The 53382-nt window shown below is 62.4% G+C and carries 43 protein-coding genes and 1 pseudogene; 28 read left to right on the top strand and 16 right to left on the bottom strand.

What is annotated here, in order from left to right:
* From DOM57_RS08025 to arcC, 5 genes and pseudogenes are all read left to right on the top strand, one after another.
* Positions 1–184 (top strand): annotated as a pseudogene (locus tag DOM57_RS08025) (IS630 family transposase); the annotation flags it as partial.
* Between the two features lie 940 nt (positions 185–1124).
* On the top strand, positions 1125–2540 hold the full coding sequence (gene arcD / locus DOM57_RS08020) for an arginine-ornithine antiporter (RefSeq protein ID WP_110648705.1): 1416 nt from the start codon (positions 1125–1127) through the stop codon (positions 2538–2540).
* Between the two features lie 66 nt (positions 2541–2606).
* Positions 2607–3863: an arginine deiminase gene (gene arcA, locus DOM57_RS08015; protein WP_110648704.1), complete on the top strand. Its 1257-nt coding sequence runs from the start codon at positions 2607–2609 to the stop codon at positions 3861–3863.
* A 14-nt stretch (positions 3864–3877) separates the two neighbouring features.
* Positions 3878–4888 carry an ornithine carbamoyltransferase gene (locus tag DOM57_RS08010; RefSeq protein WP_110648703.1) on the top strand — a complete coding sequence of 337 codons (1011 nt, stop codon included), beginning with the start codon at positions 3878–3880 and terminating at the stop codon, positions 4886–4888.
* A 21-nt stretch (positions 4889–4909) separates the two neighbouring features.
* The gene (gene arcC, locus DOM57_RS08005; RefSeq protein ID WP_110648702.1) at positions 4910–5842 is read left to right on the top strand and encodes a carbamate kinase; all 933 of its coding nucleotides are present in this window, start codon (positions 4910–4912) and stop codon (positions 5840–5842) included.
* A 46-nt stretch (positions 5843–5888) separates the two neighbouring features.
* Here the strand turns inward: arcC and DOM57_RS08000 are convergent, their stop codons facing one another.
* The 8 genes from DOM57_RS08000 to DOM57_RS07965 all read right to left on the bottom strand — a co-directional run bounded on the left by DOM57_RS08000 (position 5889) and on the right by DOM57_RS07965 (position 16062).
* Entirely contained in the window at positions 5889–7238 is a 1350-nt protein-coding gene (locus tag DOM57_RS08000) for an adenosylmethionine--8-amino-7-oxononanoate transaminase (protein WP_110648701.1), read from the bottom strand.
* Positions 7239–7337: 99 nt separating this feature from the next.
* Positions 7338–8060, bottom strand: a complete 723-nt coding sequence (gene bioD / locus DOM57_RS07995) for a dethiobiotin synthase (RefSeq protein WP_110648700.1) — start codon at positions 8058–8060, stop codon at positions 7338–7340.
* Between the two features lie 3 nt (positions 8061–8063).
* Complete coding sequence (gene bioC, locus DOM57_RS07990) at positions 8064–8903, bottom strand: malonyl-ACP O-methyltransferase BioC (RefSeq protein ID WP_162619484.1); 840 nt, start codon at positions 8901–8903, stop codon at positions 8064–8066.
* Positions 8900–9694 (bottom strand): alpha/beta fold hydrolase, encoded by a 795-nt coding sequence (locus tag DOM57_RS07985; protein WP_204352896.1) that lies wholly within the window; start codon positions 9692–9694, stop codon positions 8900–8902. The genes bioC and DOM57_RS07985 overlap by 4 nt, the downstream gene beginning before the upstream one ends.
* A complete protein-coding gene (gene bioF / locus DOM57_RS07980; RefSeq protein ID WP_110648698.1) occupies positions 9691–10920 on the bottom strand; it encodes an 8-amino-7-oxononanoate synthase in 1230 nt (409 codons plus the stop codon). The genes DOM57_RS07985 and bioF overlap by 4 nt, the downstream gene beginning before the upstream one ends.
* Before the next feature lie 18 nt (positions 10921–10938).
* Positions 10939–12027 (bottom strand): biotin synthase BioB, encoded by a 1089-nt coding sequence (bioB, locus tag DOM57_RS07975; RefSeq protein ID WP_110648697.1) that lies wholly within the window; start codon positions 12025–12027, stop codon positions 10939–10941.
* A gap of 183 nt (positions 12028–12210) precedes the next feature.
* Complete coding sequence (glgP, locus tag DOM57_RS07970; protein ID WP_110648696.1) at positions 12211–14727, bottom strand: alpha-glucan family phosphorylase; 2517 nt, start codon at positions 14725–14727, stop codon at positions 12211–12213.
* 126 nt (positions 14728–14853) lie between these two features.
* Positions 14854–16062, bottom strand: coding sequence for an acetate/propionate family kinase (locus tag DOM57_RS07965; protein ID WP_110648695.1), 1209 nt, complete (start codon positions 16060–16062; stop codon positions 14854–14856).
* Between the two features lie 605 nt (positions 16063–16667).
* Between DOM57_RS07965 and DOM57_RS07960 the strand changes: the two genes are divergently transcribed.
* The 12 genes from DOM57_RS07960 to DOM57_RS07905 all read left to right on the top strand — a co-directional run bounded on the left by DOM57_RS07960 (position 16668) and on the right by DOM57_RS07905 (position 33065).
* Entirely contained in the window at positions 16668–17978 is a 1311-nt protein-coding gene (locus DOM57_RS07960) for an MFS transporter (RefSeq protein ID WP_110648694.1), read from the top strand.
* A 140-nt stretch (positions 17979–18118) separates the two neighbouring features.
* Positions 18119–19783, top strand: coding sequence for an NAD(P)-binding protein (locus tag DOM57_RS07955; RefSeq protein WP_110648693.1), 1665 nt, complete (start codon positions 18119–18121; stop codon positions 19781–19783).
* A complete protein-coding gene (nifJ, locus tag DOM57_RS07950; protein ID WP_110648692.1) occupies positions 19780–23397 on the top strand; it encodes a pyruvate:ferredoxin (flavodoxin) oxidoreductase in 3618 nt (1205 codons plus the stop codon). Before DOM57_RS07955 ends, nifJ begins: the two co-directional genes overlap by 4 nt.
* 60 nt (positions 23398–23457) lie before the next feature.
* Complete coding sequence (locus DOM57_RS07945) at positions 23458–24531, top strand: dihydroorotate dehydrogenase-like protein (protein ID WP_204352895.1); 1074 nt, start codon at positions 23458–23460, stop codon at positions 24529–24531.
* Positions 24521–25459, top strand: coding sequence for a phosphate acetyltransferase (locus tag DOM57_RS07940; RefSeq protein WP_110648691.1), 939 nt, complete (start codon positions 24521–24523; stop codon positions 25457–25459). The genes DOM57_RS07945 and DOM57_RS07940 overlap by 11 nt, the downstream gene beginning before the upstream one ends.
* Before the next feature lie 73 nt (positions 25460–25532).
* Positions 25533–26915, top strand: coding sequence for a V-type ATP synthase subunit B (locus tag DOM57_RS07935; protein ID WP_110648690.1), 1383 nt, complete (start codon positions 25533–25535; stop codon positions 26913–26915).
* Positions 26916–26928: 13 nt separating this feature from the next.
* A complete protein-coding gene (locus tag DOM57_RS07930) occupies positions 26929–27477 on the top strand; it encodes a V-type ATP synthase subunit D (protein ID WP_162619483.1) in 549 nt (182 codons plus the stop codon).
* Positions 27474–29279, top strand: coding sequence for a V-type ATP synthase subunit I (locus tag DOM57_RS07925; RefSeq protein WP_110648688.1), 1806 nt, complete (start codon positions 27474–27476; stop codon positions 29277–29279). Before DOM57_RS07930 ends, DOM57_RS07925 begins: the two co-directional genes overlap by 4 nt.
* Positions 29267–29713 (top strand): ATP synthase subunit C, encoded by a 447-nt coding sequence (locus tag DOM57_RS07920; RefSeq protein WP_110648687.1) that lies wholly within the window; start codon positions 29267–29269, stop codon positions 29711–29713. The genes DOM57_RS07925 and DOM57_RS07920 overlap by 13 nt, the downstream gene beginning before the upstream one ends.
* Before the next feature lie 9 nt (positions 29714–29722).
* Positions 29723–30397, top strand: coding sequence for a hypothetical protein (locus DOM57_RS21755; protein WP_162619482.1), 675 nt, complete (start codon positions 29723–29725; stop codon positions 30395–30397).
* Between the two features lie 35 nt (positions 30398–30432).
* Positions 30433–31155: a hypothetical protein gene (locus DOM57_RS07910; protein ID WP_162619481.1), complete on the top strand. Its 723-nt coding sequence runs from the start codon at positions 30433–30435 to the stop codon at positions 31153–31155.
* Complete coding sequence (locus tag DOM57_RS07905) at positions 31152–33065, top strand: V-type ATP synthase subunit A (RefSeq protein ID WP_110648684.1); 1914 nt, start codon at positions 31152–31154, stop codon at positions 33063–33065. Before DOM57_RS07910 ends, DOM57_RS07905 begins: the two co-directional genes overlap by 4 nt.
* Before the next feature lie 119 nt (positions 33066–33184).
* Here the strand turns inward: DOM57_RS07905 and adhP are convergent, their stop codons facing one another.
* A complete protein-coding gene (gene adhP, locus DOM57_RS07900; protein ID WP_110648683.1) occupies positions 33185–34213 on the bottom strand; it encodes an alcohol dehydrogenase AdhP in 1029 nt (342 codons plus the stop codon).
* 348 nt (positions 34214–34561) lie between these two features.
* On the opposite strand from adhP, the gene DOM57_RS07895 reads away from it, so the two are divergent.
* The 3 genes from DOM57_RS07895 to DOM57_RS07885 are packed head-to-tail and all read left to right on the top strand — an operon-like array spanning position 34562 to position 39481.
* The gene (locus tag DOM57_RS07895) at positions 34562–35638 is read left to right on the top strand and encodes an HlyD family secretion protein (protein ID WP_110648682.1); all 1077 of its coding nucleotides are present in this window, start codon (positions 34562–34564) and stop codon (positions 35636–35638) included.
* On the top strand, positions 35635–38364 hold the full coding sequence (gene rbbA, locus DOM57_RS07890) for a ribosome-associated ATPase/putative transporter RbbA (protein WP_110648681.1): 2730 nt from the start codon (positions 35635–35637) through the stop codon (positions 38362–38364). The genes DOM57_RS07895 and rbbA overlap by 4 nt, the downstream gene beginning before the upstream one ends.
* Before the next feature lies 1 nt (position 38365).
* The gene (locus DOM57_RS07885; RefSeq protein ID WP_110648680.1) at positions 38366–39481 is read left to right on the top strand and encodes an ABC transporter permease; all 1116 of its coding nucleotides are present in this window, start codon (positions 38366–38368) and stop codon (positions 39479–39481) included.
* A 70-nt stretch (positions 39482–39551) separates the two neighbouring features.
* On the opposite strand, the gene DOM57_RS07880 is transcribed toward DOM57_RS07885, so the two are convergent.
* Both DOM57_RS07880 and otsB read right to left on the bottom strand, forming a co-directional pair.
* Positions 39552–39968 (bottom strand): Hsp20/alpha crystallin family protein, encoded by a 417-nt coding sequence (locus DOM57_RS07880; RefSeq protein WP_110648679.1) that lies wholly within the window; start codon positions 39966–39968, stop codon positions 39552–39554.
* 145 nt (positions 39969–40113) lie between these two features.
* Positions 40114–41676 (bottom strand): trehalose-phosphatase, encoded by a 1563-nt coding sequence (otsB, locus tag DOM57_RS07875; RefSeq protein ID WP_162619480.1) that lies wholly within the window; start codon positions 41674–41676, stop codon positions 40114–40116.
* A 1090-nt stretch (positions 41677–42766) separates the two neighbouring features.
* Between otsB and DOM57_RS21750 the strand changes: the two genes are divergently transcribed.
* The 4 genes from DOM57_RS21750 (at position 42767) to fnr (ending at position 48326) form a co-directional block, all read left to right on the top strand.
* Entirely contained in the window at positions 42767–43126 is a 360-nt protein-coding gene (locus tag DOM57_RS21750) for a cyclic nucleotide-binding domain-containing protein (protein WP_162619479.1), read from the top strand.
* A gap of 364 nt (positions 43127–43490) precedes the next feature.
* Positions 43491–44564 carry an NAD(P)-dependent alcohol dehydrogenase gene (locus DOM57_RS07865; protein WP_110648676.1) on the top strand — a complete coding sequence of 358 codons (1074 nt, stop codon included), beginning with the start codon at positions 43491–43493 and terminating at the stop codon, positions 44562–44564.
* Positions 44565–44618: 54 nt separating this feature from the next.
* Positions 44619–47009, top strand: coding sequence for a phosphoketolase family protein (locus DOM57_RS07860; RefSeq protein ID WP_110648707.1), 2391 nt, complete (start codon positions 44619–44621; stop codon positions 47007–47009).
* Between the two features lie 543 nt (positions 47010–47552).
* Entirely contained in the window at positions 47553–48326 is a 774-nt protein-coding gene (fnr, locus tag DOM57_RS07855) for a fumarate/nitrate reduction transcriptional regulator Fnr (RefSeq protein ID WP_110648675.1), read from the top strand.
* 94 nt (positions 48327–48420) lie between these two features.
* Here the strand turns inward: fnr and DOM57_RS07850 are convergent, their stop codons facing one another.
* Together DOM57_RS07850 and DOM57_RS22245 are read right to left on the bottom strand one after the other, a co-directional pair.
* Positions 48421–48813, bottom strand: a complete 393-nt coding sequence (locus DOM57_RS07850) for a DUF6691 family protein (RefSeq protein ID WP_110648674.1) — start codon at positions 48811–48813, stop codon at positions 48421–48423.
* Positions 48814–48928: 115 nt separating this feature from the next.
* Positions 48929–49252 carry a SulP family inorganic anion transporter gene (locus DOM57_RS22245; RefSeq protein ID WP_338056466.1) on the bottom strand — a complete coding sequence of 108 codons (324 nt, stop codon included), beginning with the start codon at positions 49250–49252 and terminating at the stop codon, positions 48929–48931.
* Here DOM57_RS22245 and DOM57_RS22700 point away from each other — a divergent pair.
* From DOM57_RS22700 to DOM57_RS21740, 3 genes are all read left to right on the top strand, one after another.
* Positions 49199–49402 (top strand): helix-turn-helix domain-containing protein, encoded by a 204-nt coding sequence (locus DOM57_RS22700; RefSeq protein WP_110648673.1) that lies wholly within the window; start codon positions 49199–49201, stop codon positions 49400–49402. The two genes, DOM57_RS22245 and DOM57_RS22700, sit on opposite strands and share 54 nt — an antisense overlap.
* Before the next feature lie 145 nt (positions 49403–49547).
* Positions 49548–49721 (top strand): hypothetical protein, encoded by a 174-nt coding sequence (locus DOM57_RS21745; RefSeq protein WP_162619477.1) that lies wholly within the window; start codon positions 49548–49550, stop codon positions 49719–49721.
* Between the two features lie 295 nt (positions 49722–50016).
* Positions 50017–50268 (top strand): hypothetical protein, encoded by a 252-nt coding sequence (locus tag DOM57_RS21740; RefSeq protein WP_162619476.1) that lies wholly within the window; start codon positions 50017–50019, stop codon positions 50266–50268.
* A 398-nt stretch (positions 50269–50666) separates the two neighbouring features.
* Here DOM57_RS21740 and DOM57_RS07835 read toward each other — a convergent pair whose 3' ends face one another.
* Positions 50667–51272 (bottom strand): hypothetical protein, encoded by a 606-nt coding sequence (locus DOM57_RS07835; RefSeq protein ID WP_110648672.1) that lies wholly within the window; start codon positions 51270–51272, stop codon positions 50667–50669.
* Between the two features lie 173 nt (positions 51273–51445).
* Positions 51446–52156, bottom strand: coding sequence for a cation diffusion facilitator family transporter (locus tag DOM57_RS07830; protein ID WP_110648671.1), 711 nt, complete (start codon positions 52154–52156; stop codon positions 51446–51448).
* A 62-nt stretch (positions 52157–52218) separates the two neighbouring features.
* Between DOM57_RS07830 and DOM57_RS07825 the strand changes: the two genes are divergently transcribed.
* Positions 52219–52659 (top strand): MerR family DNA-binding protein, encoded by a 441-nt coding sequence (locus DOM57_RS07825; RefSeq protein ID WP_110648670.1) that lies wholly within the window; start codon positions 52219–52221, stop codon positions 52657–52659.
* Between the two features lie 30 nt (positions 52660–52689).
* On the opposite strand, the gene DOM57_RS07820 is transcribed toward DOM57_RS07825, so the two are convergent.
* On the bottom strand, positions 52690–53382 hold a 693-nt coding region (locus tag DOM57_RS07820; RefSeq protein ID WP_110648706.1), incomplete at its 5' end, for an FAD-binding protein.

The following is a 53382-nucleotide window of genomic DNA, read 5'->3' as shown; positions in this document are numbered from 1 at the left end:
GTTATCGGTTGATGAGAAAAGCCAGATTCAAGCGCTGAACCGCACCCAACCCGGACTCCCGCTGACTGTCGGCAAACTTGCAACGCGCACCCATGACTTCCAGCGCCATGGGACGACGTCGCTGTTCGCTGCCCTGGACGTGGCGACGGGTGAGGTCATTGGACGTCTCAAGCGTCGACCCAGGTATCCGTGATGTCGCCCGAGGGGCGCGGGGCGGGGGTGCGTGACTTGTCCATGTCTCCATCCTTGCCGATTTCCAGGGAACGACAGCAATCGGGCCGTGATCGTCTCCCGGCCTGTATCGCAGCCTTGCTTAGAGCTATAGGAAATATGCCAAGTTCAGCGAGCAATGGTAATCATTTGTTACTTCCATGCTGCGTTTTGGTTACGCCAGCGGATCGCCAAGACTCATGTCTCGAGGCCGCGAAACACCACCAAGGTGGCGAATGCCGTGCGGAGCTGGACATAAAGCTCCGGAAACGCCGTCATGCGCAATGCATATCCGGACAATGATGTTCGTCGATTTTTCAGACAAACATCAAGCGGACAGAAATCAAGCAGATAGTCCTTGAACATTCCCATCATAAAATGGTTATCGCTATCGCGATAAAATTATCGAAATATGGATAACGGCAACCTAATCGGACAGGTATCATTCATGATCTGCGTCAATTGGCCACACATCTAAGGAAACCCTAATAAACATCGACACATGTGCATCGTTGCGTTGCGCGACACCGATGCTCAGGCCCGACATAAATCATTAAAAAACATTAACTTATATTTGTCTCATCTTGCGACCGAGACCATTCACGTCCTTCTATCCACCATTTCATCCAGCGTTTTCCAAATGATACTTAAAGCGGCTGTCATGCCATTATAAGAATAACGTAGCATTGCCAGCGGCAATATAATTGGATACGCACCATCCACAGCCTGCGTCAATTGACCACACAGCGAAACGCTTTAATTTTTACTTCAATTCATCAAAGATATATCGGCGCTATAAATCATAGAATTAAACTCTATTTCAAATCAGAGAAAACGCTTAACAGGGCTTTAAAGAGCTTTATTAAATAGGAATAGGTTCAAACTCATTTTCAGGGTCTTGGAGAGGGAGAAAGATGCCAAAGCTAGGGTTGGGTGCGTTGACCGCGTTGGTGGTCGGTTCCATGGTCGGTGGCGGTATTTTCTCCCTCCCCCAGAACATGGCGGTAAGCGCCGGGGCTGGTGCGATCCTGCTTGGCTGGGCGATCACCGCGGTGGGCATGTTGACGTTGGCTTTCGTCTTTCAGACGCTGGCCAACCGCAAGCCCGAATTGGATGGCGGGATCTATGCCTATGCCAAGGCGGGGTTCGGCGACTACATGGGTTTCTCGTCGGCATGGGGATACTGGATCAGTGCCTGGATCGGCAACGTCAGCTATTTCGTCCTGCTGTTCAGCACGCTGGGAATCTTCTTTCCTGTCTTTGGCGAAGGCAACACCCTGGTCTCGATCCTCTGCGCCTCCCTGTTGTTATGGTGCGTCCACTTTCTGGTATTGCGAGGCATCAAGGAAGCCGCTTTCATCAACCTGGTAACGACGATCGCCAAGCTGGTGCCGTTGGTTCTGTTCATCGTGATCACTGCCATCGCTTTCGATTTCGGTATCTTCACTCAGGACTTCTGGGGTAACGCCGAACTCGATCTCGGTGGCATCTCCGATCAGGTGCGCAACATGATGCTGGTGACCGTGTGGGTATTCATCGGCATCGAAGGCGCCAGCGTGTTCTCGGCTCGCGCCGAGAACCGTCGCGACGTCGGTCGCGCCACCGTCATGGGCTTTCTGCTCGTCTTGCTGTTGCTGGTGCTGGTCAATGTACTGTCGATGGGGGTTCTGACCCAACCCCAACTGGCCCAACTCAGCAACCCATCGATGGCGGGCGTGCTGGAACACGTGGTCGGCAGATGGGGGGCGATATTGATCGGTGTCGGCCTGATCGTCTCGTTATCGGGCGCTCTGCTCTCGTGGACGCTGCTCTGCGCCGAGATCCTGCACACCACCGCCAAGGACCACACCATGCCGGCGTTTCTGCGCAAGGAGAACGACCGGCAGGTACCTGTCAACGCGCTGTGGCTCTCCAACGGCCTGATCCAGCTGTTTCTGATCATCACATTGTTCAACGAATCGACTTACCTGAGTCTGCTCTATCTCGCCACTTCGATGATTCTGGTGCCTTACTTCTGGTCCGCCGCTTATGCGCTGCTGCTCGCCTGGCGACGGGAAACCTACGAACAGGCTCCCCGGGAGCGGCGCAAGGATCTGACCATCGCGCTGATCGCCACGCTCTACGCCATCTGGCTGGTCTACGCCGGCGGCATCCAGTATTTGCTGCTTTCCGCGCTGCTCTACGCCCCTGGCGCGATTCTCTTCGCGAAAGCCAAACGCGAAACCCACTCGCCTATCTTCACGACCGTGGAGAAAGTGATTTTCGCCGTCGTGCTGATCGGCGCCGCCCTGGCGATCTATGGCCTGTATACCGGTGCGCTGACACTGTAAGGCGATCGCTCGTCCTCGCCCGGTCTCCCTGGGAGCCACCGGGCAAACGCTAGCAAGGAGTGTGTGATGTCTACCCAGAAGCCCAAGTACGGGGTTCATTCGGAAGCCGGAAAACTGCGTAAGGTCATGGTCTGTTCTCCGGGCCTGGCACATCAGCGACTGACGCCGGGCAACTGTGACGAGCTGCTGTTCGACGATGTGTTGTGGGTCAGCCAGGCCAAGCGCGATCATTTCGATTTCGTGACCAAGATGCGCGAGCGTGGCATCGAGGTGCTGGAGATGCACAATCTGCTCACCGATGTCGTTCAGAACCCCACCGCCCTGGCCTGGATTCTGGATCGCAAGATCACGCCGAATCTGGTCGGCCTCGGGCTGATGGGCGAGGTACGGGAATGGCTGGAACAACTGCCACCGAGGCAGATCGCGGAATTTCTGATCGGCGGCGTCTCAGGGAGCGATCTCAGTGGCACCCACAGTGGCGAAATGGCCAAAATGTTCCGCGACTATCTGGGGCATTCCAGTTTCATCCTGCCGCCACTGCCCAATACGCAGTTCACGCGCGACACCACCTGCTGGATCTACGAAGGCGTCACCCTGAATCCCATGTACTGGCCGGCGCGGCGCCAGGAGACCTTGCTGGCGGCCGCCATCTACCGGTTTCATCCGGAATTCACCGAGGCCGATTTCCAGATCTGGTATGGGGACCCGGAGCAGGATCATGGCTCCGCCTCTCTCGAGGGCGGCGACGTGATGCCGATCGGCCGGGGCATCGTGCTGATCGGCATGGGCGAGCGCACCTCGCGGCAGGCGATCGGCCAACTGGCGCGACGCTTGTTCGACAGTGGAGAGGTGGAGCGCATCATCGTCGCCGGGTTGCCGAGATCCCGCTCCAGCATGCACCTCGATACCGTTTTCAGTTTCTGCGACTACGACCTGGTGACGATCTTCCCCGAGGTCGTTCAAGGCATCGTGCCATTCAGCCTGCGCCCGGACGAGTCCAAACCGGACGGCATCGACCTGCGCCACGAGCAGGGAGGGTTCCTGAACGTGGTCGCGGATGCCTTGGGGCTCGAGGCGCTGCGGGTGGTCGAAACCGGTGGCGACAGCTACGAGTCGGAGCGCGAGCAGTGGGACGACGGCAACAATGTGGTCGCACTAGAGCCGGGCGTGGTGATCGGCTACGACCGTAACGTCTCGACCAATACCCTATTGCGCAAGGCCGGCGTCGAGGTCGTCACCATCAGCTCCGGGGAGCTGGGCCGGGGCCGTGGTGGCGGCCACTGCATGACCTGCCCCATCGTCCGCGACCCCATCGACTACTGAACGAGGAGTTCGAGATGGCCTTCAATCTCCACAACCGTCATCTATTGAGCCTGATGCACCATAGCGAGCGGGAGATTCTTTATTTGCTCGACCTCTCCCGCGATCTCAAGCGAGCCAAATACGCCGGGGCGGAACAGCGTCGGCTGATCGGCAAGAACATCGCACTCATCTTCGAGAAGACGTCCACTCGCACACGCTGCGCCTTCGAGGTGGCGGCCTACGATCAGGGCGCCAATGTCACCTACATCGACCCCAACTCGTCGCAGATCGGCCACAAGGAGAGCATGAAGGATACCGCGCGGGTCCTGGGGCGATTCTACGATGCCATCGAGTACCGGGGATTCAGTCAGGAGATCGTCGAGGAACTGGCCAAATACGCCGGCGTTCCTGTCTTCAATGGCCTGACCGACGAATATCATCCGACCCAGATGTTCGCCGACGTGATGACCATGCGCGAGCATAGCGAGAAACCGCTGCATCAGATCCGCTATGCCTATCTGGGCGACGCACGCAACAACATGGGCAATTCGCTGCTGTTGATCGGTGCCAAGTTGGGCATGGACGTTCGCATCGCCGCGCCCAAGGCGCTATGGCCGCACCAGGAGCACGTCGACGCCTGCCAACGCTTTGCGGCCGCAAGCGGCGCGCGGATCACACTGACAGAAAATCCAGGGGACGCGGTCGCCGGCGTCGACTTCATCCATACCGATGTCTGGGTCTCCATGGGCGAGCCGGTGGAGACATGGGCCGAGCGCATCGAGTGGTTGCTGCCTTATCAGGTCAACCCGGCACTGATGGAACGAGCGGGTAATCCTCGGGTGAAGTTCATGCACTGCCTGCCCGCCTTCCACAATACCGAAACCAAGGTCGGCAAGCAGATCGCGGACCAGTATCCCGAGTTGGCCCAGGGCATCGAGGTGACGGATGCGGTTTTCGAGTCCCCTGCCTGCATCGCATTCGAACAGGCGGAAAACCGCATGCATACCATCAAGGCCGTGTTGGTCTCCTCCCTCGGCGGACTCTGACATGACGGAAGGAGTCCCGACATGCGTATCGTAGTCGCCCTGGGCGGCAACGCCCTGCTGCGCCGTGGCGAGCCCCTGACCGCCGAAGCGCAACGCGCCAACGTGAGAAAGGCCTGCGAGCAGTTGGCGCTCGCCATACCCGGCAACGAACTGGTCATCGCCCACGGCAATGGCCCGCAGGTCGGGTTGCTGGCCTTGCAGGGTGCCGCCTATACGGAGGTTTCTCCCTATCCTCTCGATGTCCTCGGCGCCCAGACGGAGGGCATGATCGGCTACATGATCGAACAGGAGCTGGGCAACCTGCTGCCGGCGGAACAGCCCCTCGCCACCCTGCTGACCCAAGTGGAAGTGGACGCCGACGATCCCGCTTTCCGGGCGCCGAGCAAACCCATCGGCCCCGTCTACGATAGCGAGGAGGCGGAGCGTCTCGCCCGCGAGAAAGGCTGGAGCATCCAGCCGGATGGCGACAAGTTCCGCCGCGTGGTACCCAGTCCGGACCCCAAGCGCATCTTCGAGATTCGCCCGGTGAAGTGGCTGTTGGAACGCGGCACTATCGTGATCTGCGCCGGCGGTGGCGGCATTCCCACCGTGTATGCCGGCGACCGCCGTCTGCAAGGCGTCGAAGCGGTGATCGACAAGGATCTCTGCTCGGCGCTGTTGGCCGAGCAGCTCGACGCCGATCTCCTGGTGATCGCCACCGATGTCGATGCCGCCTATGTCGATTGGCACGCTCCCGGCCAGAGAGCCATCGCCACGGCGCATCCGGACCACCTGTCCAAGTTGGGCTTCGCCGCGGGTTCCATGGGGCCCAAGGTCGAGGCCGCCTGCCGTTTCGCCCGCCACACGGGCAAACCCGCCGTCATCGGATCGCTTGGGGAAATCCGGGCCATCATCTCGGGAAGCGATGCCGGCACGCGGGTCTCCACCGCCATCCAGGGCATCGCCTATCGCTGAGCCGGGTAGCCCGCTCGGGGCCGTGGCTTCGACGCCACGGCCATCTTCAAGTCGCGGTGGCCGACTCCAATCCTTCACGGGTGACCTCCGCCACCCATTCCAACTCTTCCGGGGTGATGACGTAGGGCGGCATCCAGTAGATGACGTTGCCGAGCGGGCGCAGCATGACACCGCGAGAGATGGCGTGGCGGAAGACGCGAAGCCCCCGGCGCTCGCGGTAGTCGTAGGGTTCGAGCGTGGCTTTGTCGTTGACCATCTCGATCGCCAGCACCATGCCGGTCTGGCGCACGTCGCCGACGTGTGGGTGATCGCGCAGCGGTTCGGCCAACCGCTCCATCAGCGCGGCCTTGTCGCGGTTGGCGGCGATGACGTCGTCCTGCTCGAAGATATCCAACGTGGCAAGCGCGGCGGCGCAGGCCAGCGGATTGCCGGTATAGCTATGGGAGTGGAGAAAGGCGCTCAGTTTTTCGTAGTCATCGTAGAAGGCGGCGTAGACTTCGTCGGTGGTCATCACCACCGAGAGCGGCAGATAGCCGCCGGTCAGCGCCTTGGAGAGACATAGGAAGTCGGGCCGCACGCCGGCCTGCTCGCAGGCGAACAGCGTACCGGTGCGCCCGAACCCCACCGCGATCTCGTCGAAGATCAGTTGGACGCCGTGGCGATCGCAGGCCTCGCGTAGCCAGGTCAGGTACTCCGGTGGGTACATGCGCATGCCACCGGCGCACTGGATCAGCGGCTCGACGATCACCGCCGAGAGTTCGTGGGCGTGGCGTTCGAGCGCCAGTTCCATCTCGACGAAGCGCGCCCTCGCCTGCTCGACCCAGCGATCTCGCGGCAAGCCGAAGCCATCCGGCGCTGGCACCTTGATCACGTCGAGCAGCAGCGAGCGATAGGTCTCGGTGAAGATGGCGACGTCGCCGACGGAGAGCGCGCCCAGGGTCTCGCCATGGTAGCCGTTGGTGATGGTCAGAAAGCGCCGTTTCTCGGGGCGGCCGACGTTGCGCCAATAGTGATAGCTCATCTTGAGCGCGACTTCGATCGCCGAGGAGCCGTTGTCGGCGTAGAAGCAGTGGCCAAGTCCTTCCGGCGCCAGGCGTTCGAGCCGCTCGGACAGTTCGATCACCGGCCGATGCGTGAAACCGGAGAGGATGACGTGCTCGAGTTCGTCGAGCTGCGCCTTGACGCGTGCGTTGATGCGTTCGTTGGCATGGCCGAAGACGTTGACCCACCAGGAGCTGACGATATCCAGATAGCGCTTGCCCTCGAAGTCCTCCAACCAAACGCCTTTTCCCCGGCGAATCGGCACCATCGGTAGCGTTTCGTGGTCCTTCATCTGCGTGCAGGGATGCCAGACGCTGACGAGATCCCGCCGCATCCAATCGTCATTCGCTCCCATACGTTCTTCCCATCCCTGTCTCGTCTCTTGCTTCATCTCGCCTCTGCTTCGTCTCGTCTCTTGTTTCATCTTATGTCTGGCATCGTCGTCGTTTTCCCATCACCGCTCCCTGGCCGTCCTGGCGCCGACCTCGTGGGTCAACGGCTCGATATCGAGCAGGCCGGCGACGATGTCCGCCGTCGGGGCTTCGAGCCAGGGCACCACGCCCAGGCACGGTGCGCCGCCCCGCTCTCCCAGCCAGTGCGCCAATGCATCGAGATTCTCTTCCTCGCGCGGCATGCCGGCGTCGATGACATTGGCAACCCAACCAGCGACGCGAAGCCCGTCGCGCTGGATCGCTTCCAGCGTGAGCCGGGCGTGATTGATCGCGCCGAGGCGCACGCCGACCACCAGGATCACCGGTAACTCGAGCGCGATGGCAAGATCCGATAGCGATTCGCCTTCGCCGAGCGGCACCCGCCAGCCGCCCGCGCCCTCGATCACGCAGAGGTCGGCGCCGCGAGCCAGCAATGCGCGCATGGGCGGCGCCAACGCGGCGACGTTCACTGACATGCCCGCCTCGAGGGCGGCGATATGTGGCGCGACGGCCGGCGCCAGCGCGACCGGGTTGATCGCGTCGTACGCCAGCGCCGGCTGGCACTGCGCCTGGATCGCCAGCGCGTCGGCGTTACGCAGCCCCTCGGGCGTGCGCTCGCAGCCAGAAGCAATGGGTTTGCCGCCGGCGGTGGTCAGCCCCCGGCGCCGCGCGGCGGCCAGAATACCGGCGGTGACGAGCGTCTTGCCGGCATCGGTATCGGTGGCGGTGAGAAAATAGGCATTCATGGCTCATTCCCGACTCGATTGACGCTGCATCAACACCGTCGCGACGCGATAACTCGTGGGGATGCCTCGCGGATGGCGATGGGTTTCCAGCTCGCGCTGCAGTTGGATCATTCGCCCACGCCCGGCGAGCCCCGCCTGGCCGGAACGTGCGGTGACAGTGTTGGCGCCGATGCGCTTGAGCGAGCGCAGCGCCGAGCGCGCATCCGCGTGCCAGGTCCGGTGCGTGGCCCAATCGCAGCGATGCAGACACAAGCGGGCGGCGGCCAGGATCGCGTCCAAATCGGACGGGGCCATGAAGCGGTTGACGTGCGCTTCGCCATCCACCCGTCGCCAGGACTCGCGCAACTCGCTCAGGCTCTCGTCGCCGAGCGTGGTGAAGGCGAGCCAGCCACCGGGACGCAGCACGCGGGCAGCCTCGATGAGCACTGCATCGAGCGAGTCGCACCACTGCAGCGCCAGGCTGGAGACGACCAGATCGAGACTGGCATCGGCCATGGGAAGCCGTTCCGCGCATCCCACGATCCAGTGGATCGGCAGCGCGGCATGGCGCTTGCGGGCACTCTCGATCATGCCCGGGGCGATATCCAGCCCGATACCGGTCATGCCGGTTCCTTGCTGGCTGGCGCGCTGCGCGAGCGCGGCGATGACGTAGCCGGTGCCGCAACCCACGTCGAGCACCGTTTTAGGCCGAATTCCTTGCGGTATCGCTTGGATCAGCAGATCGGCGACCTCGCGCTGTAGCCGGGCTTCGGCGTCGTAGCCACTCGCCGCGCGGGAGAAGTTGCGAGCGATTCTCCGCTGCCGCGCGTCACCCAACGAGCGTTCCATGCGGATGACACTCATGTTGGCCGCTCCGCCGTTGCTTCCGAGGCGTGGATGAACGCCGCCATGCGTTCGGCGGTCTCCTCGGCGCGCTCCAGCGGAAACGCATGGCCGACCCCCTCGAGACATTCGGTGCGCCCGCCGACGGGCAGACATTCGGCCATTGCCGCCCGCGCCGCCGCCGGTATCAGCAGGTCATTGTCCGCGAAAAGATGAAGCTGCGGCATGCGCAGACGCTCGAGCGTGTCGCGGAGATCGAGTTCGGCGAGAATCGACAGCCCGGCCAGGGCCTGATCGAGCGGCGTCGTTTCCAGCGCCGTCAGCAGTTCCCGGCTCAGCCGGCGCGAATCGCGCCCGCCCTGCGCGGTCAGTTGGGCGAAGCGGGTCAGCGCGCGCCGGGGCCCAAGGCGCAAACCGTCGCCAAAAGCGGTAAAGGTCTCCTTCGCCATGGCGCCCGGCCAATCCGGGCGGACGACGAAACTGGCGTTCGCGCCCAGCGTGATCAGGCCGCGCGCCTGGCCGCCCCGCCAACGCGCCAGGGCGGCGGCGAGCATGCCACCCAGCGACCATCCCGCCAGCCATGTGCCTTGGGGCAATGCCTGGTCGAGCCGCGCGACCCAGCTCTCGGGGCGGTGACTGGTCGACTCGGGATAGGCAACGCATTCGACGCGCCATTCGGGCAGCCGGCAGCGCAACGCAACGACCAGGGGCGCCAACGGCGCCGGGCCTAGCGCCCAGCCGGGCAGCAGTATCAGCGTCGGTTCGCGCGTGGCATCGCGCATGGTGCTACTCACGAACATGGTATTGCTCACGAAGAAGCCTCCTCCCACGGTGCCAGCCGGCGCGCAACCGCGAAGAGCGCTTCCAGCAGCCGGTCGACGTCGGCCATTTCATGCGCGGCCGACAGCGTGACACGCAGCCGGGCGCTGCCGGCCGGTACCGTGGGCGGGCGGATCGCGCTGCACCAGATGCCCTTCTCTTCCAACGCTTGCGCCATATCGAGCGCCGCGCGGTCGTTATCGACGCGATCATCGGATTCGGCGCCGAGAACCAGCGGCTGAATCGGCGTCCGGGAAGGCATCGGTTCGAGGCCGAGATCCCGCAGGCCGGCGGCTTCGCGGCGAAAATGCGCGATCAGCGCGGCGAGATGCGCACGGCGTTCTGGCTCGCGCTCGACGATATCCAAGCTGGTCAACGTGGCCCAGGCCAGCGCGGGCGATAGGCTGGTGGTGTAGACGTAGGGGCGCGAGAACTGGATCAGTGACTCGATCAGCGTCTCGCTGCCGGCAACGAAGGCGCCGTGCGTGCCGAGCGCCTTGCCCAGCGTGCCGACCAGAATCGGGATATCGCCGGACGCCAGCCCTTGCGCTTCCCGCGTACCGCGCCCCCGGGCGCCGAGCACGCCCAGGCCGTGGGCGTCGTCGACCATCAGCCAGGCTCGGTGCTTCTCGCATTGCGTTGTCAGCGCGGCGAGATCGGCGGTATCGCCATCCATGCTGAACACGCCGTCGGTCACGACCAAACGACGCCGCGCCGGATCGAACGAGGCCAGGCGGCGGTCGCAATCCTCGACGTCGGCGTGGGTGAAGCGCTCGAGCCTGGCACCGGCCAGCCGGGTGCCATCGAGCAGCGAGGCGTGGTTCAGGCGATCGTGCAGCGCGGTGTCGCCACGACCGAGCAAGGCGGAGATCACGCCTAGATTGGCCTGGTAACCGCTGGAGAAGAGCAGCGCGCGCTCGCAGCCCGTCCACTCGGCGAGGCGCGCTTCGAGACGTGTGTGGGCTTCGTTGTGACCGCAGACCAGGTGAGAGGCGCCACCACCGGTGCCGAAGCGGCGCGCCCCTTCCGCCAGTGACGCAGCCAGCCGTGGGTCACCGGCCAGTCCGAGGTAGTCGTTGCTGCAGAAGGCGAGCATCTCGCGACTATCGCGCGAGGTTCGGACGCCAACGCCTTGCGTGACGTGGCGCTCGCGGTAGCGGTGTCGCTCGCGCTGCTGCGCGAGCCGGCCAGCCAGCGCCGCTTCGAGAGCGGCGTTCATAGAGAGAGTCATCGCGATTCAGCGCGGCGCGGCGGCGTCGGTGACTCTCTCGCCGATCCTGGCCTGGGCCAGCGTTTCGCGAATCGCGGCTTCGTGGGTGGCGTCGTCGAAGTCTTCGCGGCGTTCCGGATGCAGACCGAGGCGCTCGAACAGTTGGCGGTCGTGGCTGGCCTGGGGGTTCTGCGCGGTAAGCAGGCGTTCGCCGTAGAAGATGGAGTTGGCACCGGCGAAGAATGCCATGGCCTGGGTCTCGTCGCTCATCAATTCGCGACCGGCGGCGAGGCGTACATGAGAGCGCGGCATGAGGATTCGGGCAACGGCAATGGTGCGCAGGAAGTCGATCGGGTCGAGATCCTCGACGTGCGCCAGCGGCGTTCCCTCGACACGGATCAGCATGTTGATCGGCACGCTTTCCGGATGTTCGGGCAGATTCGCCAACTGCTGCAGCAGGCCGGCGCGGTCATCGACGCTCTCGCCCATACCGAGAATGCCGCCGCAGCAGATCTTCATGCCCGCCCGACGCACGTTGTCCAGCGTCTCCAGACGGTCGGCGTAGGTGCGGGTGGTGATGATCTCGCCGTAGTACTCGGGCGAGGTGTCGAGATTGTGATTGTAGTAGTCGAGCCCGGCGTCGCTGAGCTGCTGCGCCTGCTCGGGACTCAACATGCCCAGCGTCATGCAGGTCTCCAGCCCCATCTCACGGACGCCGCGAACCATCTCCAGCACGTAGGGCATGTCGCGGGCACTGGGGTGTTTCCACGCCGCGCCCATGCAGAAACGGCTGGCCCCGACCTCGCGGGCCTTGCGCGCCTGTTCGAGTACCGCTTCGACCCGCATCAGCTTCTCGCGCTCGAGCCCGGTGTCGTAGTGACCGGACTGCGGGCAGTACTTGCAATCCTCCGGGCAGGCACCGGTCTTGATCGAGAGCAGCGTGGAGATCTGCACCGCGTTGGGGTCGAAGTGTTCACGGTGAACGCGCTGGGCGCGAAACAGCAGGTCGTTGAACGGCAGCGCCAGCAATGCCTGGATCTCGCCGCGACGCCAGTCGTGGCGCAGCGTCGCCGGTAAGTCCGGAAGTCCCTGATTCGACGTCGTCGGCTGGGTCATGGTCTCAGTCAACCTTCATGTTTTTTGAAGTTGACCAAAGAGTGCCATGCCCCATGGTCAACTTCAAATAATAACGAGGTTAACGGCAAGGCCCGAGTTTCCGATGAGCCAGTGCTTGCCGTAATGCCATTCACTCAAGCATCGAGACCATGGGTGTTTCTCTCCCGCCCTAGTCCACCTCTCTCAGCGTTGCCACAGAACGCGCGGCTCCTCCATCGGCAACGCCACTGCGTCGTGCCAGGGACGCACTCGTATCGTATAGTCGTCTACCGGCCGACTGGCTTCGATGTCGACCGTGAAAAGACAGGCATCCGGCCTGGCGCCGGGTTCGGCAGGCATGTCGACACAGGCCGATTGGTCTCGTTCGGTAGCCTCGGCATAGAGTTCGACACGCACCTCGTCGGGCGCGAGCCCCCCGAGGTGCAGCCAGGCTTCGAAGCGGTGCCGGCCGTCCGCGCTGACCACGCGACAATCGCCGAAGCGCAGTGCCGGCCAGGTCTGCTCGATCGAATGGCGCCAGTCGGCGATCTCCCGCCCCAAGGCGCCAGCGTTGGCGGCCCGGCGCCGGAAAGCCTCCGCCGCCGGGCGGTAATAGCGTTGGTAATATTCCCGCAGCGTGCGGCTGACGGAGAATCGCGGCGTCAGACTGCTCATGCTGGCACGCATGCGTTCAACCCAGGCCTGGGGAACGCCCTGATCATCGCGCTCGAAGAAGGCTGGCAGGATCGAGTGTTCGAGCAGGTCGTAGAGCGCCTCGGCCTGAGCTGCATCCCTGGCGGGATCGTCGCCGTGCTCCTGCTCGTCGCCCAGGGCCCAGCCGACCTCGGGACGATACGCTTCCACCCACCAGCCATCGAGTTCGGATAGATTGAGGCCACCGTTCACCAGCACCTTCATGCCACTGGTGCCGCAGGCTTCCCAGGGCCGGCGTGGCGTGTTGACCCACACATCCACGCCACGCACCAACTCCTGGGTCAGGCGCATATCGTAGTCGGCCAGGAAGATCACCCGCGACCGGGCGTCGGGACGGCGCGAGAACGCCACCCACTGGCGGATCATTTCCTGCCCGGCGAGATCCGCCGGATGCGCCTTGCCGGCCACCAGCAGTTGCATCGGCCGCGCCGGGTCGTTGAGCAGGCGCGCCAGCCGCTCGGGATCGTGCAACAGCAGGTTGGGACGCTTGTAGGTCGCGAAGCGTCGGGCGAAACCGAGCGTCAACGCGTTGGGGTCGAGTACGTGACGGGCCCACTCGATGGTCTCGACGCCGCCGCCGGAGACCGCCACCTGACGGGTCAGCAATTCACGGGCGTAGGCGATCAATTGCTCGCTGGCGGTCTTGCGGAATTCCCACAGCCGCGCCGCGGGTACCTCGCACATGGCGGCGCTCAGTTCGTCCTCTCCCGAGAGCCAGTGCGGCTGACCGCAGAAATGGCTCCACAACGACTCTGCGGCGTGCGAGGCCCAGGTCGGCATGTGGACGCCATTGGTGACATGGCCGATGGGGAGTTGATGGGTCGGCCAACGCGGGAACAGCGGCCGGAAAATCTCCCGCGAGACTTGCCCATGAAGGCGACTGACGGCATTCACCGCATGGCTGCCGCGACAGGCCAGATAGGCCATGTTGAAACGTTCGCTGGTATCCTCGGGGGCGCTGCGCCCCAGCGCCAGCAGCGACTCGATGCCGATGCCGAGACGCCGGTCGGCGTACTCGCCCAGATAGCTGGCGATCAGCGCCGGCGAGAAGCGGTCGAAGCCCGCCTCCACGGCGGTATGGGTCGTGAACAGGTTGCCGGCACGGGTGATCGCGAAGGCGACATCGAAGGGTTCCCCGGTACGCTCCATGCGTGCCCTGGCCCGTTCCAGCACCACCAGCGCGGCATGGCCTTCGTTGAGGTGGCAAACCTGGGGCTCGATACCCAGCAGTTCCAACAGGCGCCAGCCGCCAATGCCGAGCAGCATCTCCTGCTTCAGGCGCACTTCCTCGTCGCCGCCGTACAATTCGCTGGTTATCCCGCGGTAGGTGGGATAGTTGGCGACATCGTTGCTATCCAGCAGATAGAGTTTGGTGTTGCCAACCCGCGCTTCCCAGGCCCGCAGCCAGATCGAGTAGCCCGGTAGCCGGACCTCGATCCGCAGCCATTCACCGTCCGCCGTGCGCACCGGCGAGATCGGCAATTGACCGGGATCGTTGTAGGGGTAGAGCGCCTGCTGGCGCCCCTGGACATCCAGGCTCTGGCGGAAATAGCCGCGCTGGTAGAGCAACCCCACGCCGACCAGCGGCAGATGGAAATCGCTGGCTGCCTTGAGTTGGTCACCGGCGACGTTGCCGAGTCCGCCGGAGTAGATCGGCAGCGCTTCGCTGAGCATGAATTCCATGCTGAAGTAGGCAATGGTAAAGGGTTCGCCATCGCCGCCCAGCGAGCCCTCGGGATGCGGTGTCGCATGCCGCTGGCGATCCGCTATCAGTCCGCGCAGTTGGGCGGCCGTCTCGGCGTCGGAGAGAAAGGCGGATAGCCGTTCGCGGGAGGCCGTCTGCAGCACCGCCCAGGGGTTGTGGGTGAGTTCCCATAGACGCGCATCCAGGGCGCGCCAGATCCAGTCGCTCTCCTGGTGCCAATTACGGCTCAGGTCCAGTGCCAACTCGACCAGATGTTCATAGCCGGGAACGTCGCTTGCCGTGGATTCGCTGGGGGACGCCATCGATTCATCTCATCGCAGGGGCCACGCTCGTCGTCGGTCATGACGACGCGGGCCGGGCCGACCATTCGACGACGCCTTTGCGGGCACCATCGATCCAATGCCATGGCACACGACTGCCATGGAACGCTACTCGCCGTTGCGCTGACGCCACAATCGCCATACGTGGCGCGCCAGCATGCCTTCTTCATCGGTGGGCATCACGCGGACCTCGACGCGGCTTTCGGCGCTGGAGATCACTCCGACCGGGGAGCCACGATTGGCTTCCCGGTCACAATCCACCCCGAAAAGCGGCTGCAATCGGGCGCATAGCCGCTCGCGGATCGGCGCCGCGTGCTCGCCGATGCCGCCAGTGAACACCAGGCCATCGAAGCCCTGCATCACCTGGGCCATGCGCGCGCACTCCTGGGCCAGACGCTCGACGAAGTATTCCACGGCCATGGCGGCTCTCGGTTCGCGGCTGGCGAGCAGTTCACGCATGTCGCTCGATATCCCCGAGAGTCCCTTGAGCCCGGAATCATAGTAGAGCAGGTGACGCAAGCGGTCGACGCTCATGCCCTGCCCCAGCAGATAAAGCAAGGCACCGGGGTCGAGCGATCCGCAACGCGTGCCCATCGGTAAACCATCCAGCGGGGTCAGGCTCATGGTGGTGTCGATGCTGCGCCCGGCCTGCATCGCGCACAGGCTCGCCCCGCCCCCCAGGTGCGCGACCACGGTGCGGCCGTGGAACAGATGCGGCGCATCGGCCTCCAGGCACTGGGCAATGTACTCGTAGGAGAGGCCATGGAAGCCATAGCGTCGCAACCCTTGCTCGAAATGGTCGTATGGCAACCCGGTCAACTGATGCAAGGTGTCGCGGTGAAAGTGGAAGGCGGTGTCGAAGCCGGCGATCTGCAGAATATCGGGAGCGATGGACTCGATCATCTCGATGGCCGCCAGCGCCGGTGGCTGATGCAACGGCGCCAGTACGCCGAGGGCCTCGATTTCGCGCTTGACCGCCGCGTCGATCACCACGGAAGCGTCGAAGTGGGAACCGCCGTGCACGACCCGATGGCCGATGGCGAACGGCTGGAATCCACTCAAGTCGCGCTCGATGGCTTCGCGCAACAACCGGTACGCCGCGGTATGGTCGGCGACGTCGCCGGCGGCGAAGGTATGCGACTCCAGCGTCTCGCCGGTGGCATCGACCAACGCCATGTGGGGCCGGTGTGCGCCGATACCCTCCATGTGTCCATGCGCATAGATCACCGGCCCCTGGGCATCGAGTTCGAAAAAGGAGAGTTTGATACTCGAGGAGCCCGCATTGACGATCACGATACCGGGGTGCTGTGTTTTCATCGAAAGGCCATTCTCCACGGTGTTTCGATCGTTCAATCGAGGGTAAGAAATCGAGGACACGAACAGGACAGTCGCGCGAAGTCTCTCAGCGTCCATTCGCAGATTCACGGGAGAGGTTCAAAACGCGAACGATTCCGTTATCCGCGTCCTCCCCGCGCCCGAGGCTTCACAAGATATCGCGATATTTCGTGAATTGCACCAACAATGCTTTATTGAATACAACTCATTGTTTTTCTAACTGACAGCTAAGAATAAATCATATAAACGCAAATCATTACCAACGATTGGACGCCACATAAAAACCACACATACAAACAATTCATTGATTTAAATCAAAAACGATGAAAAACATCGTGAGCCGCACAAAACCTCTGCCATTCCTCAATAACTATTGATTATAGAAATCATAATTGGAATTCGCTTGAAACGATTCACCCCTTCCCGTCGAATGACTAAAAAATGGAACTCATCTCATGCTGTACCGAACTGAGTTGTGGTCAATTGACGCACTCGCTTTCATCACATCTTATGCGTGCTAACTTCTGCCAAAGTGGGTTTGGAATTTTCTGAGTGGGATCGAAATCAGCCACATTGGGAACCAGATAATGACACGTCATTATTCCGTAAATAATCCTTCCGCCGCGCTGTCCGGCGATGAGAATCAACGCCTCAATCCTGTCTTCGTTGCCGCCTGGCTGGTCTGCGTCCTGTTCTATTTCACCCAATACGGGATGCGCTCGGCACCGGGAATCATGCTGCCGGAGCTGGAGCAGGCATTGAATGCCACCAGCGGCACCATTACCTCCATCATCGGACTCTATTTCTATACCTATGCCCTCTCTGCCCTGGTGTCGGGGTTGCTGCTCGATCGCATCGGTCCACGCCGGGTCGTGCCCGCGGGCATCCTGCTATTGGCCTTGGGAGCGATACTGTTCGGCCTCGGCTCGGTGTTCGCCGCCAGCCTAGGGCGTCTACTCCAGGGCGCCGGCTCTGGCGTCGCCTTCACCGGCGCGGTCTACCTGGCGACACGCGGTTTTCCACGCCAGTGGCTGGCCACGGCGGTGGGAGTGACCCAGTGCTTCGGCATGCTGGGAGGTTCCATTGGGCAATCGGTGGTGGGCCCGTTGATACATTCGGTCATCGGCTGGCAGCAGTTCTGGTTCTTCGCCGGTGGCGTGCTGGTGCTGATGAGCATGGCCATGCTGGCCGTGACACCGGGAAACCGGCGTCCGGTGCCCATCGAGGCAGCCGATGGCAGCGAGCGCGAGAGCCTGCTGGAACCCTACAAGGTGGTGCTGCGCAATCCGCACTCCTATCTCTGTGGCATCGTCTCCGGCCTGATGTTCATGCCGACCAACATCGCCGACATGATCTGGGGGATTCCTTTTCTGGAGCAGGCCCAGGGCGTCAGCTACGAACAGGCCGTGACCCGCATCAGCATGATCCCCCTGGGCTGGGTGATCGGTGCCCCGCTGCTGGGTTATATCGCCGACGCACTCGGCCGCCGCAAGCCGGTGCTGATCGGCGGCATCGTGTTGATGCTGGTGTTCGGCGCGACGATCGTCTACCTGCCATCCGGCTCCACGCCGCCCTACGTCATGGGACTGCTGTTCGGCGTCGCCTCCGGGGCCGCGATGATTCCCTACACCATGATCAAGGAGTTGAATCCGGACAGGGTCAAGGGCACCGCCACGGGCACGATCAATTTCATCGTGTTCGCCTCAAGCGCGGTGGCGACCCCCATCATCGGTAATTTCATCGGCCATCTCTCCGGTACCGGCGACCTGACCGTGGCCTTGTTCCGGGAAGTGGACATGATCTACGTGGCGGGACTGGTACTCGCCATCGTGCTGACGTTCTTTATCCGTGAATCCGGCACCGGCAGGCCGCCTCGGGTTCATACCGTCGATCCGTGAGCATCATGGGGGCCGGCCCGGCAAGTCGTCCCCTGCCCACCCGACCGACCACGACAGCGAGGGCCGAAGCAGCCCGTCGCATTCCGGGACCACGGCACCGCCGCAGTCCCCGACCGTTATAGCCAGAGGAGTCCTCCGAGATGAGTTCCTTGCACGACGACATGAGCCCCAGGGTCGACTTCACCCAGCGTCATGCGGTGGGTCGCAGGCGGACCCAGCATCCCGAGTACGTCGATCTGAAGCCTCCCTGCAACCACGCCTGCCCGGCTGGCGAGAACATCCAGGCCTGGCTGGACAAGGCCCAGGCCGGGCGCTGGCGGGAAGCCTGGGAGATCCTGGTCGCCGACAATCCGTTTCCAGCGATCCACGGACGGGTCTGCTATCACCCGTGCGAGGGCGGGTGCAATCGCGGCCAGCTCGATAGCCCGGTCAGCATCCATTCGGTCGAACGCTATCTGGGCGATCTGGCCCAGCGCGAAGGCTGGGTAGTACCCAAGGCCTCCCCCAGCGGCAAACGCGTGCTGGTGGTGGGCGCCGGTCCCAGCGGGCTTTCCGCCGCCTGGCACCTGGCGATTCGTGGACACGAGGTCGAGATTCACGACGCCGGGAACCAGGCGGGAGGGATGATGCGCTACGGCATTCCCGCCTACCGATTGCCACGCGACGTGCTCGACCGGGAGATCGCACGCGTCGAAGCGCTGGGCGTGAAATTCGTGCTGGAACACCAGATCGAGGATCTGCTCGACGTGCAACGCTCGGGCAACTTCGATGCGGTCTACGTTGCCATCGGCGCCCAGGTCGGGCGCCACATCGATATCCCCGCGCGCGACGCCGCCCAGGTGCTGGACGCGGTCGCCCTGCTGCACGCCACGGCCACTGGCGAACGCCCGCGACTGGGCCGACGAGTGGCGGTGTATGGCGGCGGCAATACCGCGATGGACGCCGCGCGAACCGCGCGTCGGCTCGGCATCGACGAAGCGATGGTGATCTACCATCGCGATCAGACCCGGATGGGCGCGCAACCCTCGGAACTGCAGGACGCGCTGAGCGAGGGCATCGAGGTGAAGTGGCTGTCGAGCGTCAAGGACATGGACGGACACAACGTCACCGTGGAGAAGATGGCCCTGGACGACGACGGCCAGCCGCAACCGACCGGTGAATACGAGACGCTGCAGGCCGACACCCTGGTGCTCGCCCTGGGGCAGATCACCGATGTCGACTTCCTGCGCCGGGTGCCGGACATCGAGATCGCCGCGGACGGTACCGTACTGGTCGGCGAGGACATGCAGACCGGCCATCCCGGTATCTTCGCCGGCGGCGACGTGGTCCCGACCCAACGCAGCGTGACCCAGGCCACCGGGCTCGGCAAGCGGGCCGCGCGGCATATCGACGCCTGGTTGGCGGGTGGACGCTGGCAGTCCCCGCCCAGCCGCCGCGTGGTCGATTTCGAGGCCCTGCATCTGCCGCTGTTCGACGATGCCGCCCAGGCCCATCCGCGGGAGCTATCGTTGGCCGAGCGCCTCGATTTCGACGAGGTCGTGCAGGGCATCGACGAGCCCAGCGCTCGCCACGAAGCCAGTCGATGCCTCTCCTGCGGCAACTGCTACGAATGCGACAACTGCTACGCCGCCTGCCCCGAGGACGCCATTCTCAAGCTCGGCCCCGGCCAGGGATACCAGGTGGACCTGACACTCTGCACCGGCTGCGAGGCCTGCTACGAGCAGTGCCCCTGCCACGCCATCGACATGGTTGCCGAGACGGCGGTTCCCGAAACGGATGGGCACGCACTGGAGGTCGCACGATGAGCACACGAGCCACACTGGACGCCAACACCGCGGTTGCCCAGGTCGCCTACGCCCTCAACGAAGTGTGTGCGATCTACCCGATCACGCCGTCTTCGCCGATGGCGGAGCTGGCCGACGAATGGGCCGCCGCCGTACGCCCCAACTTATGGGGCAACGTACCGGTGGTACAGGAGATGCAGGCCGAAGGCGGCGCCGCCGGCACGGTCCACGGTGCGTTGCAGTCCGGCGCGCTGACCACGACCTTTACCGCCTCCCAGGGGCTGATGCTGATGCTGCCCAACATGTTCAAGATCGCCGGCGAACTGACACCGACGGTGTTCCATGTCGCGGCACGTGCGCTGGCCGCCGGGGCCTCTTCCATTTTCGGCGACCACCAGGACGTGATGGCCGCGCGCACCACGGGCTTCGCGCTGTTCAATTCGGCGTCGGTGCAGGAGGCCCACGACGCGGCCCTCATCGCCCAGGCCGCCAGTCTGCAGTCGAGAATACCGTTCTTGCACTTCTTCGACGGCTTCCGCACCTCACACGAGGTGAACACGATCGATCTGCTGGACACCTCGGTGCTGCGGGAGATGATCGACGACGAGTTGATCCGCGCGCATCGCCTGCGCAGTCTCGATCCTGAGCATCCGTTCATTCGCGGCACCTGGCAGAACCCGGACACCTACTTCCAGACCCGCGAGGCGGTCAACCACTATTACGCCGCCGTGCCCGGGATCGTGCAGGCGCTCATGGAGCGTTTCGGCGCGCTGACCGGTCGCCACTATCGCCTGTTCGAATACGAAGGCGCGCCCGATGCCGAACGCATCGTCGTGGCCATGGGCTCCGGCGCCGAAACCTGCCGCGAGACGGTCAAGGCGCTGGTGGCGGCCGGCGAGAAGGTCGGCATGGTGCAGGTGCGGCTCTACCGGCCGTTCTCCGTCGAGCATTTCCTGGCGGTGCTGCCCGCCAGCGCGCGCCGCATTGCCGTCCTCGACCGCACCAAGGAGGCGGGCGCCACCGGCGAACCCCTGTACCAGGACGTGGTATTGACCCTGGCCAACGCCTGCGCCCGCGGCGAGCGCGACACGATGCCGCGCATCGTGGGTGGGCGCTACGGCTTGTCGAGCAAGGAATTCACGCCGGCCATGGCCAAGGCCGTGTTCGACAACCTCGCGGCGGCCGATCCCAGAAACGGTTTCACCGTGGGGATCGACGACGACGTCACCCATCTCAGCCTCGACTACGACCCCACCTTCTCCATCGAGTCGCCGGAAGTCACTCGGGCGGTGTTCTTCGGCCTTGGTGCCGACGGTACCGTCGGCGCCAACAAGAACAGCATCAAGATCATCGGCGAGGATACCCCGCTCTACGCCCAGGGCTACTTCAACTACGACTCGCACAAGTCCGGTGCCCAGACCGAGTCGCACCTGCGCTTCGGCCCGGCGCCGATCAAGGCGCCCTATCTGATCGGCCAGGCCCAGTTCGTGGCCTGCCACAAGTTCGAGTTCCTGCAGAAGCTGGACGTGCTGGATGTGGCCATGCCCGGCGGCACGTTCCTGCTCAACGCCCCCTATCCGGCGGAGCACGTGTGGCAACACCTGCCGCGCTCGGTGCAGCAGGCGATCATCGACAAGCGGTTGGACTTTCATGTGATCGACGCTTCGGCGGCGGCCCGCGAGTTGGGCCTGGGGCAACGGGTGAACACCATTCTGCAGACCTGCTTCTTCGCGCTCTCCGGGGTACTGCCGCGCGACGAGGCCATCGCGCACATCAAGGAAGCCATTCGCAAGAGCTACGGCCGCAAGGGCGAGCACATCGTGCAGCAGAATTTCGCCGCGGTGGATGGCGCACTGGCACGCATGTACCCGGTCGAGGTGCCCGCGGCGGTGGCTGCCGATGCCGCGGAACGTCCTCCGCTGGTACCGGCCGACGCACCGGATTTCGTGCGCGAGGTGACGGCCCGCATGTTCGCCGGGAAAGGCGACTTGATTCCGGTCAGCCAGATACCCGCCGACGGCACCTTCCCTTCCGCCACCAGCGCCTACGAGAAACGCAATGTCTCCGACGTGGTGCCCGAGTGGCGCTCGGATCTGTGCATCCAATGCGGGCAGTGCAGTTTCGTCTGCCCCCATGGGGTGATCCGCAATCGCTACTATGCCGAATCCGAGTTGGCGGGAGCCCCGGAAGGGTTCCCCTCGATGGAGATCAATACCCGAGGCTTCCCGGATACCCGCTACACGCTACAGATCTACCTCGAGGACTGCACCGGCTGCGGGCTGTGCATCGAAGCCTGCCCCGCCACCAGTCCGCTGGAACCGGAAACCAAGGCATTGAACCTGGTCGACAAGCTGCCGATCCTCGAACGCGAGCGCGACAACATCCGCTTCTTCGAGCATTTGCCGGTCAACGACCGCGCCCGGGTCGATTTCGCCAACGTGCGTGGCGTGCAGTTCCTGCAGCCGCTGTTCGAGTTTCCGGGGGCTTGCGCCGGTTGCGGCGAAACGCCTTACCTGCGCCTGCTCAGCCAGTTGTTCGGTGATCGCATGCAGGTCGCCAACGCCACCGGATGCTCGTCGATCTATGGCAGCAATCTGCCGGTGACGCCCTGGGCCAAGAACCATGAAGGACGCGGACCGGCGTGGTCGAATTCACTGTTCGAGGACAACGCTGAGTTCGGCCTCGGTTTCCGCCTGGCCGCCGACCAGCATCTGGCGCTGGCGCGACAGCGTCTGAAACAGTTGGCGCCAGAAGTGGACGAAGCGCTGAGCCAGGCCATACTCGATGCCGAGCAGATCGACGAGTCGCAGATCCGTGCCCAGCGCGAACGGGTCGCACAGCTCAAGACGCGGCTGCTGGCGATGGAGACACCCAGCGCGGAAGCCGAGGAGTTGCTCTCGGTGATCGACCACCTGGTGCGCCGCAGCGTATGGATCATCGGTGGCGACGGCTGGGCCTACGACATCGGCTACGGCGGTCTCGACCATGTGCTGGCCCAGGGCAAGGACGTCAACGTGCTGGTGCTGGATACCGAGGTCTATTCCAATACCGGTGGCCAGTCGTCCAAGGCCACGCCGCTCGGCGCGGTGGCCAAATTCGCCGCCGCCGGCAAGCGCACCCCGCGCAAGGACTTGGCGCTGCAGGCGATCGCCTACGGCAACATCTATGTCGCCCAGGTCGCCATGGGCGGCAATCCGCAGCACACCCTGCAGGCTTTCCGCGAGGCCGAGGCCTACCCCGGCCCTTCGTTGATCCTGGCCTACAGTCAGTGCATCGCCCACGGCATCGACATGCGCCAAGGCATGCATCAACAGGGCCTGGCGGTGGATACCGGCTATTGGCCGCTGTTCCGCTTCAATCCGGCGCTGCGCCAGGTCGGCCTCAATCCCTTCAGCCTGGACTCTCCGCAACCCAAGCTGCCGCTGGAAGCGTATGCCTACAACGAGGTGCGTTATACCTCGCTGGCACGCCATCACGCCAAGGAGGCCGCCGAGTTGCTGGCCGAGGCCCAGAAGCAGGTCAACGAGAAGTACTGGCAGTACGTCGACCTGGCCAATCGCGATGGCAGCCGTTTCTCGCTGGACCCGACGCAAGCCGGGGCCGAAAGAGAACCGAACCGGGACGTCACGGCATGAACCGATATGCCTTTGCCCCATTCTCTGCCTTTACCCCACTCTCGTATCGGGAGAGCTGACATGGATACCACGACCCTGGATCTCACCACCGGCTATCTCGGCCTGACCCTGCGCAATCCGCTGGTTGCCTCGCCGTCGCCGGACAATGCCGATCTGGGCCATCTGCGGCAACTGGAGGACAACGGTATCGGCGCGGTGGTGCTGCCCTCGCTGTTCGAGGAGCAGCTTTCGGCCCGGGCGCGCTGGCTGGACGATCTCGAACGGAACACCGAGGCCCATAACCCCGAGGCCAGCGGCTACTTCCCGCCTCAGGTACTGGAAGGCCCCTACGGGGTCGGTCCGGATGCCTACCTCGAGCTGATCCGCCAGGCCAGGGCGGCGCTGGACGTGCCGGTGATCGCCAGTCTCAATGGGGCGACGCCGGGCGGCTGGGTCGATCACGCGGCCGCCATCGAAGCCGCCGGCGCCGATGCGCTCGAACTCAACATCTATTATGTGCCGGTGGAACTCGAACAGGGCGGCAGGGAGATCGAGGAGCGCTACCTTCAGGTGCTGAGTGCGGTTCGCGCCAAGGTTCGAATCCCGGTCGTGGTGAAGATGCCGCCCTATTTCAGCGCGATCGCCGACATGGCCAGCCGCTTCGTCGATGGTGGCGCCGATGGCCTGGTGGTGTTCAATCGCTTCCTGCAGCCCGACATCGATCTGTCGCGCATGACGCTCTCCAGCGAGTTGGCGCTGAGTCAACCTGAGGAGATGCGTCTGGCGTTGCTGTGGGTCGCGGTGCTCCATGGCCGCCTGCGCTGTTCGCTGGCGGCTTCCACTGGCGTCGAAACCTCGGAGCAAGTGGTCAAGTATCTGCTGGCGGGTGCCGACGTGGTGATGACCACTTCGGCGTTGCTGCGTCACGGGCCGGGGCACGTTGCCACCCTGCTGGCCGGGCTGCGCGCGTGGTGCGAGGCGCGAGGCGTGGCGTCGCTGGCGGAGATTCGCGGCCTGATGAGCCGGGAGCGCCTGCGGGATAATGTCGCAGGCGTCTATGAACGCGCGAATTATCTGCACCTGATAGCGCATTATTCCAGTCACCAGGCTTATCGAGCCTTGTTCGGCAAAGGAGCCCATCATCGTGTCCCGTGACCACTATCAGGCCCTGCTCGAACGCTGCAACGGCTTGCAACCGGTGCCGACGGCCGTCGTCCATCCGTGCGAGGCCCATGCCCTGGAAGGCGCGCTGGAGGCCGCTAGGCTCGGCCTGATCGCACCGCTGCTGGTAGGGCCGCGGGACAAGATCGAAGCCACCGCCGAGGCGCTCGGTGTCTCGCTCGGCGACTTGCCGGTCGAAGACGTGGCGCACAGTCACGCCGCCGCCGAGCGCGGCGTGGCACTGGTGCGCGAGGGACGCGCGGAGATGCTGATGAAGGGCAGTCTGCACAGCGACGAACTGCTGCACGCGGTGGCCGCCCACGACAGCGGCTTGCGCACCGAGCGCCGCCTGAGCCACGTGTTCGCGATGAGCGTACCCAGCTACCACAAGCCGCTGTTCGTCACCGATGCGGCGGTCAATATCTTTCCCACCCTGGACGACAAGGCCGATATCTGCCGCAACGCCATCGACCTGCTCAAGGTATTGCGCGTGGAGCGGCCCAAGGTCGCGATCCTGTCCGCGGTGGAGACCATCACCGCCAAGCTGCCCTCGACCCTGGAAGCCGCCGCGCTGGTGACGATGTCGCACCGCCACCAGATCGAGGGCGCTTTGCTCGACGGGCCGCTGGCGTTCGACAATGCGATCAGCCTGGAAGCCGCGCAGACCAAGGGCATCGACTCCGAGGTGGCGGGCGACCCCGATGTCCTGCTGGTACCGGATCTGGAGGCCGGCAATATCCTGGCCAAGCAGTTGATCTATCTGGCCGGCGCCGAGGCCGCCGGCATCGTGCTCGGCGCACGGGTACCGATCGTGCTGACCAGCCGTTCCGATTCGATTCGCGCGCGCATCGCCAGTTGCGGCATCGGCACCCTGCTCGCCTCGGCCCGGCTCGAGCGCGCGCTGGCATCGTTGGCCGGTTGAACCGCCATGCGGCGGAAAGGCCTATCATGAATCTCACCGTCGCAAGATTCGGGAACAGGAGCAGTATCCTCTCATGACACGCGAATCGACTTCCTTCCGCGGCATCCTGTCGATCGTCGGCGATATCGTCGAGGTCGACGCCCAATCCGCCCAGCGCCTGGGCATTCTGCCCCGCAACCGCGAACTGGCGATGATCGAACAGGATGGCCGCGCGTTTTCGCTGGCCCAGGTGGCGCGCATCGACCGCGACCGGGTCTCGCTGCAGGTGTTCGCCGGTACCCAGGGGCTGTCCAATCGGGCCCAGGTGCGTTTTCTCGGTCAGTTGATGCAGGCGATCTACTCCACCAACATTTTCGGCCGGGTGTTCAACGGTGCCGGCCAGCCGGTGGATTTCGGCCCCCGGCTCGACGAGGACCCACGGGTGGAGATCGCCGGCCCCACCGTCAACCCGATGGCGCGCATTCTCGCCTCGCGCATGATCCGCACCGACATCCCGATGATCGATGTCTTCAATTGCCTGGTGGAAAGCCAGAAGATTCCGATCTTCTCGGTGGCCGGCGAACCCCACAACGCGCTGATGGCGCGTATCGGCATCCAGGCCGACGCCGACGTGGTGGTGTTCGGCGGCATCGGCCTGATCTACGACGACTTCCATACCTTCCGCAAGGCATTCGAGGATGCCGGGGTGCTGTCACGCAGCGTGATGTTCGCCAACCTGGCCTCGGACCCTGTGGTCGAGCGCACGCTGATTCCCGATCTCGCGCTGGCGGTGGCGGAACACCTGGCGGTGGAGGAAGGCAAGCGGGTGCTGGTGCTGCTGTCGGACATGACCGCGTTCGCCGACGCGCTCAAGGAGCTCGGTATCGCCATGGAGCACATTCCCTCCAACCGTGGCTACATGGGCGACCTCTACTCGCAGCTCGCGCGCCGCTACGAGAAGGCCTGCGATTACAAGGGCGCCGGTTCGGTCACCATTCTCAGCGTGACGACCATGCCCGGCAACGACGTCACCCATCCGGTGCCGGACAACACCGGCTATATCACCGAGGGCCAGTTCTATCTCCACGATGGCGTGATCGACCCGTTCGGCTCGCTGTCGCGTCTCAAACAGAATGTGGTCGGCAAGCAGACCCGCGAGGATCACAGCCAGATCATGAACACGATGATCCGCTACTATGCCGAAGGCGTCGAAGCCGAGCAGAAACAGTCCATGGCCTTCGATCTGTCGCCGTTCGACCGCAAGCTGCTGCGCTTCGCCACCGCCTTCCGTGAGCGCTTCATGCGGCTCGACGTGCAGATGCCGCTGGAATCCGCGCTGGATGCCTGCTGGGCCCTGCTGGCCGAGTGTTTCGAGCGCGACGAGATCGTCATCAAGCAATCCCTCAAGGACACCTACTGGCCCGACCATGCAGACGACAACGCCGACGCTGAACAAGAGCTCGCTCAGTCGTCTTAAACGACAGCGGGAAATGTACCAGCGCTATCTGCCGGCGCTGGAAATGAAGCAACGCATGCTGCTGATGCTGCAGAAGCAGGCGCAGTCACGCATGCACGAGTTGCGCGAACAGAGGGAGGCATTGCAGGCGGAGGTCGGCGAGGAACTGTCGATGCTGGCCGACGACATGCCGCTGCCGCAAGCGCCGCTGCAGGTTTCCGGCGTGCGGGTGGTGGAGGAGAACCTGGTCGGCGTCACCCTGCCACGCCTGGAGGGTATCGACATCGAGCGCCACGCCTATGGCTTGCTCAGCCAGGCGCACTGGATGGAGCGCCTGGTCGAACGCAGCGAGACGATGCTGCGACTACGCATCGAAACCCAGGTGATGGAACGGCGGCTCGCGCTGCTGGACGAGGCCAGCCGTACGGTGACCCAGCGCGTCAATCTCTTTTCCAAGGTGATGATACCGACGGTCAGCCACCAGATCGCGCGCATCGATCTCTATCTCGCCGACCAGGAACGCGCTGCGGTGGTGCGTTCCAAGCTGGCCAAGCAGAAGCACGCCGCGGAGGGCAAGCGATGAGCATCGTCAGCATGCGCCGAGCCACCCTGATCGGCAGCCGCCGGTACAAGCGCGACGTGCTGCGCCAGCTCCAGGCCGCCGGCGTCGCCCACGTCGATACTCGCAACCTCAGCAGCGGTGAGCCCCATCGCGACCACGTGCAGTTGCTCGAGGCCCTGGACTATCTGCTGGCCTGCCCTCAGCGACGACGCCTGCACTGGCCGGATAGCCGCCCCGAACTCAGGCCCCTGCTGCGAGAGATTCATGATAACCGCAGCCAGCGCGAGCAAATTCAGGATCGCCTGACCCTGCTCCATCGCCACCGCCAGGAACTGCTGCCCTGGGGCGAGTTCGAATTCCCCGAGTTCGATGCCATCGGCGGCCAGCGATTCTGGTTCTATCTGGTGCCGCTGGGACAGCGCCACGCCGTCACCGATATCGCGCTGCCCTGGGTGGTGGTCAACCGGGACCACCGCCAACTCTATCTGGTGGTGATCTCCCCTACCGAGCCCGCCCCGGAGCAGGTTCCGTTCGAGCGCTCCCATACCGGAGGCCTGTCGCTACGCGCAATGAACGCCGAGGAGACCTCGCTGCAGGCCGAACTGGAGCAACTCGATGCCGAACGCTACCTGTTGACCCAATGGATCCGCTACCTGGCCGGTCAGGTCGCCCAGGCCAGCAACGCCGATGCACTGGGCCAGGTGGAACGCGCCAGCCATGACGACGATGACCTGTTCGTGCTGGAAGCCTGGGTGCCCGCCGACCGGATTCCGGCGCTGGAGTCGCTGTGCGAAGTGTCTCGCGCTGCTCTGGTTCATCGCCCGCCCGAACCCGGCGAGGAACCGCCGATCCTGCTCGACAACCCGGAGTGGGCGGCGGGCGGAGAGGAAGCGCTGAAATTCTTCCAACTGCCCGGCTATCGTAGTTGGGACCCGTCGATGATGCTGTTCTTCTCGTTCTCGCTGTTCTTCGCCGTGATCCTCGCCGATGCCGGCTATGCGCTCGCGGGCGGGCTGCTCTGCCTGCTCGCCCGGCCGCGCTGGAAGCACAGTCGTACCGGTCGCCGCCTGGGCAACCTGGGACTGTCGATGTTCGGCGTTTCGCTGATCTACGGCGTGGTGGTGGGCAGCTACTTCGGTGTCACCCCGCCAGCGGATTCTTGGCTCGACCGGTTGCATTGGCTCGACATGGACGACTTCGGCACCATGATGACGCTGTCGATCGCAGTCGGCGTACTCCACCTGATCCTGGCCAACGCCATCGCCGGCTGGTACGCCCGGCCCCGCTGGCGGGCACTGGGCTATCTCGGCTGGGTCGCGATGCTGGCCTGTGGCTTCCTGCTGTGGCGGTCGACCCAGCAGACGATACCCGCGCCGTTGTTCGACACACCCTGGCCCTATGGCCTGATCGCCGGCGCCCTGCTCGTACTGGGCTTCTCCAGCGAGGCGCCCTTCGATACCTGGCGCCACCGGCTCGAACACCTGACCGGTGGACTGACCTCGCTGGCCGAACTGACCCAGGCTTTCGGCAACGCCTTGAGCTACATGCGACTGTTCGCGCTAGGGCTCTCCAGTGCCTCGCTGGCGGTCACCTTCAATCAGCTCGCGCTGCAAGCGCGCGACGGCCTGGATGGCGGCGGCACGCTGGCCTTCCTGATGATCCTGCTGCTCGGGCACGTGCTCAATTTCGCGCTGGCGCTGATGGGCGGCGTCGTCCATGGCCTGCGCCTCAATCTGATCGAATTCCTACGCTGGGGCGTTCATGGCGAGGGCCGCCCCTATCGTGCATTCGCCAACAAGGAGGAGTCGACGTGGATCAAGTGATTCTGGTGCTCGGATGGATGGGCATCTATGCCCCGGTTGCCCTAGGTACGATCGCCAGTTCGATCGGCTGTACCCTGGCCGGCCAGGCCGCCGCCGGGGCGATGCTGGATGTCGAGAGCGGCTACGGCAAGTTCATCGGCGTTGCCGCGATGCCCTCGACCCAGGCGATCCTCGGCATCGTGATCATGTTCACGCTCAACCGCGAGGTTACCGTGGCCAACGGTGCCGGCATCGCCGCCATCGGCCTGCTTTCGGGTATCGCGTTTCTGTTCAACGGCATCTACCAGGGACGTTCCCTGGTCAGTGCCATCGATGCCTCCAAGCACAAGCCGGAGGTCTTCGGCATGTCGCTGGCGCCGGCGGCCATCGTCGAGGGGTTCGCGGTGTTCACCTTCGTCTTCGCGCTCGTGCTGAGCGGATCGTTACCGGATTGAGGCCAACCCATGAGTTCTTCCGCCGAGTCGAATAGCCAAGGCATCCAGGCGCTGATCGACAGCCTGCGCGAGCAGGGCGTCGAAGCGGGACGCCAGCAAGCCACGCAGATGATCGAGGAGGCGCAGCAACGCGCCGAGTGGCTGGTCAAGCAGGCCGAGGAGGAGGCGACCGCGGTGCGCGCGGCGGCCGAGGCCGAGGCCGAGGCCCTGAGGCAATCCGGCCACCAGGCGCTGCAGTTGGCCTATCGCGATCTCTGTCTGACCGCCAAGGATACTTTCGCCAAGCAGTTCGCCCGCGAGTTGCAGACACTGATCCGGGAGTCGCTGGAGTCTCCGGAGATGCTGTCGCGACTGATTCTGGAGGCGGCCGGCCGTGAACCGGTTCCGCCAGACTTGAAGGGCAAGGCTCTGCTGCCGGAACGGGTGGTTGGCGTCGAGGAGTTGCGCGCCAATTCCAAGGCACTGCACGAGGGCCCGCTGCCGGCGCTGCTGGCGGAAGTCGCCGGCAAGATGCTGGAACGCGGCATCGTGCTCAAGGGCGACAAGACGGTCGCCGCCGGGGTGCGCTTCGTGCTCGAAAACGGGCAGGTCGAGGTCGACCTGAGCGACGAGGCGATCGCCGCGATGTTGTTGCGCCACCTGCAGCCGCGTTTTCGTGCCCTGCTGGAAGGGGTGGTCAATTGATTCAAGGGCCGGGAAAGCGCGGTACCGGTTGATGGATGCGCAATCGTAAGGAGGTCGGTTTGTCGTTCACCGCCTATCGCTACACCATGCTGCTGAGTTCTTTGCCGCACCTGCCACGGCCTTATGAGTACCAGCGCCTGCCGATCACGCGGGTCCAGCTCGAACAGCGCCTCGGCCTGCTGGAGACACAGGATCGGGCCTGGATCGACGCATTGGAGCGCCTGCTGGTTCCGCAGCGGCTGGGGCATTTCGACGACGACGTGGCGTTGCTGCGCAGTGCTCGCCAACTGCTGGGAAAACTCGATCCCCTGAGCCGACCCCATGCCTGGCTGCAGTGGTGGCTGACCCTCAACGGCCTCACCGCTGCCCTGCGCTTGCGCCAGCACGGTGGCATCGCGCCCGGCCCCCTGGCCGAGTTGCCAACGGTGGGCCGCCAGTTGGTGCGTCACTGGTCGCACCCGCTGTTCCAACTCGACCACCGCCATGCCTACCTGGAGTCCCTTGCCGCTCAGGTATCCAGTGAACGCGCCGAGGTACTGGAACGCGCGCTGGTCGAGATCGCCTGGGCTCATTTCAGCCGCCAGCGCGCCGACCATCCCTATGGACTGGAGGATGTCATGCTCTATCTCTACCGCTGGTGGCTGGTGGAGCGTGCCGCCCCACGCGATACCGATGTCGCCCGCGAGCGCTTCCTGCGGTGGGTGGATGCCATTCCCGCCCAGGATTTCGTCACTCACTTCGAGACCAACGCATCATGACACAGGCTGCCACTTCCCCAACGCCGGCCCCCGGGACGCCGACGGACGCCACCGCCAGGGTCGTCGCCATCAACGACGACGTCGTTACCATCATGCTCGACGATACTGCCCAGGGCAGTCTGATCAAGAACGAGGTGGTCTATCTCTGCCCACCCCCGGATGCCGGCATGGCCCGCACGCTGCTCAAGGCCGAGGTACTTCGGGTTCGCGGCGGCCAGGCCGACGTCCAGGTCTACGAGGATACCCGCAACCTGGGGGTCGGCGACCCGGTGATCCAGAGCGGCGAACAGTTGACGGTGGAACTCGGCCCCGGCCTGCTGGGGCAGATCTACGATGGCCTGCAAAACCCGCTGCCACGCCTGCTGGAACGCGGTGGCACCTTTCTCCAGCGCGGCACCGAGGAGCGCGCGCTGGACGACAAGCGCGAGTGGTCGTTCGAAGCCCACGTGCGCAGCGGCGACGAGGTCGTTTCCGGAGACGTGCTGGGCACGGTCCAGGAGGGTCGCTTCAGTCATCGGATCTTCGTCCCCTTCGCGCTGCGCGGAAGCTTCAAGGTGGCCTGGATCCAGGCCGGGACCTTCACCATCGATACCGTCGTCGCTCGGCTGGTCGACGAGGCGGGCAGCGAGCATCCGGTGACCATGACCCAGCACTGGCCGGTACGCCATCCGCTGAGCCAGGAACTGGTCGACCAAGGCCAGATCGAAAGGCGCTATCCCGAGACCCCGCTGACCACCACCATCCGCCTGATCGACACCTTCTTTCCCATCGCCAAGGGCGGCACCGCCTGCATTCCCGGTCCCTTCGGCGCCGGCAAGACGGTGCTGCAGAACCTGATCTCGCGTTATTCGGACGTCGATATCGTGATCATCGTGGCCTGTGGCGAACGCGCCGGGGAAGTGGTGGAGACCATCACCGAATACCCGCAATTGGCGGACCCTCGCACCGGCGGCACGCTGATGGACCGCACCATCATCGTCTGCAATACCTCCTCGATGCCGGTCGCCGCGCGCGAGGCTTCGATCCATACCGGCACGACACTCGGCGAATACTACCGGCAGATGGGCTACGACGTGCTGTTGATCGCCGATTCCACCTCGCGCTGGGCCCAGGCGATGCGCGAGACTTCCGGGCGGCTGGAGGAGATTCCCGGCGAGGAAGCGTTCCCCGCCTACCTCGAGTCATCGATCCGCAAGCTCTACGAACGCGCCGGCGTGCTCGGTACCGCCCATGAGGAGAGCGGCAGCCTGACCCTGATCGGTACCGTCTCCCCCGCCGGCGGCAACTTCGAGGAGCCGGTGACCCAGGGCACGCTGAGCACCGTCAAGACCTTTCTCGGCCTGAGCTACGATCGCGCCTACAAGCGCTTCTACCCCGCCGTCGACCCGCTGATCTCCTGGTCGCGCTATGCCGACCAGCTTTCCGCCTGGTTCCGCAAGACCATGGGCGAACACTGGCAGGCCGACATCGACCGGCTCAAGGCGTTGCTCCATGAAGGCGACGAGATCCAGCGCATGATGCAGGTCACCGGCGAGGAAGGGATCGGCGATGCCGACTTCCTGACCCAGCAGAAGGCATTGCTGATCGACATGGTCTACCTGCAGCAGGACGCCTTCGACAAGGTCGATGCCTCCACCTCTCTCGATCGTCAGAAGGCTACGATCGAACTGCTGATGCGGCTGATCGATGCACCGCTGACGTTCGATGGCAAACAGCGCATCCGCGAGACCTTCACCCGCTTCACCGACCTGTTCCGCAACCTCAACTATGCCGAGTTCGACAGCGACAGCTATCGGCAATACCGGCAAGCCATCGAGAGTCTGCTCGAGACATCCACACAGGGCGGAACCGGGACCGAAGCCAAGACGACGGTCACCGGGGACAAGGCAAGAAGCACGGAACAAAGCTGAACGGGAGTTCGGGCAACATGGCGAGGCGCTTCCCCGGAATGGTGGGCTGATTGCCGCCACCACTCCAGGAAAGCGCCCCTACGTCCATTACCATTGATTGTCAAAGCAACCGCCAAGAGTCACTCCATGACCATGACCATGCGGCCATCTACGGTGCCGTTCTCGAGATCGCTGAAGATCTGATTGACATCCTCGAGCTTGGCCTTGTGGATATGGGTCTTGACCTTGCCCTCGGCGGCAAAGCGCAAGGCCTCCGCCATATCGTTGCGCGTCCCGACGATGGAACCGCGCAAGGTAATGCGCTTCAGCACGACGTCGAAGATCGGTGTCTCGAACTCTCCCGGCGGCAGACCGTTGAGGCTGATGGTCCCCTTGCGACGCACGTAGTTGAGCGCCTGATTGAAAGCCGGCACCGAAACCGCGGTGACCAGCACCCCGTGCGCACCGCCTTGCGTCGCGGCGATCACCTGATCGACGGCGTCATCGTCCCGGGCATTGACCGCGACATCGGCACCGAGCCGTTTGGCCAGGTCTAGCTTCTCTGGAGAGACGTCCAGCGCCACCACGTGCAGGCCCATCGCCTTGGCATACTGCACCGCCACGTGGCCCAGGCCGCCGATACCGGAGATCGCGACCCACTCCCCCGGCTTGGCGTCGGTCTCCTTGATACCTTTGTAGGTGGTGATGCCGGCACACAGGATCGGCGCGATGGCGGCATAGTCGACACCTTCCGGCAAGCGTGCGACATAGTCGGCGTTGCCGATGGCGTACTCGGCGAAGCTACCGTTGACGGTATAACCGCTCATGTTCTGGCTTTCGCACAGCGTCTCCCATCCGGTGAGGCAGAATTCGCAGTGCCCACAGGCGTCGTGCAGCCACGCGATGCCGACGGAATCGCCCTCCTTGAGATGCGTGACGCCATCGCCCAGGGCAACGACTACGCCGGCGCCCTCGTGCCCCGGAATGAAAGGAGGTGTCGGCTTGACCGGCCAATCTCCATGGGCGGCGTGCAGATCGGTGTGACAGACACCGCTGGCCTTGATCTTGACCAGCACCTCTCCCGGCCCGGGTTGCGGCACTGGCACCTCTTCGATCGCTAGCGGCTGGCCAAACGCGTGGACAACCGCCGCCTTCATGACATCGGACATACCTCCCTCCTCATCTCGGCCCAGGGCCGGTTCGATTGGATACGGAGTCGGCATTCGCATGTCGACGCCTCCACTCAACTCCAGATATCTGGCCACCACAAGGGTAAAATTGCCGCAGGCAAGACTGGGGAACGACTTGCCGAAGCGGCCAGGCTGGCAGTTCGAAGGCGATACCGTTACGTTAAGGCTGAGGAACGATCGGAGCCGGCCTGAACAGCAAGCCTTTTTCCGTCATCGACCGCGGGTTGCGCGGTTATGTCACGGGGAATGTGCCACGATTTTGCGTGATCATGCTCCCGCCTTGATCACTTCCCCTTGCCGACAACGACGCCACGAGGACGCGCCACGATGACCCCCAAGCAGAAGCGACTCCTGATTCGAGCATCGATCGCCGTGGTCGTGGTGGCCGTGGCGGGAGCGCTGGCCTGGCAAATGCTGAAACCCCAGGGCTACGGCGATGCCATCGCCAGTGGCAACGGACGCATCGAGGCGACCGAGATCGATGTCGCCACCAAGCTCGCCGGACGGGTGACGGAAATCCTGGTCAAAGAGGGCGACTTCGTGGAACCTGGCCAGGTGGTGGCTCGCATGGATACCCAGAGTTTGGAAGCCGAGCGGCGCCAGACCGAGGCGGAGCTGCAACGCAGCCGCAACGCCCTGCAGACCGCTCGCGCCGGGGTGGCCCAGAACGAGAGCAACCAGGCCGCCGCCGAAGCGACGGTGCATCAACGCGAAGCCGAACTCAACGCCGCCCGGAAGCGCTTCGAACGTTCCAACGCCTTGCTCGAGCGCAACGTGATCTCTCACCAGCAGGTCGACGACGATCGTGCCGCGATGCAGAGCGCCCAGGCGGCATTGGCGGCTTCCCGGGCCCAGGTCTCGGCGGCCCAGGCCAGTGTGGCCGCGGCCCGCTCCCAGGTGATCGAAGCGCAGTCGGCGATCGCCGCGGCCCAGGCCAGCGTCGAGCGGGTGCAATCGGACATCGAGGACAGCCTGCTGCGTTCCGACCGTCTGGCCCGGGTGCAGTATCGTGTGGTGGAACCCGGCGAGGTGCTCGCGGCCGGTGGCAAGGTGCTCAACCTGGTCGATCTCACCGACGTCTACATGACCTTCTTCCTGCCCACCAGCCAGGCCGGCCGGGTCGCCCTCGGCGACGAAGTCCACCTGATCCTGGACGCCGCGCCCGGTTACGTGCTGCCGGCCAGGGTCAGCTTCGTCTCCAGCGTGGCCCAGTTCACCCCCAAGACGGTGGAAACCGAAAACGAGCGGGAAAAACTGATGTTCCGCATCCGCGCCCGTATCGCCCCCCAACTGCTGCACGAGCATATCCAGCAGGTCAAGACGGGGCTGCCCGGCGAAGCTTATCTGAAGCTCGACCCGGACGCCGAGTGGCCGGATGAACTGCGCGTGAACGTCGCCTCATGAGCGAGGATACCGTCGCCGTCCTGTCGGAAATCACCCTGCGCTATGGCAACAACCTCGCGCTCGACGACCTGACCCTGGAGATTCCCGCCCGGCGCATGGTCGGTCTGATCGGGCCCGATGGAGTCGGTAAATCCAGCTTGCTGGCGCTGATCGCCGGCGCCCGGCGAATCCAGTCGGGGCGGATCCAGGTGCTCGGCGCGGACATGAGCGATGCCACCCAGCGCCGCCTGACCGGCCCCCGGATCGCCTATATGCCCCAGGGCCTGGGCAAGAACCTCTACCCTACCCTCAGCGTGCGCGAGAATCTCGAGTTCTTCGGCCGTCTGTTCGGCCAGGATGGCCAGGAACGCGATCGCCGCATCCGCGAACTGACCGCCAGTACCGGATTGGAGCAGTTCACCGAGCGGCCGGCGGGCAAGCTCTCCGGCGGCATGAAACAGAAGCTGGGACTCTGCTGCGCGCTGATTCACGATCCCGACCTGTTGATTCTCGACGAGCCCACGACCGGGGTCGATCCGCTGTCGCGCAGTCAGTTCTGGGAGCTGATTTCGCGCATACGCCAGCAGCGTCCGCAGATGAGCGTGATCGTCGCCACCGCCTATATGGACGAAGCCCAGGGTTTCGACTGGCTGATCGCCATGGATGCCGGCGTGATACTCGACCGGGGCGAACCCGGGGCACTGCTCGAACGAACCCTCTGCAACTCGCTGGAAGCCGCCTTCGTCCAATTGCTGCCCGAGGAGAAACGCCGGGGTCACGTCGAGTTGGAGATCCCACCGCGCCAGACCGATACCGAGGTGGCGATCGAGGCCCACGGCCTGACCAAGCGTTTCGGCGATTTCACCGCCGTCGACCATGTCGACTTTCGCATCGAACGTGGAGAAATCTTCGGTTTTCTCGGCTCCAACGGCTGTGGCAAGTCCACCACCATGAAGATGCTGACGGGTCTGCTGTCGTTCGAGGAAGGCGAAGCTTCGCTGTTCGGCCAGCCGGTCGATCCCAGGGATATCGAGACCCGGCGCCGGGTCGGTTACATGTCGCAGGCATTTTCGCTCTATGGCGAGTTGACGGTGCGCCAGAACATCGACCTGCATGCGCGGCTGTTCCAGCTCTCGCCACAGCGGCATGCCACTCGCCGCCAACAGTTGCTGGAGCAGTTCGACCTGGGCGATGTCGCCGACCAGTTGCCGGGGAGTCTACCCCTCGGTATCCGACAGCGTCTCTCGCTGGCGGTGGCGGTGCTGCACGAACCGGAAATCCTGATCCTGGACGAGCCCACCTCGGGGGTCGATCCGGTGGCCCGGGACGGTTTCTGGTCGCTGCTGGTGAGGATGTCGCGCGAGGACAGCGTCACCATCTTCATCTCCACCCATTTCATGAACGAGGCGCTGCGCTGCGATCGCATCTCGCTGATGCACGCCGGCAGAGTGCTCGATAGCGACACTCCCCAGGCGTTGATGGCCAAGCGTGGACACGACGACCTGGAAGAGACCTTCATCGAGTACCTGAAGGAGGCCAGCGATACGCCGGAGCCCCCAACGGCCACGAACGGGGAGATCGTCGTCGTTCCAGCCAGCGACACCGCCTCGGAGAGCGCGCCGCCCCGCTTCAGTTGGCGTCGACTGTCGAGTTATGCCCGACGCGAGAGCATGGAGCTGCGGCGCGATCCGATCCGCGCCACCCTGGCCCTGGCAGGCACGCTGATTTTGATGTTCATCATTGGCTATGGCATCAACATGGACGTCGAGAATCTTTCCTTCGCCGTGCTCGACCGTGACCAGACCACCACCAGCCAGAACTACACCCTCAATCTCTCCGGCTCACGCTACTTCAGCGAAAAGGCACCGTTGCAAAGCTACGACGAGATGGACGAACGCCTGCAACGTGGAGAGATCAGCCTCGCGGTGGAAATTCCGCCCCGGTTCGGCCGTGATCTCAAGCGCGGCGATTCCCCCGAGGTGGCATTCTGGGTCGACGGTGCGATGCCGAGCCGGGCCCAGACGATTACCGGCTATGTGCAAGGTATCCATACCGCCTATCTGCAGCAATTGGCCCGGGAGGCCGGCAGCGACACGGCTCAGCCGGTCGACGTTGCCCTGCGCTATCGCTACAACCCCGATGTACAGAGCCTGCCGGCGATGGTGCCGGCGGTCATTCCGCTGCTGCTGATGATGATCCCTGCGATGCTCACCGCACTCGGCGTGGTCAGGGAGAAGGAACTGGGTTCGATCATCAACTTCTACGTCACTCCGGTCACGCGTCTGGAGTTCCTTATCGGCAAGCAGTTGCCCTACGTGGCCATGGGGATGGTCAACTTCCTGCTGTTGGTACTGCTGTCGATCTTCGTTTTCGACGTACCCGTCAAAGGCAGCCTGCTGGTACTCGGCGTGGGGGCTCTGCTCTACGTGCTCTGCGCCACCGGATTGGGACTGTTGATCTCGGCACTGCTCAACAGTCAGATCGCCGCGGTATTCGGCACCGCCATCGCCACCCTGGTTCCCGCCATCCAGTTCTCAGGGTTGCTGCACCCGGTCTCCACGCTGGAGGGTGCCGCGACAGTCGTGGGCCACCTCTACCCAACCAGCCACTTCCTGACCATCAGTCGTGGCGTCTTTTCCAAGTCGCTTGGCATGTTCGAGCTATGGCCCTACTTCCTGGCGCTGGCAATCACGATCCCGGTACTCACGTTGGCGAGTCTGGCGGGCCTGAAGAAGCAGGAGAAATAGGATGCGCTCGCTATCGAACATCCTGTATCTGGGCATCAAGGAGTTGCGTACCCTGGCACGCGATCCGGCCATGGCCGTGCTGATTCTCTATGCCTTCACCCTGAGCGTCTATTCGAGTTCCACCAGTGTCCCGGAAACGCCCCACCGTGCCAGTATCGCGATGGTGGACGAGGATCGCTCACCCATCTCTCAACGCCTCATCGATGCCTTTCAGGAACCCTACTTTCTCGAACCGGTACTGACCGACCATGCCGACATGGACGAGGGCATGGACGAGGGGCGCTATACCTTCGCCCTGAACATCCCGCCCGATTTCCAGCATGACCTGCTGCGCGGAGGGCAGACCTCGATCCAGTTGAATGTCGACGCCACCCAAATCAGCCAGGCATTCACCGGCGCCGGCTATATCCAGCAGATCATCAACGACGAGGTCATGGTATTCCTGCAAGGCAGCGGAGTCCCTTCTACCCGCCCCGTGCAGGCGGTGATCCGCACGCGCTACAACCCCAACCTGACCCAATCCTGGTTCGGCGCGATCAACGAAGTCATCAATCAAATCACCATGCTGTCGATCATCCTGACCGGTGCCGCACTCATCCGGGAACGGGAGCACGGCACGATCGAGCACCTGCTGGTCATGCCGCTCACGCCGTTCGAGATCATGGCGGCCAAAGTGTGGTCGATGGGACTGGTGGTATTGGTAAGCACCGCGCTGTCACTTTATTTCATCGTCGGCGGCTGGATGGGGATACCATTGCGAGGCTCGATGACGCTATTCCTGCTAGGTACGGCCCTGCACCTGTTCGCTACCACATCGATGGGCATCTTCTTCGGCACCGTTGCCCGCTCGATGCCACAACTCGGCCTGCTCATCATCCTGGCGCTGATCCCGTTGCAAGTCCTCTCCGGCGGCATGACCCCGCGAGAAAGCATGCCTGAAGTGGTTCAGCACATCATGCTGCTGGCACCGACCACACACTTCGTCGAGCTCGGTCAACACATCCTGTTTCGCGGTGCCGGTCTGGCCATCGTCTGGCCACAACTGCTGGCGCTGGCCGTGATCGGTACCGTGTTTTTCCTTTTCGCTCTGCTCCGCCTGCGCCGTTCGCTCGCCTGAAGCAATGGTAAAAAGAAAAACCGCACCGACCATGCAACCGATGCGGCAATCCTGTCTCAGCGCTTCCTGCTCATTCCGACTTCACGGTGATCTTCTTGGCTGGGGCGATCTCCGCCTTCGGCACATGGATGGTCAACATGCCGTCCTTGCCATTGGCACTGATCCGCTCCTCGATGACATCGGATGGCAGCGAGAAACTGCGCGAAAAGCGACCATAGCTGGTCTCGACCAGGTGGTGCTTGGCGTCCTTGCTCTCTTTCGTGTCATGCCGCTCACCCCTGAGCGTCAGCACGTTGTTCTGTACCGTGATCTCGACATCCTTGCCGTCGATACCAGCCAGTTCCGCTGTGATGACGTACTCCTTGTCGGTTTCGCTGATATCCACTGCCGGTGCCCAAACCTCGCGGGAAGACGCCGGGCGGTTGCGGTTATAGCGATCGAAGAACGCTTCCATTTCGCGGAAAGGATTCCAGGTGGTTAGTTCCATGACTTGCTCTCTCCCTGTCCAGGGCTATGAAAGTGGCCGAAGCCATGCTCAGTTTGCGCCGATGGGTGAACCCAGACTTGATCTGGGTCAAGGTTCACGACGGGACGGAGAACATTCCATGAGTGCGCTGCCGGACGGACGGCTTTCAATAGTTTGCTAGACGGTCTAGAACGGTTTTCACGTCCGCAACATCATTTAGGCGGAAGCATGCAGTTGTCAAAGAGGATACCGAAAAAACAATCACCCCAATGCCATTTTTTCCCTGCGACACATCGAAGGCGTCTTCATCCGCCTCATCGCCACCGATACAGAACGGCAATAGCCTTGAACTATTCACATCCAAAGTTTTCAACAACCACAACAGCGCTTTTCCTTTATCCCATTCCACCGCCGGCCTGATTTCAAAGGTCTTTTTTCCACCAGTCCGACGCAAGGCGGGCAATGCCATCTCAATGACTCTGGCCACCAGATTATCAATCGCATTGACATTTTCCGAAGACACCAACCGGTAATGTACGGCAATCGAGAACCGCTTACGTTCGACAATCACTCCTTCGACTGTCGCCAACTGCCGTCTAAGTCGACGTTCCGCCCAATCCAGTATGGGGAGATGTTCGATGGCCTCCGGGCATTCCATACGAATGCCATTCGGTTCCGCTATATCCAGGCCGTGGCTACCTGTATATACAAGATTATCCGACCCCATGAGATCCGCGACATCGTATAGATCACGGCTACTAATTATGCCGATAAAGACTTTTTTGGACAGCCGATCCAGGGTTTCCCGCATGGTTATATCGAGTAGAGCCATCTCCGGACGCGCTATCATTGGTCTCAAGGCGCCATCATAGTCTAGAAATATAGCCGGAGCCTTGTTTTCCAGTCGTCTTACAATGATGGAAAAGTATTGATTAACGCCAGATTGTCGAAAGAGATCCGATCGATGCAACTCCATCAAGTCGGTAATAACCATGTCCGCGCCATGTTGAATCAAAACCGATCTTTTCCCATCACCGCCAATTGCCACAATCAATCCATATCCGGCGGACTTAGCGGATTCGATACCTGATAGCGTCCCTTCAATCGTTAACAACCGGATCGGTTCAAGGTTCAGTTTTTTAGCGGCATAACGATAAACATCCGGACTGGGCTTGCCATGCAACCTTTGTACTTCTGCCTCGACCCCATCGATGCACACATCGAACAGTCCCGTCAAACCGGCCTTATCTAGAACCTGTCGTGCATTTCGACTCGATGACACCAGTGCCGATTTCAGGCCTGCCGCCCTGATGCTACGAATGAACACGACAGTCGTTTCGATAACCTCTACACCATCGCGCTCCAGCAACATACGGAATAGCTCGTCTTTTTTATTTGCCAGCCCCTGAACGGTTTCTTGCTCGACCGAATCATTTTCATTGCCTTCTGGTAAAATCATCGATCTTGATGTCAAAAACCGTTTGACTCCTTCAACAGGTGATCGACCATCGACATGAAGCCAGTAGTCTTTTTCCGCATCGAAGGGTATAAAGGATTTATTATGGCGGGCGGTTCTGGATTTCAAATAATCATCGAATATAGATTTCCACGCTTGGCAATGTAGCTTTTGTGTCCGCGTGACGACACCATCGAGATCGAAAACACAAGCCTCGATAAGCTTTCCCTCATCAAAGCTCGTATTGTTATCGGATAGACGTAAAGTAAGCATTTGGTAGCTCCTACGCCATATGGCGCTCTCAGGCGAATGCATGAAACTCGCATGGGTTTAACCCATTTTTCCATCATTCTCCCTATGAGAATGGCCAACTTGATCCATATCAAAAATGCGCCAATTTCCAACCAAAATTGAATCTGCCATGGCGCTGTCTTCCTAGCACACCTTACATTCATTGGGCTAAGCCGGAATTGCCGGTATCCAATAATTCGGGAGTCTTCCCGGATGCAGGCATACCCATTCCATGCCGGGGAAATCCTAGCAGTAAAATCCACCATGTTTTATTCCTGCATGACAACTTCGATTATCATCACCGCTGACTTTGCCGACATCTTCTATCTTGAGTACCGGACAATATAAATCCAGTCTCCGGCGCCGCTCCGATATTACTCTCCCAAATTTACGGATCCTCTCATTATCTCAGGCATGTCTCTATCCTTTTAACCGGATGTAGTATCGAACCGGATGTAGTGTCGAACCGGATATAGTATCGAACCGAAGTGACGGGACCATGCTATGGCATTGCTGGCTGGAGAATCTTGATCGGGATCAAATCCACAGCAACCGATCGATTCGGACAGGCAGATGACGATGAGACTCCAGGGTTTCCCATCGGCGAAAAGCTGCGGGACTTGATAGTAGGATCGTGGCGGTATGTTGCGATAGTGAGCGGATCGAATGAAAGATACGAGAAATTCATGTAAAATCATTAATATATGAATTATTTTAAATTCATTAATCCATTGAATCCAAAGCGTTTGCCTCTCGATTTCAACATGCCCTGATGGCAGCCCTTGTCTTTTTTCTTTTCCTCGCTTTACTCACTCTACTGCCTCCGTTGCGCTTGGGACTCGTGTCAGTCGTTATCCTTACGCCCGGGCTCACAAATTCGACATCGATTGATCAGCCACGGAGCAAGGGATAGCGCCATGTCCTTATCACCCATCGGCGGCTCGCACCATCCCGGGCCCGGCATCCACTGTCGCACTTGTAGTCTCAGTTCGTTATGTTTGCCATGGCACTGAAAGTGCAGGCCATGGAAGAGTTCGATGCCATCATCAAGCGCCGGTCTCCCTGATTCGCGGTGAAGTCCTCTGCCGCCAGGGAGGAGCCTTTCTCCGAGGCCTTCGCAGTCCGTTCCGGTAGCTTCAAACAGGTCGTTCTCGATCAGGAAGGCGTAGAACAGATCACCCACTTTCACCTACCGGACGAACTGATGGGGCTGGAAAGCATCTCTGAAGGCAGCCATGTGAGCTTCATTATCGCTCTGGAGCGGGCGACGGTCTGTGAAATCCCGTTCCATCAATTGGTTGTATTGACCGAGCGTTTACCGGCGTTGCGCAATCAACTTTATCGCAGCATGAGCCAGGGCATGGGCGATGATCGACGTCTGATCCGCTTGACCGTAAAAGCGCCGACGAGCGAATGGCAAGCTTTCTGCTGATCTGGCACGGCGCTGGCCTTGAGGGCCGCATCGAGCCCCACGGCCAACCCACCCGCTGCGGCACTTCCATCGCTTGCCGGCACTCGATTCGACACCATCACCAGACGCTCTCTACTCATCTCCGGATCCTCCATTATCATGGCTGGAATGCCGGCGACTGACCGCGTTTCGGACAGACCGACTATCACCATCCTTGCGATCCCGGAATGCCCCTTGATCCGGATCAAGAATCGACCAGCGCAAAAGCCAACGGCTTCCGGATACCGCCGATGCCGGCTTGATCCAAGTCAAATCGACGATGTGCGTCCCGCCGGATACTGATTCCGTCCTCGGACAATGCCCCATTGAGCGCAGGAGACAAGCCATGACCACGATGAAAGCCGCTGTCTATGTCGAACCTGGTCGCATCGAGCTGACCGAGAAACCGTTGCCCGCCATCGGCCCCGACGATGCCTTGATGCGTATCACGACAACCACCATCTGCGGCACCGATGTGCACATCTTGAAGGGTGAGTATCCAGTCACACCGGGGCTGACCGTTGGCCATGAACCAGTCGGCGTCATCGAGAAGCTTGGCGCCAATTTGCAGGGCTATTACGAGGGCCAGCGCGTCATCGCCGGGGCGATCTGTCCGGGTTTCACCTCCTTCGCCTGCCAGGACGGCCATCCGGCGCAGGATGGAGGAGGCCACGGCCACGGCTACAAGCCGATGGGCGGCTGGCGCTTTGGCAATACCATCGATGGGGTTCAAGCCGAGTATGTACGGGTCCCCGATGCCCAAGCTAACCTAGCGCCGATCCCCGACGGACTCAACGACGAGCAAGTGCTGATGTGCCCCGACATCATGTCGACCGGTTTCGTCGGGGCTGAAAGTGCCGCTATCGGCATCGGCGATATCGTGGCGATCTTCGCCCAGGGGCCGATCGGACTATGCGCAACCGCCGGCGCCCGGCTGCACGGCGCGAGTTGCATCATCGCGGTCGATGGTATCGACCAGCGCCTGGCCATCTCGCGCAACATGGGCGCCGATGTCACACTGAACTTTCACGAGGTCGACGTCATCAGCGAGATTCTCAAGCTCACCGGCGGCCGCGGCGTCGATGCGGCAATCGAGGCGCTGGGCACCCAGGCCACCTTCGAGTCGGCATTGCGCGTGCTCAAGCCCGGCGGCACGCTCTCCAGCCTTGGAGTCTACTCCAGCGACTTGACCCTGCCGCTCGACGCCTTTTGTTCCGGCCTCGGCGATCACCGTATCGTCACCTCGCTGTGCCCCGGTGGAAAAGAGCGCATGCGCCGATTAGTCGATGTCGTATCGGCGGGGCGAGTCGATACCGCCTCGCTGGTCACGCATCGCTACGCCCTCGACGACATCGTCGAGGCCTACGACCTGTTCGCTCACCAGCGTGATGGTGTTCTCAAGGTCGCCATCACGCCGTGATCAATGAACGCCGGGCCAATGTCCGGCATGATTGCAAAAAGCGACGAGGTCGCCATGTCCGATACCCAACCACTCCTGGACGAACGGGAGCTTGCACGCATCAATGCCTGGTGGCGCGCCGCCAATTATCTGACGGTGGGCCAAATCTATCTGCAGGCCAATCCACTGCTGCGCGATCCACTGACGGTCGAGCACATCAAGCCACGCCTGCTGGGCCACTGGGGTACCTCGCCGGGTCTCAATCTGATCTATGCTCACCTCAACCGGCTGATCCACGAACGCGATCTCGACATGCTCTATCTGACCGGGCCCGGCCACGGTGGACCGGCGCTACTCGCCAATGTCTGGCTGGAAGGCAGTTACAGCGAGCACTTTCCCGACATCCCCCGGGATGCCACCGGTATGCTGAAACTGTTTCGTCAGTTCTCGACGCCAGGCGGTGTCCCCAGTCACGTCAGCGTACCCACCCCAGGCTCCATTCATGAAGGTGGCGAACTCGGCTACGTGCTGATGCACGCCTTCGGCGCGGTATTCGATAACCCGGAGCTGATCGCCACCGCCGTGATCGGTGATGGCGAGGCGGAGACCGCACCGCTGGAAGGTTCGTGGAAGGGCGTGCGATTTCTCAACCCCGAGCGCGATGGCGCGGTACTGCCAATACTGCATCTCAACGGCTACAAGATTGCCGGCCCCACGGTGCTGGGGCGTCAGAGCAACACAGCCTTGAGCCGGCTGTTCGCAGGGCACGGCTATGCGCCACGCTTTGTCTGCGGCGATGACCCGACCGAGGTACATCAGGCACTGGCCATGGCACTGGAAGAAGCGTTCGACGATATCGCCGCCATCCAACAACGGGCCCGTCGCGATGGACTGCAGCAACTACCGGTATGGCCGATGATCATATTGCGCACGCCCAAGGGTTGGACCGGCCCCGAACAGGTGGATGGCAAACCGGTGGAGGGCACCTTCCGCGCCCACCAGGTACCGCTTGCTGGAGTGGAAAACCACCCTGAACATCTGCGCCAGCTCGAGCAGTGGCTGGCCAGTTACCGGCCCGAGACACTGTTCGATGAGGCTGGCCGACCGGCGCCCGAGATCCTGGCGTTGGCGCCCGAAGGTCGGCGACGCATGGGCTCGAATCCGCACGCCAACGGCGGCCGGCTGAGCATAGCGCTCGAACTGCGGAACCTGAGCGAGTATGCACTGCCCATCGATCCCGCCCGGCGTGCGCGTCGGCGCCATGAATCCACCCGGGTACTGGGCGCCATGCTGCGCGATATCTATCACGACAATCCTCGCAATTTCCGCTTGTTCTGTCCGGATGAGACCAACTCTAATCGGCTGGGGGCAGTGTTCGAGGCCAGCGACCGCTGCCTGGTTGCCAGAACCCTCCCCGACGACGATCATGTCTCGCCCCAGGGACGGGTCATGGAAGTGCTTAGCGAGCACAGCTGCCACGGCTGGCTAGAGGGCTACCTGCTCACCGGGCGCCACGGCCTGTTCGCCAGTTATGAGGCTTTCGCCACCATCGTCGATTCCATGGCCACTCAGCATGCCAAGTGGCTGGAACATGCTCGGGATGTCCCCTGGCGGGCCTCGATCGCTTCGCTCAACTACCTGCTGACCTCGACCTGCTGGCGCAACGACCACAATGGCTTCAGTCATCAGGGGCCGGGGTTCATCGACGCCCTGCTGACCAAGCAGCCATCGGTGGTGCGCATCTACCTGCCGCCGGATGCCAATTGTCTGCTGTCGGTGGCCGAACACTGCCTGAAAAGCGTCAACTACCTCAATGCCATTATCATCGACAAACAACCTCAGTTGCAGTATCTGACGCTTGACGAGGCGCGCTCCCACTGTGCCCGGGGCGGCAGTATCTGGAAGTGGGCGAGCAACTGCGGCAGCGAAGAGCCCGATATCGTCATGGCCTGTGCCGGCGACATTCCCACCCAGGAGACGCTGGCGGCGGTCGATCTGTTACGCGATTTTCTTCCCGATCTGAGGATTCGCGTGGTCAATGTGGTCGACCTGATGATTTTGCCGCCAGCGGAACGCCATCCCCACGGTATCAGCGAGTCGCACTTCCTATCGCTGTTTACCGCCAGCCGACCGGTGCTGTTCGCCTTTCATGGCTATCCTGGGGTGATCCATCAACTGCTGCACGGTCGCCCTGCCGCCGAACGCTTTCATGTACGCGGCTATCTCGAGGAAGGCACCACCACCACACCGTTCGACATGGTAGTACTCAACCGCATCAGCCGACTTCATCTCTGTCTGGATGTGCTGCGCTACGTTCACGGTCAGCTCGCCCGCAGTGCCAGACTCATCACCCATCTGGAAGCGCAACTGGCGCGGCACCACGACTATATCCGCGAGCACTTCGATGACCCGCCGGAGATTCGTGACTGGAGCTGGTCGCGAGACGCCACCACTGGCTCCGAATAAGTTAGTCGCATACTGCTTCACTCGGACGCCAGCGGAAATTGACAACATAGGCGAACGGAGGCAAGACAAAGTAAAATCTAACGACAGATCGTCAGCAGCGACGATTGGGCGGCCCTGCCGCTTGGAGCGCGAGCGACCGGGATGTCGCGAGTCAAAAGGCGGAGTCAATGCGCATGGTGACTGGAGCCAAGTCCGCGCCGGCCAACCGAGTTGACGGGCAGAACCGAGGGTGCTTCCCTCAGCGCAAGCCATAGGCTGGGTAACGACCATGCTGCATGGGTGGGTTGGGTGGCCAACGGAAAAACAGGTTGCAGTTAATTCAGATTAAATAGACAAGAGATGAATTATTCACACGCTGTCAATTCACTGAATACAAAGGGGTTCCATTTCGAGATCGCGATGCCGCTGTCGTAGTCCTTGTCTTTTCCCTTTTCCTCGCGCTACTGTCCCCCGATAGTCTTGGGACTTGCGCCACCGTTATCCTCATGCCCCGGGCTCATAATCGACGCTTTATAATTAACCACGAAGCGAGAGGATGGCGTCATGTCCGTATCGCCCATCAGTGGCCCACACCGCCCTGGGTCCGGCACCCACTGCCGCACCTGCAGCTTGAGTTCACTTTGCCTGCCGTTGGCGCTGGAAGCGCAGGCCATGGAAGAGTTCGATGCCATCATCAAGCGGCGGGCGCCCTTGGTTCGCGGTGAGTCCCTCTGCCGCCAGGGAGAGCCATTCTCGCAAGTCTTTACGGTCCGTTCGGGAAGCTTCAAGCAGGTCGTTCTCGACCATGAAGGCGAAGAACAGATCACCCATTTTTATCTGCCGGGCGAATTGATGGGGCTGGAAAGTATCGAGGAAGGCAGCCATGCTGGCTTTATTATTGCCCTGGAGCGGGCAGCGGTTTGTGAAATCCCTTTTCATCAGTTGGATGTCTTGACCGAGCGCTTGCCGGCGTTGCGCAATCAACTTTATCGCTGCATGAGCCGGGGCATGGGTGAAGATCGCCGTTTGATTCGATTGTTGACCTGCAAAAGTGCCGACGAGAGAATGGCGAGCTTTCTGCTGGATCTGGCACGCCGCTTCGAGCGTTACGGTTATTCTCCGGCGACTTTCCGCCTGCCGATGTCCCGCACCGATATTGCCAACTATCTGGGTCTGGTGTTGGAAACGGTCAGCCGTATTCTCGGCCGGCTACAGCAGCAGTCACTGATCGCACTCAAGGGGAGAGAGCTCCATATCCTGCAACCGGAAGCCCTCTATCAGCTATCCGAGTCCTCCCATTGTCACGGCAACCCGGCGTTATCCCGGAGTAGAGGGTAGCCATGCGCGGATTAGAATGCGGCTCTCGACCGTCGCTCGACACGCTCACAACCGGTAACCTCAAAACGAGGCGACCAACCTCAGCGAGCGGGCGTCAGGCGGCGCACCAGCCCGCAGCCATGGCAAGCAAGAAGGCCGCCAACGGCCAGGAAAGCCCCGCGACCGACGCCACTGCCGGACCCGGGCAGTAGCCCGAGAGCCCCCATCCCACACCGAACAGGGCCGCGCCGCCAAACAGTCGCGCATCCAGATCGTGTCGCGTCGGTAGCTGGAACCGCGAAGCGAAGAGCGGCGCGGCACGCCGCCAGACCAGACGATAGCCGATGAAGGTAATAATGACGGCACTTCCGAGAACGAAGATCAGAGTCGGGTCCCAGTCGCCGGCCACGTCGAGAAAACCGACCACCCGTGCCGGGTCGGTCATGCCGCTGATCGCCAGGCCGAGGCCGAACAGCACGCCAGCCAGATACCCTGCCAGCGCTTTCATGGCATTCCTCCCAGCCCCAGCCAGTGGCGCGTCACGAAGACCGTCAACACGGCAGCGGCAAGCAAGGTAGTCCGCCGAGCCCGGTGCGCCCACCCGCCGAGAGCGGCAGCCGTCATCAGCGAGACAGCAGCCATGGGTCGACCGATAGCGTGGAACTGCTACCTAGAAGGGTGTAAAGCAACAACGGTAACAAGCTAGCATAAAGCCCCACTACCGGGGGTAGTCCCGCCAACATGGCGAATGCCAGTGCCTGTGGGAACAACGTCAGCGTTACGATTGTCGCCGCCAGCAGATCCGCGCCGAACAATCCGCGATCATAACGCCGCCCCCAAATCTGAACTGCACCCCGAAAGTTGGACACCGATCCAACCTTCGGGTGTTTTTGATGGCGAGATATGACGAGAGGTTCAAGCTGCTGGTCGTTCAGCAGTGTTTGCATGAGGACGTCAGTCTAGGGGAAGTCGCTCACCAGCATGGTCTGGATAAGTCCACCGTATCGCAATGGCTAGAGAACTACCGGCAGCATGGCGTGCTGGGCCTGCGCAAGAAGTACAGTCCGCAGTGCGGCTTTCAAGCGGGAGGTGCTTGAGCGAATGTGGCGGGATGGCCTGTCACAGCGCCAGACGGCTACGTTGTTCGATATCCGCGAGCGCAGCGCTATTGGCAGATGAGAGCGTCAGTACCATAGTGGATGTTTGACCGCCTTGGAGCCACAACGCAAGGGACGCCAACCGATGCCCCAGAAACCTCCTTCACCACCGCCCGCTGATGAAGAGCGCTCCCACGAGGAGTTGCTTGAAGAGTTGGCGTATCTGCGGGCAGAGAACGCTTATCTAAAAAAGCTCGATGCCTTGATCCAGGAGGAGCAGGCGGCGCGAGGCAAAAAGCGCAAGTCGTCCAAGGATTAAGGCATGAACAACCACTCGCCTTGCTGTTGCGAGCGGCCGGTCTCTCGCGCAGTACGTTCTACTATCAGCGCAAGGCTCAGGGCACGGGTGACAAGTACGCCGCGCTGAAAACGCGCATACGCCGAATCTACGACCACCACCGGGCCGGATCGCTTCCGAACCAGCCCGATAAGACAGGGGCGCGACAACGATCTTGAAAAACACCATCTCCGAAGCCCTTGCACACGGTGTCATCATCTCGAAAACATCCAGCGCTACCCTGCCTCATGACTAGGCAAGCCAGGAGAGCCAATCGATGAATACAGGATCTTTTGTTCACGTTGCGGCAGCGACGAAGCGATGCCTGCCAAATAGCTGTTTGGATTGGGACGAAATCACCTGTATGGAGTGCGGAGAGTTTCTCACGACCTGCGGCTCGCATACGGATAGGCATGAAGTGAGTTATCCCATACAGGTTCTTAACATGGCATGCGGCATGATCCTGAAAACGGTTCATACAGGCCGCAAGCCGAACGAACCAAGCTTTTCGGACAAGGCACTGACATGATGCGGATCATACTCGATTTACGCTGCAGTCACTGCGGTCATGAAGAATTCTACGTTCCCACGTCTCGTGATAACGACGATCGCGTAACATGCACCCATTGCAACGCGTTTCAATGCGATACCGACGATCTTGAGATTGCATTGCTTGATGCCCAGCGGGAAAAGGCGCGGACACGAGCCGCCTAGTGCAGCAATCCCCTTCGCTAACTCTAAATTAGCCCCGTTCACAATAGAGAGGCCATCAAGCTCTCCTCTTGATGGCCTCTTTCAAGCTAGGCGCTTTCCACGACTACGCTGTGCTCGTCCATATAGCGAATCCTTCGGGCCAGCCTTCGGCTGTTACTCCCTACGGTCGTTGCGCCTTGCCTGCCCATCGCTCGTCGATTTTTCAGACAGAGCTTAGGCGCCGAGATAGCGGTTCAGCTTGCCGATCTGATACAGATCGTGCATGTACCGGTCGAAGCGGGATATCAGGTAGGTCAACACGATCAGTGTGTAGATCATGACCATCAAGACGAACTTGCTATTCGTCCAGGCGAAAGCCTGTCCCGGCACTTCGTAGGCGATGGTATACAGGCTCAAACCACCCAGGAAGAGCACGAGTAGACAGTTCACCAGTACGGCGATCAACAACGCTGGGCGCAAGTCCCTCCGGGGAGGGCTCGTCTTCCAGAACGGCAGGTGGCGGATCTGGATCTTGCCGTTGCAAACGAGCCGTCGCTTGCGTCGACGCAGCGGTTCGACCATGGCAGCGGTGTCATTACCCGCCAGGGCGGCCTGCACCACACGCCGATCGATATCGCTGCCGAGCAGGGCCTCGAATCGCTGCATCCAGCTTGCCGAACGAGCCGATGCATAGGCATCAGCCCCGTCGGCTTCGGCAGCGGCGGTTTCAGGGCGTCTCTCGTCGTCCCCGAAGTTCTGGTCATAGTAGATGTCGTAAACCTGATAGACGGCAATGGCGACGCCAGCGAAGATCAAAAACAGCATCAAAACAGTCAACATGCGCGCTCCCTGTTCATGGCCTCGGCGGCTATGCGCGCCGACACGGTCTCATGCGACTTATTGTATCTCCGATGCGCCCCCTGGCGAGCGGGTCCACATCGCTGCCGATATTGCTATCGGAGCCGACGGGACGCAACGATTACCGTCCGGGCGCGGTTTTATGTCGCAACCGGCTAGCGGCAGCAATCGCTCGACCGGCTGGCGCGGCTTCGGGAACAGCAGGAGTCAGTCTCTTGAGGGCCTGCGGCCTCCACCGCCACCGAAGGACAACAAGCGGCACGCCACGCCTGGCATGATTCCCAGAGAACTTGCCATGCGGAATGCAGGAACAACACGGCGATCGCCAGCCCGACGATGACATCCGGCCATAGCGTCCCGGTCATTGCGACGGCGCCGGCAGCAACGATGACACTGACATTGGCCACCAGGTCATTGCGTGAGCAAAGCCAAGTCGAGCGCATGTTCAGATCCGCGCTGCGATAGCGATAGAGCAACAAGAAACAGACGCTGTTCGCCACCAGCGCGATGGCACCGACCACGCCCATCGCGCCTGCCTCGGGAACGCTACCGACAACGCTCTTGTGGATGGCTTCGGCGATCACGGCAATGCCGAAGAGCAACATGAAAGCGCCTTTGATCAACGCGGTCCCCGCGCGAATCCGGTCGCTGCGGTGCAGCGCGTACAGCGTCAGCGCATAGACGGTGGTATCGCCGAACATATCGAGCGAATCGCCCAGCAGCGCGGTGGAGCCAATCACCCAGCCGGCGATGAATTCGAACAGGAACATTACGCCATTGATGACCAGGACGGCATAGAGCACGCGAGCCTGACGCTCGCGCAGCAGGGCAAGCTCGCCAAGCTTGTTTTCGCAGCAGGCATCCATGATCCGACTCCTTCACCAGAAGGCTGCTAGGATGAAGGTTATAGTCGCTACAAGGTCAAGCCATGAAGCATCACACGACAGCGGCCCGCGACCACTTCACCATCGGTCAATTGGCCACATTGACGGGAACCAAGCCCGTCACCATCCGCTACTACGAGCGCACGGGTCTGTTATCCCCCGCGAATCGCTCGGCTGCGGGCTACCGCCTGTACACACCCAACGAGCGGGATCGCCTGGACTTCATCAGGCGCTGCCGGCGTCTGGGCCTCGGCCTCGACGAGGTCAGAGCCCTGCTGCGACTATCCGACGATCGCGCGGCCCCGTGCCGGCAAGTGGATGCCATCATTCATCGCCAACTCGAGCAGGTACGAGAGCGGATTCGCGATCTGCAGTCGCTCGAACGGGAGCTGGAGCGGCTCGAGCTTGGCTGTCAGGCCGAAACCGTCGAAGCGTGCAAGATCATCGAAGCCTTGTCGCGGCGCGACGAACCGACACCCGTCTGAAACGGATGCCGGTCTTGCCGGAATGGCGGGTTACAGCTTCCGCTCCAGCTCCGGCAGGATCTCGAACAGGTCGCCCACCAAGCCGTAATCCGCCACCTGGAAGATCGGCGCCTCCTCGTCCTTGTTGATCGCCACGATCACCTTGGAGTCCTTCATCCCGGCGAGATGCTGGATCGCGCCGCTGATGCCCACCGCAATATAAAGCTCGGGCGCGACGATCTTGCCGGTCTGCCCCACCTGCATGTCGTTGGGCACGAAGCCGGCGTCCACCGCCGCTCTTGATGCGCCGATGGCGGCACCGAGCTTGTCGGCGATGCCGTCGAGCAGCTTGAAGTTGTCGCCATTGCCCATGCCGCGACCGCCGGAGATGACCACTCGGGCGCCGCCGAGTTCGGGACGCTCGCTCTGGGCGAGTTCTTCGCCGAGGAAGCGGGAGGTGTCGTTGGCGACGACGCTGTCGAGCGCTTCGATGACGGCTGGACCGCCCTCGCTCACGGCGTCGAAGGCGGTGGTGCGTATGGTGATCACCTTGAGCGGGTCGTTCGATTTGACGGTGGCGATGGCGTTGCCGGCGTAGATCGGCCGCTTGAAGGTGTCGGCGCTCTCCACGGCGATGATGTCGGAGATCTGGTTGACGTTCTCGAGCGCGGCCAGGCGCGGCATGACGTTCTTGCCGCCGGTGGTGGCGGCGGCCAGCACGTGGCTGTAGTCGTCGGCGATGGC

Source organism: Salinicola peritrichatus, assembly GCF_003206715.1.
Classification (GTDB): Bacteria; Pseudomonadota; Gammaproteobacteria; order Pseudomonadales; family Halomonadaceae; genus Salinicola; species Salinicola peritrichatus.
This window is presented reverse-complemented; position numbering and strand designations above follow the sequence as displayed.

Bases quoted from the DNA above. Each gene is read 5' to 3' on its own strand.
- DOM57_RS07905 (WP_110648684.1), top strand. From the start codon at position 31,152: ATGACACAGGCTGCCACTTCCCCAACGCCGGCCCCCGGGACGCCGACG.
- DOM57_RS08000 (WP_110648701.1), bottom strand. From the start codon at position 7,238: ATGGGAGCGAATGACGATTGGATGCGGCGGGATCTCGTCAGCGTCTGG.
- fnr (WP_110648675.1), top strand. From the start codon at position 47,553: ATGTCCGTATCGCCCATCAGTGGCCCACACCGCCCTGGGTCCGGCACC.
- bioD (WP_110648700.1), bottom strand. From the start codon at position 8,060: ATGAATGCCTATTTTCTCACCGCCACCGATACCGATGCCGGCAAGACG.
- otsB (WP_162619480.1), bottom strand. From the start codon at position 41,676: ATGCTTACTTTACGTCTATCCGATAACAATACGAGCTTTGATGAGGGA.
- DOM57_RS07955 (WP_110648693.1), top strand. From the start codon at position 18,119: ATGAGTTCCTTGCACGACGACATGAGCCCCAGGGTCGACTTCACCCAG.
- arcC (WP_110648702.1), top strand. From the start codon at position 4,910: ATGCGTATCGTAGTCGCCCTGGGCGGCAACGCCCTGCTGCGCCGTGGC.
- DOM57_RS07835 (WP_110648672.1), bottom strand. From the start codon at position 51,272: ATGTTGACTGTTTTGATGCTGTTTTTGATCTTCGCTGGCGTCGCCATT.
- glgP (WP_110648696.1), bottom strand. From the start codon at position 14,727: ATGGCGTCCCCCAGCGAATCCACGGCAAGCGACGTTCCCGGCTATGAA.
- DOM57_RS07880 (WP_110648679.1), bottom strand. From the start codon at position 39,968: ATGGAACTAACCACCTGGAATCCTTTCCGCGAAATGGAAGCGTTCTTC.
- DOM57_RS07850 (WP_110648674.1), bottom strand. From the start codon at position 48,813: ATGAAAGCGCTGGCAGGGTATCTGGCTGGCGTGCTGTTCGGCCTCGGC.
- DOM57_RS22245 (WP_338056466.1), bottom strand. From the start codon at position 49,252: ATGCAAACACTGCTGAACGACCAGCAGCTTGAACCTCTCGTCATATCT.
- arcD (WP_110648705.1), top strand. From the start codon at position 1,125: ATGCCAAAGCTAGGGTTGGGTGCGTTGACCGCGTTGGTGGTCGGTTCC.
- DOM57_RS07865 (WP_110648676.1), top strand. From the start codon at position 43,491: ATGACCACGATGAAAGCCGCTGTCTATGTCGAACCTGGTCGCATCGAG.
- DOM57_RS07925 (WP_110648688.1), top strand. From the start codon at position 27,474: ATGAGCATCGTCAGCATGCGCCGAGCCACCCTGATCGGCAGCCGCCGG.
- DOM57_RS07960 (WP_110648694.1), top strand. From the start codon at position 16,668: ATGACACGTCATTATTCCGTAAATAATCCTTCCGCCGCGCTGTCCGGC.
- DOM57_RS07965 (WP_110648695.1), bottom strand. From the start codon at position 16,062: ATGAAAACACAGCACCCCGGTATCGTGATCGTCAATGCGGGCTCCTCG.
- DOM57_RS21755 (WP_162619482.1), top strand. From the start codon at position 29,723: ATGAGTTCTTCCGCCGAGTCGAATAGCCAAGGCATCCAGGCGCTGATC.
- adhP (WP_110648683.1), bottom strand. From the start codon at position 34,213: ATGTCCGATGTCATGAAGGCGGCGGTTGTCCACGCGTTTGGCCAGCCG.
- DOM57_RS07885 (WP_110648680.1), top strand. From the start codon at position 38,366: ATGCGCTCGCTATCGAACATCCTGTATCTGGGCATCAAGGAGTTGCGT.
- bioB (WP_110648697.1), bottom strand. From the start codon at position 12,027: ATGACCCAGCCGACGACGTCGAATCAGGGACTTCCGGACTTACCGGCG.
- bioF (WP_110648698.1), bottom strand. From the start codon at position 10,920: ATGAACGCCGCTCTCGAAGCGGCGCTGGCTGGCCGGCTCGCGCAGCAG.
- rbbA (WP_110648681.1), top strand. From the start codon at position 35,635: ATGAGCGAGGATACCGTCGCCGTCCTGTCGGAAATCACCCTGCGCTAT.
- DOM57_RS07860 (WP_110648707.1), top strand. From the start codon at position 44,619: ATGTCCGATACCCAACCACTCCTGGACGAACGGGAGCTTGCACGCATC.
- DOM57_RS08010 (WP_110648703.1), top strand. From the start codon at position 3,878: ATGGCCTTCAATCTCCACAACCGTCATCTATTGAGCCTGATGCACCAT.
- arcA (WP_110648704.1), top strand. From the start codon at position 2,607: ATGTCTACCCAGAAGCCCAAGTACGGGGTTCATTCGGAAGCCGGAAAA.
- DOM57_RS07825 (WP_110648670.1), top strand. From the start codon at position 52,219: ATGAAGCATCACACGACAGCGGCCCGCGACCACTTCACCATCGGTCAA.
- nifJ (WP_110648692.1), top strand. From the start codon at position 19,780: ATGAGCACACGAGCCACACTGGACGCCAACACCGCGGTTGCCCAGGTC.
- DOM57_RS07945 (WP_204352895.1), top strand. From the start codon at position 23,458: ATGGATACCACGACCCTGGATCTCACCACCGGCTATCTCGGCCTGACC.
- DOM57_RS22700 (WP_110648673.1), top strand. From the start codon at position 49,199: ATGGCGAGATATGACGAGAGGTTCAAGCTGCTGGTCGTTCAGCAGTGT.
- DOM57_RS21745 (WP_162619477.1), top strand. From the start codon at position 49,548: ATGCCCCAGAAACCTCCTTCACCACCGCCCGCTGATGAAGAGCGCTCC.
- DOM57_RS07930 (WP_162619483.1), top strand. From the start codon at position 26,929: ATGTACCAGCGCTATCTGCCGGCGCTGGAAATGAAGCAACGCATGCTG.
- DOM57_RS07910 (WP_162619481.1), top strand. From the start codon at position 30,433: ATGCGCAATCGTAAGGAGGTCGGTTTGTCGTTCACCGCCTATCGCTAC.
- DOM57_RS07830 (WP_110648671.1), bottom strand. From the start codon at position 52,156: ATGGATGCCTGCTGCGAAAACAAGCTTGGCGAGCTTGCCCTGCTGCGC.
- DOM57_RS07935 (WP_110648690.1), top strand. From the start codon at position 25,533: ATGACACGCGAATCGACTTCCTTCCGCGGCATCCTGTCGATCGTCGGC.
- DOM57_RS07895 (WP_110648682.1), top strand. From the start codon at position 34,562: ATGACCCCCAAGCAGAAGCGACTCCTGATTCGAGCATCGATCGCCGTG.
- DOM57_RS21740 (WP_162619476.1), top strand. From the start codon at position 50,017: ATGAATACAGGATCTTTTGTTCACGTTGCGGCAGCGACGAAGCGATGC.
- bioC (WP_162619484.1), bottom strand. From the start codon at position 8,903: ATGAGTGTCATCCGCATGGAACGCTCGTTGGGTGACGCGCGGCAGCGG.